Source organism: Photobacterium sp. DNB23_23_1, from assembly GCF_052873815.1.
The window spans coordinates 1-57,671 of the sequence record NZ_JBNNXT010000014.1 but is presented as its reverse complement, the minus strand read 5'-3'; the positions used below and the strand labels follow the sequence as shown (position 1 = coordinate 57,671).

Annotated in this window: 56 protein-coding genes and 1 pseudogene; 26 read left to right on the top strand and 31 right to left on the bottom strand. The window is 44.5% G+C overall.

Translation table 11 applies throughout. The features are described from left to right. Positions 1-139: 139 nt before the first annotated feature. From ACVA53_RS11150 to ACVA53_RS11140, 3 genes are all read left to right on the top strand, one after another. Positions 140-2,014: a propionyl-CoA synthetase gene (locus ACVA53_RS11150; RefSeq protein WP_255043788.1), complete on the top strand. Its 1,875-nt coding sequence runs from the start codon at positions 140-142 to the stop codon at positions 2,012-2,014. A gap of 132 nt (positions 2,015-2,146) precedes the next feature. Then, complete coding sequence (locus tag ACVA53_RS11145) at positions 2,147-2,455, top strand: hypothetical protein (protein WP_255043789.1); 309 nt, start codon at positions 2,147-2,149, stop codon at positions 2,453-2,455. Positions 2,456-2,939: 484 nt separating this feature from the next. After that, complete coding sequence (locus ACVA53_RS11140; RefSeq protein WP_446505134.1) at positions 2,940-3,776, top strand: (2Fe-2S)-binding protein; 837 nt, start codon at positions 2,940-2,942, stop codon at positions 3,774-3,776. Positions 3,777-3,782: 6 nt separating this feature from the next. On the opposite strand, the gene ACVA53_RS11135 is transcribed toward ACVA53_RS11140, so the two are convergent. Further along, positions 3,783-4,604 carry a bestrophin-like domain gene (locus tag ACVA53_RS11135; protein WP_446505133.1) on the bottom strand — a complete coding sequence of 274 codons (822 nt, stop codon included), beginning with the start codon at positions 4,602-4,604 and terminating at the stop codon, positions 3,783-3,785. A gap of 207 nt (positions 4,605-4,811) precedes the next feature. Here ACVA53_RS11135 and ACVA53_RS11130 point away from each other — a divergent pair, with 207 nt between their 5' ends. Further along, a complete protein-coding gene (locus ACVA53_RS11130) occupies positions 4,812-5,243 on the top strand; it encodes a universal stress protein (RefSeq protein WP_255043792.1) in 432 nt (143 codons plus the stop codon). Between the two features lie 8 nt (positions 5,244-5,251). On the opposite strand, the gene ACVA53_RS11125 is transcribed toward ACVA53_RS11130, so the two are convergent. After that, the gene (locus ACVA53_RS11125) at positions 5,252-5,779 is read right to left on the bottom strand and encodes a GNAT family N-acetyltransferase (RefSeq protein WP_446505132.1); all 528 of its coding nucleotides are present in this window, start codon (positions 5,777-5,779) and stop codon (positions 5,252-5,254) included. A 274-nt stretch (positions 5,780-6,053) separates the two neighbouring features. Here ACVA53_RS11125 and ACVA53_RS11120 point away from each other — a divergent pair, with 274 nt between their 5' ends. The 4 genes from ACVA53_RS11120 to ACVA53_RS11105 all read left to right on the top strand — a co-directional run bounded on the left by ACVA53_RS11120 (position 6,054) and on the right by ACVA53_RS11105 (position 9,423). Continuing rightward, complete coding sequence (locus tag ACVA53_RS11120) at positions 6,054-8,114, top strand: glycoside hydrolase family 3 N-terminal domain-containing protein (RefSeq protein ID WP_446505131.1); 2,061 nt, start codon at positions 6,054-6,056, stop codon at positions 8,112-8,114. Positions 8,115-8,264: 150 nt separating this feature from the next. Then, the gene (locus ACVA53_RS11115) at positions 8,265-8,753 is read left to right on the top strand and encodes a YhcH/YjgK/YiaL family protein (RefSeq protein ID WP_446505130.1); all 489 of its coding nucleotides are present in this window, start codon (positions 8,265-8,267) and stop codon (positions 8,751-8,753) included. A 1-nt stretch (position 8,754) separates the two neighbouring features. Then, positions 8,755-9,135, top strand: a complete 381-nt coding sequence (locus ACVA53_RS11110) for a hypothetical protein (RefSeq protein ID WP_446505129.1) — start codon at positions 8,755-8,757, stop codon at positions 9,133-9,135. A 48-nt stretch (positions 9,136-9,183) separates the two neighbouring features. After that, the gene (locus tag ACVA53_RS11105; protein ID WP_446505128.1) at positions 9,184-9,423 is read left to right on the top strand and encodes a hypothetical protein; all 240 of its coding nucleotides are present in this window, start codon (positions 9,184-9,186) and stop codon (positions 9,421-9,423) included. Positions 9,424-9,482: 59 nt separating this feature from the next. Here the strand turns inward: ACVA53_RS11105 and ACVA53_RS11100 are convergent, their stop codons facing one another. From ACVA53_RS11100 to ACVA53_RS11065, 8 genes are all read right to left on the bottom strand, one after another. Then, positions 9,483-9,983, bottom strand: a complete 501-nt coding sequence (locus ACVA53_RS11100; RefSeq protein ID WP_446505127.1) for a YgjV family protein — start codon at positions 9,981-9,983, stop codon at positions 9,483-9,485. A gap of 26 nt (positions 9,984-10,009) precedes the next feature. Next, positions 10,010-10,651: a hypothetical protein gene (locus ACVA53_RS11095; protein ID WP_446505126.1), complete on the bottom strand. Its 642-nt coding sequence runs from the start codon at positions 10,649-10,651 to the stop codon at positions 10,010-10,012. A gap of 79 nt (positions 10,652-10,730) precedes the next feature. Beyond that, on the bottom strand, positions 10,731-11,357 hold the full coding sequence (locus tag ACVA53_RS11090; RefSeq protein ID WP_446505125.1) for a bifunctional 4-hydroxy-2-oxoglutarate aldolase/2-dehydro-3-deoxy-phosphogluconate aldolase: 627 nt from the start codon (positions 11,355-11,357) through the stop codon (positions 10,731-10,733). A gap of 37 nt (positions 11,358-11,394) precedes the next feature. Next, positions 11,395-12,336 carry a sugar kinase gene (locus tag ACVA53_RS11085; RefSeq protein WP_446505124.1) on the bottom strand — a complete coding sequence of 314 codons (942 nt, stop codon included), beginning with the start codon at positions 12,334-12,336 and terminating at the stop codon, positions 11,395-11,397. Further along, positions 12,333-13,757, bottom strand: a complete 1,425-nt coding sequence (gene uxaC, locus ACVA53_RS11080) for a glucuronate isomerase (RefSeq protein ID WP_446505123.1) — start codon at positions 13,755-13,757, stop codon at positions 12,333-12,335. Before uxaC ends, ACVA53_RS11085 begins: the two co-directional genes overlap by 4 nt. Before the next feature lie 52 nt (positions 13,758-13,809). Continuing rightward, positions 13,810-15,273 carry a fructuronate reductase gene (locus tag ACVA53_RS11075; protein ID WP_446505122.1) on the bottom strand — a complete coding sequence of 488 codons (1,464 nt, stop codon included), beginning with the start codon at positions 15,271-15,273 and terminating at the stop codon, positions 13,810-13,812. A gap of 66 nt (positions 15,274-15,339) precedes the next feature. Beyond that, on the bottom strand, positions 15,340-16,641 hold the full coding sequence (locus ACVA53_RS11070) for a TRAP transporter large permease (RefSeq protein WP_446505121.1): 1,302 nt from the start codon (positions 16,639-16,641) through the stop codon (positions 15,340-15,342). A 24-nt stretch (positions 16,642-16,665) separates the two neighbouring features. Next, complete coding sequence (locus tag ACVA53_RS11065) at positions 16,666-17,178, bottom strand: TRAP transporter small permease (protein WP_446505120.1); 513 nt, start codon at positions 17,176-17,178, stop codon at positions 16,666-16,668. 301 nt (positions 17,179-17,479) lie between these two features. Between ACVA53_RS11065 and ACVA53_RS11060 the strand changes: the two genes are divergently transcribed. The 6 genes from ACVA53_RS11060 (at position 17,480) to ACVA53_RS11035 (ending at position 24,534) form a co-directional block, all read left to right on the top strand. After that, positions 17,480-18,463, top strand: coding sequence for a TRAP transporter substrate-binding protein (locus ACVA53_RS11060; protein WP_446505119.1), 984 nt, complete (start codon positions 17,480-17,482; stop codon positions 18,461-18,463). Between the two features lie 104 nt (positions 18,464-18,567). Beyond that, positions 18,568-19,353, top strand: a complete 786-nt coding sequence (locus ACVA53_RS11055) for an FCD domain-containing protein (RefSeq protein ID WP_446505118.1) — start codon at positions 18,568-18,570, stop codon at positions 19,351-19,353. 146 nt (positions 19,354-19,499) lie between these two features. Continuing rightward, positions 19,500-20,684, top strand: coding sequence for a mannonate dehydratase (gene uxuA / locus ACVA53_RS11050; RefSeq protein WP_446505117.1), 1,185 nt, complete (start codon positions 19,500-19,502; stop codon positions 20,682-20,684). A 181-nt stretch (positions 20,685-20,865) separates the two neighbouring features. Beyond that, complete coding sequence (locus tag ACVA53_RS11045) at positions 20,866-22,605, top strand: methyl-accepting chemotaxis protein (RefSeq protein WP_446505116.1); 1,740 nt, start codon at positions 20,866-20,868, stop codon at positions 22,603-22,605. Between the two features lie 476 nt (positions 22,606-23,081). Next, on the top strand, positions 23,082-23,405 hold the full coding sequence (locus tag ACVA53_RS11040) for a hypothetical protein (protein WP_446505115.1): 324 nt from the start codon (positions 23,082-23,084) through the stop codon (positions 23,403-23,405). Positions 23,406-23,715: 310 nt separating this feature from the next. Then, on the top strand, positions 23,716-24,534 hold the full coding sequence (locus ACVA53_RS11035; RefSeq protein WP_446505114.1) for a siderophore-interacting protein: 819 nt from the start codon (positions 23,716-23,718) through the stop codon (positions 24,532-24,534). A 125-nt stretch (positions 24,535-24,659) separates the two neighbouring features. On the opposite strand, the gene ACVA53_RS11030 is transcribed toward ACVA53_RS11035, so the two are convergent. The 4 genes from ACVA53_RS11030 to ACVA53_RS11015 are packed head-to-tail and all read right to left on the bottom strand — an operon-like array spanning position 24,660 to position 28,289. Next, on the bottom strand, positions 24,660-25,421 hold the full coding sequence (locus ACVA53_RS11030) for an iron ABC transporter ATP-binding protein (protein ID WP_446505113.1): 762 nt from the start codon (positions 25,419-25,421) through the stop codon (positions 24,660-24,662). A 6-nt stretch (positions 25,422-25,427) separates the two neighbouring features. Then, positions 25,428-26,375, bottom strand: a complete 948-nt coding sequence (locus ACVA53_RS11025; RefSeq protein WP_255044659.1) for an iron chelate uptake ABC transporter family permease subunit — start codon at positions 26,373-26,375, stop codon at positions 25,428-25,430. Next, positions 26,368-27,327: an ABC transporter permease gene (locus ACVA53_RS11020; RefSeq protein WP_255044658.1), complete on the bottom strand. Its 960-nt coding sequence runs from the start codon at positions 27,325-27,327 to the stop codon at positions 26,368-26,370. Before ACVA53_RS11020 ends, ACVA53_RS11025 begins: the two co-directional genes overlap by 8 nt. A gap of 38 nt (positions 27,328-27,365) precedes the next feature. After that, entirely contained in the window at positions 27,366-28,289 is a 924-nt protein-coding gene (locus tag ACVA53_RS11015; RefSeq protein ID WP_255044657.1) for a siderophore ABC transporter substrate-binding protein, read from the bottom strand. A gap of 317 nt (positions 28,290-28,606) precedes the next feature. Between ACVA53_RS11015 and ACVA53_RS11010 the strand changes: the two genes are divergently transcribed. Both ACVA53_RS11010 and ACVA53_RS11005 read left to right on the top strand, forming a co-directional pair. Further along, complete coding sequence (locus ACVA53_RS11010; RefSeq protein ID WP_446505112.1) at positions 28,607-29,530, top strand: LysR family transcriptional regulator; 924 nt, start codon at positions 28,607-28,609, stop codon at positions 29,528-29,530. A 149-nt stretch (positions 29,531-29,679) separates the two neighbouring features. Continuing rightward, positions 29,680-31,674, top strand: coding sequence for a TonB-dependent receptor domain-containing protein (locus ACVA53_RS11005; RefSeq protein WP_446505111.1), 1,995 nt, complete (start codon positions 29,680-29,682; stop codon positions 31,672-31,674). A gap of 90 nt (positions 31,675-31,764) precedes the next feature. Here ACVA53_RS11005 and ACVA53_RS11000 read toward each other — a convergent pair whose 3' ends face one another. The 3 genes from ACVA53_RS11000 to ACVA53_RS10990 are packed head-to-tail and all read right to left on the bottom strand — an operon-like array spanning position 31,765 to position 35,669. Further along, positions 31,765-32,610 carry a dimethyl sulfoxide reductase anchor subunit family protein gene (locus ACVA53_RS11000; protein ID WP_446505110.1) on the bottom strand — a complete coding sequence of 282 codons (846 nt, stop codon included), beginning with the start codon at positions 32,608-32,610 and terminating at the stop codon, positions 31,765-31,767. Position 32,611: 1 nt separating this feature from the next. Continuing rightward, complete coding sequence (locus ACVA53_RS10995) at positions 32,612-33,229, bottom strand: DMSO/selenate family reductase complex B subunit (RefSeq protein WP_255044653.1); 618 nt, start codon at positions 33,227-33,229, stop codon at positions 32,612-32,614. Positions 33,230-33,239: 10 nt separating this feature from the next. Beyond that, entirely contained in the window at positions 33,240-35,669 is a 2,430-nt protein-coding gene (locus ACVA53_RS10990) for a DmsA/YnfE/YnfF family dimethyl sulfoxide reductase (RefSeq protein WP_255044652.1), read from the bottom strand. Positions 35,670-36,058: 389 nt separating this feature from the next. On the opposite strand from ACVA53_RS10990, the gene dmsD reads away from it, so the two are divergent. The 3 genes from dmsD to modF all read left to right on the top strand — a co-directional run bounded on the left by dmsD (position 36,059) and on the right by modF (position 38,779). Further along, complete coding sequence (dmsD, locus tag ACVA53_RS10985) at positions 36,059-36,643, top strand: Tat proofreading chaperone DmsD (protein WP_255044662.1); 585 nt, start codon at positions 36,059-36,061, stop codon at positions 36,641-36,643. Next, positions 36,643-37,194: a ferredoxin-type protein NapF gene (gene napF / locus ACVA53_RS10980; protein ID WP_255044651.1), complete on the top strand. Its 552-nt coding sequence runs from the start codon at positions 36,643-36,645 to the stop codon at positions 37,192-37,194. The genes dmsD and napF overlap by 1 nt, the downstream gene beginning before the upstream one ends. Before the next feature lie 91 nt (positions 37,195-37,285). Beyond that, positions 37,286-38,779, top strand: a complete 1,494-nt coding sequence (gene modF, locus ACVA53_RS10975; protein WP_255044650.1) for a molybdate ABC transporter ATP-binding protein ModF — start codon at positions 37,286-37,288, stop codon at positions 38,777-38,779. On the opposite strand, the gene lhgO is transcribed toward modF, so the two are convergent. Beyond that, a complete protein-coding gene (gene lhgO / locus ACVA53_RS10970; RefSeq protein WP_446505109.1) occupies positions 38,776-39,993 on the bottom strand; it encodes an L-2-hydroxyglutarate oxidase in 1,218 nt (405 codons plus the stop codon). The genes modF and lhgO overlap by 4 nt on opposite strands. Positions 39,994-40,313: 320 nt before the next feature. Here lhgO and ACVA53_RS10965 point away from each other — a divergent pair, with 320 nt between their 5' ends. Then, on the top strand, positions 40,314-40,526 hold the full coding sequence (locus ACVA53_RS10965) for a hypothetical protein (RefSeq protein ID WP_255044648.1): 213 nt from the start codon (positions 40,314-40,316) through the stop codon (positions 40,524-40,526). Between the two features lie 111 nt (positions 40,527-40,637). Here the strand turns inward: ACVA53_RS10965 and ACVA53_RS10960 are convergent, their stop codons facing one another. Continuing rightward, on the bottom strand, positions 40,638-41,063 hold the full coding sequence (locus ACVA53_RS10960) for a DUF3010 family protein (protein ID WP_255044647.1): 426 nt from the start codon (positions 41,061-41,063) through the stop codon (positions 40,638-40,640). Between the two features lie 100 nt (positions 41,064-41,163). Next, positions 41,164-41,670, bottom strand: a complete 507-nt coding sequence (locus ACVA53_RS10955) for a M48 metallopeptidase family protein (protein WP_446505108.1) — start codon at positions 41,668-41,670, stop codon at positions 41,164-41,166. 131 nt (positions 41,671-41,801) lie between these two features. On the opposite strand from ACVA53_RS10955, the gene ACVA53_RS10950 reads away from it, so the two are divergent. The 4 genes from ACVA53_RS10950 to ACVA53_RS10935 all read left to right on the top strand — a co-directional run bounded on the left by ACVA53_RS10950 (position 41,802) and on the right by ACVA53_RS10935 (position 44,699). Then, positions 41,802-42,254 carry a methyltransferase family protein gene (locus ACVA53_RS10950; protein WP_446505107.1) on the top strand — a complete coding sequence of 151 codons (453 nt, stop codon included), beginning with the start codon at positions 41,802-41,804 and terminating at the stop codon, positions 42,252-42,254. A gap of 301 nt (positions 42,255-42,555) precedes the next feature. Beyond that, positions 42,556-42,936, top strand: a complete 381-nt coding sequence (locus ACVA53_RS10945) for an STAS/SEC14 domain-containing protein (protein ID WP_255044643.1) — start codon at positions 42,556-42,558, stop codon at positions 42,934-42,936. 104 nt (positions 42,937-43,040) lie between these two features. Beyond that, entirely contained in the window at positions 43,041-43,715 is a 675-nt protein-coding gene (locus ACVA53_RS10940; protein ID WP_255044642.1) for an outer membrane beta-barrel protein, read from the top strand. 87 nt (positions 43,716-43,802) lie between these two features. Further along, the gene (locus tag ACVA53_RS10935) at positions 43,803-44,699 is read left to right on the top strand and encodes a 6-pyruvoyl trahydropterin synthase family protein (protein ID WP_255044641.1); all 897 of its coding nucleotides are present in this window, start codon (positions 43,803-43,805) and stop codon (positions 44,697-44,699) included. A gap of 126 nt (positions 44,700-44,825) precedes the next feature. On the opposite strand, the gene ACVA53_RS10930 is transcribed toward ACVA53_RS10935, so the two are convergent. The 5 genes from ACVA53_RS10930 to ACVA53_RS10910 all read right to left on the bottom strand — a co-directional run bounded on the left by ACVA53_RS10930 (position 44,826) and on the right by ACVA53_RS10910 (position 50,135). Continuing rightward, the gene (locus tag ACVA53_RS10930; RefSeq protein ID WP_446505106.1) at positions 44,826-46,352 is read right to left on the bottom strand and encodes a phospholipase D-like domain-containing protein; all 1,527 of its coding nucleotides are present in this window, start codon (positions 46,350-46,352) and stop codon (positions 44,826-44,828) included. A 796-nt stretch (positions 46,353-47,148) separates the two neighbouring features. After that, complete coding sequence (locus ACVA53_RS10925) at positions 47,149-47,931, bottom strand: DUF2076 domain-containing protein (RefSeq protein WP_446505105.1); 783 nt, start codon at positions 47,929-47,931, stop codon at positions 47,149-47,151. Between the two features lie 170 nt (positions 47,932-48,101). Continuing rightward, on the bottom strand, positions 48,102-48,671 hold the full coding sequence (locus ACVA53_RS10920) for a YceI family protein (RefSeq protein ID WP_255043295.1): 570 nt from the start codon (positions 48,669-48,671) through the stop codon (positions 48,102-48,104). After that, entirely contained in the window at positions 48,672-49,208 is a 537-nt protein-coding gene (locus ACVA53_RS10915; protein WP_255043296.1) for a cytochrome b, read from the bottom strand. It abuts the gene before it with no gap. Positions 49,209-49,415: 207 nt separating this feature from the next. Then, a complete protein-coding gene (locus ACVA53_RS10910; RefSeq protein ID WP_255043298.1) occupies positions 49,416-50,135 on the bottom strand; it encodes an HAD family hydrolase in 720 nt (239 codons plus the stop codon). Between the two features lie 271 nt (positions 50,136-50,406). On the opposite strand from ACVA53_RS10910, the gene ACVA53_RS10905 reads away from it, so the two are divergent. Then, positions 50,407-51,294 (top strand): PA4780 family RIO1-like protein kinase, encoded by an 888-nt coding sequence (locus tag ACVA53_RS10905; RefSeq protein WP_255043299.1) that lies wholly within the window; start codon positions 50,407-50,409, stop codon positions 51,292-51,294. Between the two features lie 172 nt (positions 51,295-51,466). Here the strand turns inward: ACVA53_RS10905 and ACVA53_RS10900 are convergent, their stop codons facing one another. From ACVA53_RS10900 to ACVA53_RS10880, 5 genes are all read right to left on the bottom strand, one after another. Beyond that, positions 51,467-52,177 (bottom strand): phosphate ABC transporter ATP-binding protein, encoded by a 711-nt coding sequence (locus ACVA53_RS10900; RefSeq protein WP_446505104.1) that lies wholly within the window; start codon positions 52,175-52,177, stop codon positions 51,467-51,469. Between the two features lies 1 nt (position 52,178). Further along, on the bottom strand, positions 52,179-53,039 hold the full coding sequence (locus ACVA53_RS10895) for a PstA family ABC transporter permease (protein ID WP_446505103.1): 861 nt from the start codon (positions 53,037-53,039) through the stop codon (positions 52,179-52,181). Then, the gene (locus ACVA53_RS10890; protein ID WP_255043302.1) at positions 53,036-53,902 is read right to left on the bottom strand and encodes a PstC family ABC transporter permease; all 867 of its coding nucleotides are present in this window, start codon (positions 53,900-53,902) and stop codon (positions 53,036-53,038) included. Before ACVA53_RS10890 ends, ACVA53_RS10895 begins: the two co-directional genes overlap by 4 nt. Before the next feature lie 3 nt (positions 53,903-53,905). Next, positions 53,906-54,739, bottom strand: coding sequence for a phosphate ABC transporter substrate-binding protein (locus ACVA53_RS10885; protein WP_446505102.1), 834 nt, complete (start codon positions 54,737-54,739; stop codon positions 53,906-53,908). 606 nt (positions 54,740-55,345) lie between these two features. Continuing rightward, entirely contained in the window at positions 55,346-55,636 is a 291-nt protein-coding gene (locus tag ACVA53_RS10880; RefSeq protein WP_446505101.1) for a putative quinol monooxygenase, read from the bottom strand. Positions 55,637-55,930: 294 nt separating this feature from the next. Here ACVA53_RS10880 and ACVA53_RS10875 point away from each other — a divergent pair, with 294 nt between their 5' ends. Next, positions 55,931-56,782 carry a GNAT family N-acetyltransferase gene (locus ACVA53_RS10875; RefSeq protein WP_446505100.1) on the top strand — a complete coding sequence of 284 codons (852 nt, stop codon included), beginning with the start codon at positions 55,931-55,933 and terminating at the stop codon, positions 56,780-56,782. 68 nt (positions 56,783-56,850) lie between these two features. Here ACVA53_RS10875 and ACVA53_RS10870 read toward each other — a convergent pair. Then, a pseudogene (locus tag ACVA53_RS10870) lies at positions 56,851-57,591 on the bottom strand (GGGtGRT protein); the annotation flags it as partial. Positions 57,592-57,671 lie beyond the last annotated feature (80 nt).

The following is a 57,671-nucleotide window of genomic DNA, read 5'->3' as shown; positions in this document are numbered from 1 at the left end:
GGTTGGTATAACACGCCTTTTTATTAGCGATACCAGGATTTATACCCAATGACTTCAAGGTGAAATGCAGGTTCAAAGTGAACTGTATCTTCGTGATGAACGACCATATGAAGTCACTGGGTAAACTTGAGGAAGCACTATGTCTGCATACCAGAAAGAATACCAGTTGGCACAAACGGCACCGCAAGAGTTTTGGCGGGCGCAAGCTCTGAAACTTCCGTGGTACCGATCTCCACAAACCATATTAAGTAACGATGAAAACGGCATTGAACGCTGGTTTGCCGACGGCGAGTTAAATACCTGCTACTTGGCGTTGGACCAGCATGTCGAAGCGGGCAGGGGCGATCAAACAGCCTTGATCTATGACTCCCCCGTAACGGGCACCAAAGTACAGTACAGCTACCAAGTGTTAAGGGATCAAGTTGCCAAGACCGCGGGTATGTTGGCGGAATTGGGCGTGTCGAAAGGGGATAGGGTCGTGATTTATATGCCGATGATCCCGGAAGCAGCGATGGCAATGCTGGCCTGTGCGCGTCTTGGTGCAATTCATTCTGTCGTGTTTGGTGGTTTTGCCCCCAATGAGCTGGCAGTCAGGATTGAAGATGCAGAGCCTACAGTTATTCTTACCGCGAGTTGTGGTATTGAAGTCAGCAAGGTCATCCCCTACAAGCCATTGGTTGATAAAGCCATTATGGATAGCCGTTGGAAGCCTGAACATGTGGTTGTTTTTCAGCGTAATGCATGCCGCGCTGATTTATCTGAAGCGAGGGACTGTGACTGGCAAGCGTTGAAGCAAAAAGCCGAAATGCACCCTTGTGTGCCAGTCAAGGCGACCGACCCGCTTTATATTTTGTATACCTCAGGGACGACAGGTAAGCCCAAAGGTGTAGTGAGGGACAATGGCGGCCATGCCGTTGCCATGAAATACAGCATGGAGACCATTTACGCTGTCGATCCGGGAGATGTGTTTTGGGCGGCTTCAGATGTAGGGTGGGTCGTCGGTCACTCTTACATTGTATACGCCCCGTTAATTCACGGCTGCACAACCATAATGTTTGAAGGTAAACCGGTTAAAACACCGGATCCTGGTGCGTTTTGGCGAGTCTGTAATGATTATGGCGTAAATGTATTGTTCTCCGCGCCGACAGCCTTTCGAGCGATTAAAAAAGAAGACCCGAATGGAAACTTGTTGGTTGACTATCCGATGACGAGTTTGAAAGCGATATATATGGCTGGCGAGCGGTTAGATCCGCCAACTCTTGAATGGGTGCAAGAGAAAACGGGCCGGCCGGTTATTGACCATTGGTGGCAAACGGAAACGGGTTGGGCGATTGCCAGCAATCCGGTCGGTCTTGAGAGTTTTGCTATCAAACCCGGCTCAGCGACTATGCCTGTCCCTGGCTATGGCGTGGTCGTACTGGATGAGTTAGGCGAAGAAAAATCAGCCAACCAGCAAGGATTCATCGCAATTAAAAGACCATTACCACCGGGTTGTTTACCGACGGTTTGGCGCAACCACGACAGATTTCAATCGGGTTATTTGAGCCAGTTCCCTGGTTATTATGTGTCTGGGGATGGTGGCTACATTGATGAAGACGGCTATTTATTCGTTATGGGGCGCATAGATGATGTCATTAACGTTGCTGGTCATCGATTATCAACCGGTGAAATGGAAGAGGTCGTCGGCGGCCATGAAGCGGTTGCGGAGTGTGCAGTCATCGGTATTCACGATGAGCTAAAAGGCCAGTTACCTTTGGGGCTGGTGGTGTTGAAAGACGGCTATTATTCCGCTGACGGAGTCATCGAAAAGGAGCTGTTGCAAAAGGTGAGGCATGAGATAGGTGCGGTTGCTTGTTTTAACCGTGCGCTGGTGGTCGACAGGTTGCCCAAAACGCGTTCGGGTAAGATCTTACGTCGAGTTATAAGACAAATTGCGGATGGTGAGCAGTATGTGGTGCCGTCTACGATTGACGACCCATCTAGTCTCAGCGAGATAGAAAAGGCACTGGGTTAATAAGATCTCTGAGGCTAGCATCCTATTTACGCTAGAAAGTTAAAGTCCTAACGGTTTGATGTTTTTTGATCTTGATCAAGTTTGGATTGTGGACTATCAATAGAACCAGTGCATTGCGAAAAGGAGGATGCTATGCCTTTCAACTATATTATTATCGGGTTTGCGCTTGTCGCCCTTGCGCTTGATAAACTTTCTATCTTTGATGATGACACGGCTGATTACGTCAACGTGCCAACGTATCAAGTGAGTAGTCACTTTGATAACACGCCTGAAGAGACACTGGAAAACGAAAGTAAGGTATCTTACCCAGTTGAACCGGTATTGCCGCAAAACAGCATTGATGGATATGATGCAATGATGGCGCCACACGCAACGCCTAATACTTCACTGAACATGAAACAAGTCGTGCTGGGTGGCATGGCTGTACCAATGGGGAATTAAAAAAGCCACATTAAGTGGCTTTTTGATAGTCCTTTAAAAACGCCATCCGCGCTTTAGTTAGCGCAGATTGTGTTTCTGATTTCAGTTTTTGCCTAACCAATTTGGCATCCTTACTCATAGTAATGTTCCTATGCGATCCGTGCACGTTTAACTAACGTTGCTATTATTTTTTGATATTATTAGCACTATACTGTGACATCCGTCCCAAAAATGTGCTGATGTTGCAGGTGAATATATACAAAACTGTCTGCCAATTAAAGCTTTACAGTATTACGGTTTGATGAAACCCGGAGTTTCGTGATCCCTGTCACCTTTATGCTCCCTGGTTCCTATGCTGTCAAGGCATAAATTAACAATTTATTTACGGGAATGAGCATCTTGAACCTATATGCCGTTAAGATAGAATCGATCCCAATATAAATTTACAGGCTTTAGGTTGATTATATTTTCACCGGCCTACGTTGTTCTCGAAGTAGACTTAAAGATGACTTTATCAGCTCAATTGGCTCCTTTCTGGCTCGCAGAGCCGACACAACCAACCCTTGAATCTCAATTAGATTGGCTATTCCAGCGTGAGTCTTTCTTCCGACTCCAATATGGTGATGTGGGTCAGCCATTATCTGAATGGATAGACAGACACATTGATACAACTATTCAGATATTCAGCCAAGATGTCGATACGCGACAAGCTGTAGGTGCATCTTTGTGGTTGAAAAGCTTCACTGCACATCTGTGTTCAGGCTTGGCCGCCCTAAGGCTCAAGTTTAATCGCGTTCCCATGCTAACCTTTGAGCAAATCAGCCTTGATGTGGCGATGAATGGAAAGTTAAAACGAGTTGGTATTGCCAAAGGTAGTTCTTTTTACTGCCTTGACGATGATCCCCTAGCACATAGCCAACAGGCACGAGTCGTTGAATCAGAGCAAGCACTTGATGAGAAGCTAGCTCATTTTCTGCGAGAGCTCGGTCGCGTTCTTGCGCCTCAATTTAAAGCGCAAAAAGTTAATACCCCACAGTTTTGGGGGGCGATAGGTTATGCGTTGGGATTAGTTTTCCAAAAGCTGACTCAACATGGTTTTGATAGAGCGCTAATTGAGTCTGTACAGCCAAAAGCAGATACGTGGTTAGCAGGGATATTACCTGAGTTTGCCGATTTAAATAGCGTGAAAGCAGCCAGCGAGGGAAAAGTGGGTATCTACTATATTCGTCGCGAAACCTGCTGCCTGAAATATAAGTTGGATGGCAAGAAAAATTGCGCCACTTGCCAGCAACGTGAGCCTGCAGAACAACTTGCTCTTTATCAATCAAAAGTAACGGCTTAATACCCCCTATTCACTGATTTTTAGTTGTCCCACATCATCGGTATATAGCACTTTGTCCAAACTGTTACGAAGATCCACAAGGGGTTGTTGGCTAATCTCGATGATACTTCTTATGGGCCTGTCGAGCTCGACGATTAAAGTTAACACCAAGGAAAACGCTAGAGCAAAGGGGAGGGCCGCAACCAGCGCTCTTCCTTTGTTTTGCGCACCAACTTGAACACCGTTCAACGCAATGGTCAAGAATGTCAGTAGCCCCAGCGTAAACCAGATACTAATGGGAATCCTTCCTCTCATTCCTTTATTCACCCTATCGGTGTGGATATCAATCACCTCATTGAGTGAATTGATATACAACAACAGTAACTCCGGTGAAGTGCTGCCATGTGAGTCAATGGCTTGGTTCCATAATTTGAGTTGTAAAGCTTCGCTTTCTTTGATGATGTTATTGATGACCCGCTTTGGGTCCTCTTCATAATCGACGACGCGTAATGTGACATATTCACGCAGTAACTCTCGGCTGCGAGAACGATAAGGTTCAGCCAGTAGACCGGTACGAAGGATGGTAGTGCCCACCGTATTGGCTTCAGTCAGCACCAGTTGCTTTCGTTCTCCTGATTTTGCCGCCGCCATACTAAAAGTGATGGCGAGAATGAAGGCGAGTAGGCTGGCTAACCCTGTGGCCATAGGGCTAATAGATTGGCTGAACTCGTTGGATGGAAAGCGAAGAGCTAAGCGATATCCGAACTCAAACATCAGAGCAATGGCTCCAAAAATCAGCCCTAGGATGATAAAAATTGACAGAGAATCGATGAAGGACTCTTGATACATACAGTAACCTTGAAGAGAAACTCAACCAAATGAACATATTCGCTCGGTACTTGGCCTGATAGGGTGAAATCAGTGATACATCAGGCATCTGGATAACAGTATAGCGGCTCATGGTCGTCCCGATTCTTAGATGCGCAAGTCTTCTTCAATTTTGTATAAGCTACACTCTTAGTGTTCTTACAACCTGTTCTCCCGAGGGGATAGCAAATGAAATATAAACATGTTTTATTAGCTGTTAACTTTGATGCGAATGCCAAATACTTGGTGATGAAAGCTGCTGAGCAAGCAAAAGCTCATCAAGCTTTGTTGAGCGTTATTCACATAGACCCTGACTTTACGGAATTATATGAAGGGGTCAGAGAGTTTAATCCGGCAGAGTATGACGAGTCTGTGCATAGCCAGTCTGTCCAAGACATGGCGGTATTGTTGAAGGAAGCAGATTATCCAATTTTTAAACATATTTTCTATGCCGGGTATGTAGAAGATCAAATCATCAAAGCCATAGAGGAGTTTGAAGTCGATCTTTTGGTGTTTGGTCACCATGAATCAAGCTGGTTCCATCAATTGACAATGTCCAGTAGTGAGCCGCTACTAAGAAAAATGCCTTGTGACCTGCTGTTCATCCGAGTTGAACGTTGATACGTCAACTAGCGTTCTAAAATAAGCGCTGTTGATGTCCAACCATAGACTAGCTCATCAACAAGACTGCCTTCTGGCGCTTGCCATTGTTGACATAGAATAGGTTTGCCACCCATGTAGTCATAAAAGTGTTTGGCACTGATATTTTGTTTCAATACTTCAAGGTAAGCGCCAGAATGGCTTGCTTCTTCCTGCATAATACGGGTGGCATGCTTCAGCAAAGCCTTTCCAATACCTTTCCCTTTCATCTCTTTGTCGACGTGAAGGTTTTCAATTAATGTGCCCAACTCACTATCCTGATCTAGGTAAATACAGATAAAGCCAAGTAGGTTTTCATTTTCTACAGCGACATAGATTCGCTGGTTTTCACTCGGTTGGCTGAACCGTTGATCCCAAATAGTGCCACGTTCCTGGAAAACGTCTTCAGAAAGGTATTTTTCGTCCAACAACCCGGCATAGACAGACTGCCAACTTATAGCATGAAGCTGGCTAATACCGAGTTGATGTTTGCCTTGAGCTGGTTTGACTGTAATCACGAAACCTCCCTGTTGTCTCTGTAAATATTATTTACTACATTGATATTACTTCAATAAATTCCTTCTGCAGTATCAGTTATATCGTGTCGGTTCTGTGACATCGTAGCAAGTAATGTAAATGATTCTATTTGTAAATACCATATCGTGATCAAGGTAGACCAAAATAATAAACTGGTTGATCTTGATCGACTTATTGATGTTAATTGGTTAACCAGTTGGCTTGAAAGAGTACTATTAATCATGTTTCCAGTATCAAAAAATATAAAGGCAAATAATGAAAAAAGCACTCTTTACCCTAGCGCCCGTAGCAGTGGCACTGATTCTTGCTGGTTGTAATTCTTCTTCTAGCTCCAGTGATGGCAAAGATGATCTTCTTCAACCGGTAGTCCAATCCCAAGTTCATGAACTTCTAGATATCGATGGTTACCAATTCCGAGATTCGAATGGTAACGGTACGCTTGAACCTTTTGAGGATTGGCGTTTATCTCCTGAAGAGCGTGCAGCTGATTTAGTTCAGCGCATGAGCCTTGAGGAGAAGGCCGGTATGATGATGATCGATACGCTCAACTCTGATGTTGGTGGCATGCCACAAGATTTAGCTCTTGATCTTATTAATAATCAACATATGAATCGCTTCATCTTCCGAAACCCTGTTGTTGAGAATCCTGTTATTTCAGATGGTGATGGAGGTCGAAGTGGTCAAGAGATCACGCCAAAGCAAGCTGCAAAGCATATGAATGCGATTCAGCTTTTGGCTGAACTGACCCCTAACGGCATCCCGGTTCTATTTAAATCGAATGCACGTAACCATATTGATCCAACAGCGAAAGCAGGTATCAACGTTAGTTCTGGAGCTTTTTCTGCATGGCCGAAAGAAGCTGGTTTAGCTGCGACTCGAGATATGGACTTGATTGCTGAGTTTTCTGGAATGATGAATGATGAATGGTCATCGATTGGTCTTCGGAGCATGTATGGCTACATGATGGACTTAGCAACGGAGCCACGTTGGTACCGAGTGCATGAAACATTTACAGAAGATGCAGATTTAGCATCAGATATTATGCATTCGTTGGTAATTGGTTTACAAGGCGACGAAGTCGGTTCAGATAGTATTGCTTTGACGATTAAACACTTCCCAGGCGGTGGCCCTCAAGAAGATGGTGGTGACCCACATTATGATTTTGGTAAAAATCAGAACTATGCAGGCGATAATTTTGACTACCACCTGAAGCCGTTTATTGCTGCGATTGAGGCAGGTGCTGGTTCAATTATGCCTTATTACGGCATCCCTGTTGATCAAGATGTGAAACCTAATGATGTAGGAATGTCTTTTTCTAAAGGCATCGTGACAGAACTTCTTCGACAAGATTTGAAGTTTGATGGTTACGTGAATACTGATACTGGTATTACTTCAATGACACCTTGGGGGGTTGAACATCTAACAGAAATTGAGCGTGTCGCACTAACTATCAATGCTGGAGCTGATGTTTTATCTGGATTCCAAGATGGGTCAATGATAGTCGAACTTGTTGAAGATAAACAAATCACAGAGTCGCGTGTTGATGAATCAGTTCAACGTTTGTTGAAAGAACAATTCCAACTAGGTTTATTTGAAAATGCTTATGTTGATCCTGCAATAGCAGAAGAAACACTAGGTAAAGAAGAGTATCAAGAAAGAGCGAATTATGCTCAGCGTAAGTCAGTTGTACTACTTCATAATGAAAGATCAGACGCAACCCCAGCGTTACCTTTGATTACTTCAAGTGAAAAACCTGTTGAATTATATACAATGGGCGTCGATATTGAAACTGCCGAGGCTGTTGGATACTCAGTGACACCTGGGGATTATGAAGATGGTGAAGCTCGCCCGACTGTTCCAACAGGTGCTCAAGCACTTATTCGTGTATTTGTCACGAATGAAGGTGCAGATGGACATTTAATATTTGGCGGTGCTAACCCTGATGAATTAGATTTCCTTGCGTTCAGCGATATGGCTACTGCTAAATCTTGGACTATTTCACCAAGCTTGGATGATATTAAAGATGTAATGAGTGAGGCCGGTGCTGAAAATACGATTCTTGCTATTAACTTCCGCCAGCCGTTTGTACTTGACGAAAGAAGTGGAATGAAAGATGCGGGTGCTATCTTAGCTACATTTGGTGTGTCAGATGCTGCTCTATTAGATGTCATTTCTGGTGAATTTAACCCTCAAGGTAAATTGCCATTTGCATTAGCAAATAGTGCAGAAGCTATTGTTAACCAATTATCTGACGTACCTGGTTATGAAGAGGCTGATACGCTATATCCATTTGGACATGGCCTGAGCTACAAGTAATAAAATACAGCGTTAGTTTCTAATTTTAAGGAGCCTGATATAATCAGGCTCTTTTTTTGATCTTGGTCTACTAGTTAATAATGATTGATCAACCAATTGGTTTAAATGGTATATAATGACTAAATTACTAATCAATAGCTTGAGGTTTCTGTGTACAGAGGTAATTTATGCTCTCTGGATAGCTATCGTCATATCCCACTTAAATTGGTCGAAATCATCCAATTGGTAAAAAGAAAAATTCAAGCATGTAGTATGGAAGGTACATATCCTGTTCTTGGAGAAGATGTTTTTTTCTTCATTGTTGAGGGTGAAACTAATTTTTTTGAAGAGACAAGAGCAGAAATTCACGATAAATACGTGGATGTTCAAATAATACTGGAAGGCAAAGAGTGCTTTGGTTACAGTGAGCACCCATTTAAATCAATTAAAGATGATTTTCTTGATGAAAAAGATGTTGCCTTTAGTGAAGATATTATTGAAGAAAAATTCATTATATTGCAATCAGGCGACTTTGTGATATTTGATACTCTTCAGCCTCACCGTCCTTTGGTTGCTGTCGATAAACCTGCAGTAGTAAAAAAAGCTGTAGTTAAAGTTGATAAAGATTTTATTAGTATGTATAAGATAAATAAGGATTAATATGAACGTTTATATGAATGCACTAGAGTGGAATGATTGTGATATCCCTCATCGTTTGTGGGTAGAAAAGCAGAGTGAAACTGAGACCCGCCTTTGTATGAAAGTCATTAAAGACGTTGAGCCTGAATTACTTTACCTTGATTTGCCTGTTCGTCAGGAAAATGTACTAGGGGCATGGCAGGGTAAGGTGTTTCCCGTATCAGATGAATTTAACGACGGTGTACTCTATACACAAGTAAGAAGCCTTTTTAACTTAAATGAAGGCTGTGTAGTCTGGATGGTTAATCATATTCAACTACCGGATGGTAAAAAAATGTCTGCAGATAAATTAGCATTAATACCTAATATGAAGCATAACAATGGTTCGCTAATTGCGATATAGTATTCATGGTAAAAACTTACACGTTATAAAATTATATAAATCTACACTATGAAAAAATGGGAACGAGTAGACAATCGTGCTTATAGAGCTTTCTCTCGTGCGTTAGAGGGGGAAGGCTTTCTGTCTTTGGCATCGATAGTTTCCAGTCAGAAAAAAATGACTAATCAACAGTTAGATAACTTCTCACTAAGAAAAAAATATCAAATGAATAAACTGCAGTCTTCATATGAAATTGTAAACAGTAATAAAGTAAATAATTTTAATATTAGAAGAGGTAGCAGGCAATAGATAAATATTTATTATCTATATCATGTCGTTGAAACACCAAGCTAATGCTTGGTGTTTTATTATGCGACGTTTGCTTTTTTTACCATGCTAGTGATTGTGTAAATATTAACAATGATGAATGTTGACTCCATTAATGTGCCACCAATAGAACCTAATAGTAAATTATTCGTTAACCAGCAGAATGAATTAAATAAGATCAGAAATCTAAGTTTAACGCCGTCAACCCTGAACAATCCCCATGTAGCAACAGAGGCACCAAATATCGTTAGGAGTTCGTAACTATTCTGTAGGCTTGGCAATCCCATTAACCAAAGTAAGCTAATAAAAAACCACATGACGTTGTGTGAATTGGTTTTGGTTGAAGCAAAGCTTCTCAGAGCACTAATGCCACAACCAAACGCAGCGGTAAATGCCCCCATTAAAATGAAATGGCTACATAAAACGACTTGGAAAATTGTCAGGTGTAGGCGAAAGCGATTACCATTTTGATGTAAAAAAGCCGAAGCGCCGACAAGAAAAGCTATAAGACCGATACTTTGGGCAAAATCAAGTTCTAACATAACTCACCTCTCGAGTAATAATTTGATTAGATCAATTTGGCTATATATTGGCAACACAGTTCAGGGCTGGACAGAACTGGAGCTGGTGGATTGTTGATATAGGCAAGTGCTGGCGCCATTGAGGCTTGGGCAAGTACTATGGTATCGAAATTACCGACCTCCTGATCCACATAGTCTGCGATGGCTTTAGCATACGAAGCTGAATCCCCCTTGGCGTAATAAGGCCAAGCGCCGGGAATGACCGCATAAGAAAAATCAGGCGATGTTCCTTGCTGTTGGGCGCATTCTTCTAACAGCGCAAGTGTCGGTAATAGGGTACTTTCGAGCGCGGCGAGGACATGAACTTTGTCAGCAGATACCGCTTTCTCTGCCATTGGGCGGTCGACACGAATAACTTGAGAATGGATATTGGGTGTTTGCTCTGCGGCGTCACCGATAGTTGAGCAGGTACAGATGATAATATCAGCACCGGTATCATTAATTTCACGGATAGTTGCTTGAACAAGCTGAATAATCGTATCGGTTAGGCCATTTTTCATCGCTTTTTGTAGCAATTGTTCGTTGACGTGATGGCTAATCGTCACTTTTTCATTGGTAAGGTACTGTTCGATATAAGGATAGAACAGCGCTTTATTGGCTTCTAACGTGTAAAGAAAAGCTATTTTCATTGAGTACAATCCTTGGCCGAAGTGTTGGTAAAAGAAAGGCTTCCCTAGGGAAGCCTTGGCAATCAAACGTGATTGATGATTATGCGACAAGATCGGCAGCTTCACGAGCCAGGCGACCGATTTCATCCCAGCGGCCTTCATTGATCATCTTTTTATCAACCATCCATGTACCACCACAAGCAAAGACGCGGTCAATGGCAAGGTAGTCTTTAACATTCTTGGTATTTACACCACCCGTTGGCATGAACTGGATTTGCGTGTATGGGCCAAGGAGTGATTTAACCATATTGATACCGCCAGAAGCTTCTGCTGGGAAGAACTTCAAGGTTGTTATACCCATTTCAATTGCGGCTTCAACCGCACTAGGGTTATTAACGCCTGGAACGATATCAATGCCCAACTCTTGGCAGGCTTTAACCGTACTCGGGTTGAAGCCAGGAGAAACCACAAACGTCGCACCGGCTTCCTTGGCGGCAATGGCTTGCTCGCGATTCAAAACGGTACCTGCGCCAATCAGCATATCAGGCTGAGCTTCCCGTAATAGGCGAATGGCTTCAACTGCTGCATCGGAGCGGAAAGTGATCTCTGCTGCTGGTAGGCCATTTTCAGCCAGTGCTTTACCCAATGGAATAATATCTTCCGCGCGATCAATAGCGATCACTGGAATGACTTTAATTTGCGCTAGTTGCTGTGCTGTTGTGCTCATTGTTGAGTCTTCCTTTGTTCTTGCTCTGTAGAGTGGGTCATTCGTTGAAAAACTGAATGTGTGCCATTGCTTTAACTGGGATAATCGCGCCTTTATGCTGGATCACCGTGCCAGCCAGTTGATGGCCTTGCTCGGAACATGCCACCGGTGATTTTCCCTGGAGTAAGCCCGCCATGAAACCGGCATTGAATGAATCACCTGCTGATGTTGTATCTATGACCTCTTTCACTGGTGTTGTCGCGACAAACGTGCGCGTTTGCGTAGTGAAATCCTCAAAGTAATTTCCTTTGGCGCCCATTTTCACAACGGCTTTTTTAACTCCAGCAGATTTCAGCCTTTCCAGAGTCGCCTCTTCGCTGATATCACCCCACAAGTTGGCTTCATCGTCGTTGGTAACCAGTGCCAGTGACGTAACGGCAAATATTTGGCGATAACATTCACGGGCTTGCTCAGCTGAATCCCATAGAGCAGGGCGGTAGTTGGAGTCGAAGAGTATCTCGACTCCTGAGTTTGCAAGTTGGCCAAGTAGATCAATAAGCTGCTGGCGGTCTTCGTGAGGTAAAATAGCGACGCTTATTCCGCTCAGGTAAACCATATCCATTTTTGTTAGTTGCTCAGCAACACGGGCAAATTCAGGATGCTGCATCATATAACGGGCCGCAGACTGGTTGCGCCAATATAAGAAGGTACGCTCGCCCTTTTCGTCTAATTGGATCAGATACAGGCCCGGTTGGCGAGAGCCGTCTTGTAATACCAACTCAGTGCCTACCCCTTCGCTTCGCCAGCGCTGTAACATACCTTCGCTAATCGCATCGTTACCAAGGGCGGAGACATACTCAATGTGAGCGGTTTGGCCTGCGGTACGCGCCAGATAGACGGCGGTATTTAGCGAATCGCCACCATATGTCTGCTGCATATCACCAAAGGGTGCGCCATTGAGTTCGATCATGCACTCGCCGATAAGGGCTATGCGTTTCATGCTTGCTCTCCAGGAAGGGTGAAGTAGCGTTTGGCGTTGCCGAAGCAGATATCCTGTACCATCTTGCCGAGCATGTTGATGTCGTTAGGGACTTCGCCATTTTCCACCCATTGGCCAATCATGTTGCACAGAATACGGCGGAAATACTCATGGCGGGTGTACGAAAGGAAGCTGCGTGAGTCGGTCAGCATACCGACGAACTGGCTTAGTAGGCCAAGCTGCGACAATTGCTCCATTTGGCGTTGCATACCGTCTTTCTGGTCGTTGAACCACCAACCAGAGCCGAACTGTACTTTGCCGGCAATACCACCGCCTTGGAAGTTACCGATCATGGTTGCCATCATTTCATTGTCGCGCGGGTTCAGGCAGTAAATAATTGTTTTTGGCAGCTCATTGCTGAAATCCATGTCATCCAGAAGAGAGGCCAGCTGGAAAGCAAACGGACGGTCACCTATCGAATCAAAACCGGCATCAGCGCCAAGTAGGTTAAACATACGGGTGCTGTTGTTACGTTGGGCACCAATGTGTAGCTGCATCACCCAACCACGCTTAGCGTATTGCTTGCCAAGCCAGACTTGCACCGCAGTGCTGAATTGATCGACTTCTTCTTCAGAAAGTACTTCGCCACCCAGACGGCGAGTGATCATAGTGTTCAGTGCTGATTCTGACGGGACTTTGCCGTAGCGTACGATTTCGATGCCGTGGTCTGCTGCGCGACAACCGTGCGCTGCGAAGTGATCCAGGCGGCGATCAAGGGCTGCCAGTAAGTCAGCAAAAGAGGAAATTTCGATATCAGCGGTTTCGCCTAAAAGCTGCATATATTCTGCAAAGCCATCTAGCTCGATTTTGAATGCACGATCTGGTCGCCAGCTTGGGGCGACTTCGATGTCACAGCTTTCATCGTTGGCAATGGCTTTATGGTGTTCTAACGAGTGGATAGGATCATCGGTGGTGCCTGCCATGACCACATTCATCTGCTTCATAATGCCGCGAGCTGAAAATTCTGGGCTAGCTAGCATTTCATTACATTCGTGCCAAATACCTTCGGCTGTCTCAGGGCCAAACAGTTTACCGGTGATACCAAATGGGCGGCGAAGTTCAAGGTGGGTCCAGTGGTAAAGTGGGTTGCCTAGTGTTTGAGGAACGGTTTTAGCCCATGCCATGTATTTATCGAAATCAGAGGTTGCTTTGCCTGTAATTAAGGCTTCTGGGATACCGGCTGCACGCATACCACGCCATTTGTAGTGATCACCTTCCAGCCACATTTGGCCGATATTATCGAAGCGGCGGTTCTCTGCCACTTCCTGCGGGTTTAGGTGGCAGTGGTAGTCATAAATTGGCATGTCTTTGGCGTAATCATGGTAGAGCACACGCGCAATTTCATTGGAAAGTAGGAAGTCATCGCAAAGGAAGTTTTTCATTTTGGGCTCCAGAAAAACATTGGGCGAACATGTCGCCCAATATTAAAAAGGGTTATAGGGAAGCAACGGCGGCACGAGCGCCTTTGGTAATGATCAGTTGGTAAGCCTTGGTGACAGCGTCAACAAATTCAGTGTTTTCAATTAAGTCCGTGCCGAAAATAGCCTCGAGACCTAAAATAGCTTTGACCACAGAGATATTCATTCCGTGCTCTTGATAGATAGCTTTGAATTGGTCAACCATAGGGTCGCGGACATCAATTGGGTTGGCTTTTTCATCCACACCACTGATGTAGGTCATCCAGCCAGCAATCCCCATTGCTAACCATTTGTAATCAGTCCCATGTTCAAGGTGATGGCGCAGTGAACCGCCCATACGCTGAGGGATTTTCTGGCTACCATCCATCGCGATTTGCCATGTTTGGTGTTTCAGGCTTGGGTTGGTAAAACGCTCGATAAGCAGCTTAGCGTAAGCTTCAAGATCCGTGCCCTCAGGCATGGTTAGGGTAGGCGCTTGTGCTTTCATCATCATGTCGAAAGCGGCTTTGCGGTAGCTTTCGTTGGTCATGGTGTCTGAAATGTGTTGGTAGCCGCCCATGTAGCCTAAGTAAGCAAGAAACGAGTGGCTGCCGTTTAGCATGCGCAGTTTCATTTCCTCAAAAGGTACGACATCTGCAACAAACTCTGCACCAACAACATCCCACTCAGGGCGGCCATTCACGAAGTTATCTTCGATCACCCACTGGCGGAACGGTTCGCATGCAATACCGCATGGATCTGCCACGCCAACGAGGTCAGTAATCTCGGCCAGTGTTTCTGGTGTTGCAGCCGGAACGATGCGGTCAACCATAGTACATGGGAAGGTGACATTGGCTTCGATCCATCCTGCCAATTCTTGGTCAATCAAGTTAGCAAAATCCAAAACGCTAGCACGGGCGACATGGCCATTTTCTTGTACGTTATCACAAGACATCACGGTAAATGGCTTAAGGCCAAGTTCACGGCGGATACGCAGTGCTTCAACGATATAGCCAATTGCAGATTTAGGCTCGCGAGGATTCTCTAGGTCGGCTTTGATCAGGCCATTGTTTTTATCTAAGCGGCCGGTTGCCGGATCGGCGCAGTAGCCTTTTTCTGTAATCGTCATTGAAACAATGGCAACTTGCTCTTCTGCCATTTTTTCAAGTACAGCTCGCTGGCCATCTAAGCTTGGGTGCAATGATTCAGTGACTGAGCCGATCATTTTGACGACGGTTTCACTTGCCCCTTTTTCTGCCACGGTATAAAGGTGTTCTTGCTCGCGAAGTTGAGTAATTAACTCTTCGCCACCGAAGAGGTTGACCTCACAAATACCCCAGTTGCTACCGGTTTTTTCTAGCATTTCGCTGGTAAACAATGCTTGGTGGGCACGATGAAAGGCACCAAAGCCAAGGTGAACGATGCGGCTCTTAAGGGTTGAACGGTCATAGTTAGGGCGAATGACGTGTGAGTTTACATTGCTGTTAGCGATATTATCCATTGTCTTGTCCTTGATTCCGCCAGCCATGCTGGCGGAATATTTAATTGGGGAAGTAGAAATGCTTGATTAGTAACCTAGCACTAGGCCTGGTAGGAATAGGCTTAACTGAGGAATAAAGGTTACAGCCAGTAGCGCGGCAATCAGTGCGGCATAAAATGGCAGTAGTGGCTTGATAATCTTATCGATGGAGACTTTGGCCACCGAACAACCGATAAACAGTGCACTACCTACCGGCGGTGTACAGATACCTATCGCTAAGTTGAAGGTCATCATGATACCGAAGTGAACCGGATCGATACCTAGGTCTAGGGCGATGGGTAGGAAGATTGGTGTAAAGATAAGCACCGCTGGTGTCATATCCATGAAGATACCAACAATCAATAGGATTAAGTTGATGATCAGCAGGATAACCAGTGGGTTCTCAGAGACAGCCAGTAGGGCATCGGCAATCATATAAGGGATATCGGCATTGGCCATCGCCCAAGACATACCCATTGAAGCACCGACCAGCAGCAATACAATCGAGGTCGTTACTGCCGATTCCAGAATGATTTTCGGTAATTGGCTGAATTTTACTTCACGGTAAATCAATACGGCGAGTACGAAGGTATAGACAACCGCAATGGCTGATGCTTCTGTTGCCGTGAAAATACCACCAATAATACCGCCCATAATGATAACGATCAGCATCAAAGAAGGCAGAGCTTTTAGTAGTGTGTCCCACACTTGAGCAAAGGTTGGTTTGGGTGCCAGTGGGTAGCCGCGGCGTTTAGCAATAAAACCTGCGACACACATCAAGCTAAGACCCATGATGATCCCTGGAATGTAACCACCCAAGAAAAGAGCCGCAATCGATGTACCACCAGAAACCAGTGAGAATACGATTAGTGTATTACTTGGTGGGATCAACAGGCCTGTTGGGCAAGAGGTAATGTTAACCGCCGCCGAGAAGTGTTCATCGTAACCATCTTTCTTCTGTAGCGGTGACATGGTGCCACCAACAGCAGCTGCAGATGCTACAGCCGAGCCAGAAATTGAACCAAACATCATGTTTGCCATCACGTTTACGTGTGCCAGTGAACCTGGCAGTCGGCCACCTAATACTTTGGCGAAGTTGATTAGGCGGATAGCAATACCGCCTTGGTTCATGATATTACCGGCAAGAATGAAGAATGGGATAGCCAGCAGTGCAAAGTTATCCAGGCCCGCAGCCATACGCTGTGCCACAACGGCTATTGCTGGTTCGAGCGGTAAGCTCATCATGATTGTTGCAAGCGACGATAAACCGATAGCAAAAGAAACAGGGATCCCCAAAGTAAGGAGAACTGCAAAGCTACCAAAGAGTGTGAGAATGACTTGCCATTCCATAGTGGTAATCCTTTATATATTTAATTAATTCTGTTGGGCTTCAGGGGCTGGGATATCGCCAGAGAGCAGTTGTGATAGTTTTTCAAAACCGAAAACGGCTGAGTAGAAGATCATCAGCGCGCCACTAATTGGCAAGCAGAAATAGATGTAGCCCATTTCTAGGCCTAGCGCTGGGGTTACCTGTCCCGTTGACAGTGTTTTTAGCGCTAGGTTTGTGCCGCCGTAAACCAAAACGATGAAAGCAAAAGCGGCAATTGCAAGCTGGATAACAATTTCGTTGATTAACTTTCGCTTACCACTTAATTTCATTGTGAGAAGATCGATAGCGAGGTGACGTTTTTGACCTGTGGTGTAGGCTGCACCGATTAAGGCGACCCACATAAATAAATAGCGAGCGAGTTCGTCAGTAACAGTACTTGGTTTACCAATGACGTAGCGTGAAATTACCTGCCAAATTACACAGAAAACCAAGAAAGAAGACAGCGATACTGTAAACATCGCTAACCCTCTGTTTATATAACCAACCAATTTGTTCATCTTTAGTTCCTTTCAATGGGGATTCGTGTTCTATGGTTTGGTTAACCAATGTAAGAAAACATTAATAAGTTCTATGCATAGACACGGTCATTTCTGGCTGAAATTATAGGGAAGGGCGCTAGAAAGTCATGTGAGGAGCATCACATTTGTATTGGTTAACCAATTCTAGGGTGATTATTGTGATATAGGTCAACCAATTGGCTTTTTAGGTTTGACGGTTTGTCCATTTGGCGACAATATTGACCCCGTAAACAAACATACCCTACATAAATGGATTACCAATCTCACGGAGATAACAATAATGATGACACGCAAAAATGTGTTAACAGCAGTAATCGGCGCAGCATTAACTTTTGGTGCAACAGCTTCTGCATACGCTGCAACAACACTAAAGCTAAGCCATAACCACCCACGTGACCATGCGGTACACCAAGCAATGGATGCGATGGCAAAAGAAGTACGTGCTCTTACTGATGGTGAAGTGCGTATCCGTATCTACCCAGATGCGCAGCTTGGTACCCAGCGTGAGTCAATGGAGCTGATGCAAAACGGTGCACTAGAAATGGTGAAAACCAATGCTGCTGAGCTAGAAGCATTTGCCCCAGCTTATGCTGCCTTTAACCTTCCATACCTTTTCCGTGATAAATCACACTACTACAATGTTAAGGAAGGTGAAGTTGGTGAAGAGATCCTAGCGTCTTCACGTGACAGTGGTTTTGTTGGTGTGACTTACTATGATGCCGGTGCACGTAGTTTCTATACGTCTAAGCCAATCAATACGCCTGAAGATCTGAAAGGCATGAAGATTCGTGTTCAGCCTAGCCCTTCTGCCATTGCTATGGTTAACGCATTGGGTGGTAGCCCGACACCGCTAGCATACGGTGAGCTATATACTGCCCTTCAGCAAGGTGTTGTTGATGCAGCTGAAAATAACATTCCATCATTTAGTTTGAGCCGTCATGGCGAAGTTTCTAAGTACTTCAGCCTGGACGAGCACACCATGGTGCCGGATGTATTGGTTATTTCTACGAAAGCGTATGATGGCCTTTCTGAAGAGCACCGTGAAGCACTGAAAACAGCATCAATGAACTCGATGGAGCTAATGAAGAAGCTTTGGGCTGAGTCAGAAGCTGAAGAGCGTGCAAATGCTGAAAAACTAGGCGTAACATTTGTTCAGCCTAATAAAACTGCGTTCGTCGAGGCAGTACAGCCAATGTATGATGCACTAGAAACATCAGACCCTGAGCTGAATGAAATTGTTGAGCGCATCCAAGCTGTTCAATAAGACCCGAAAGAAAATAAAATAAGTGTAATAACATGGTGTTGCCACATTTTTTGATAAAGAGGTTGACCAATTATATTTGGTCATTATGATGGCGTAATAGTGCAATGGAAAATAGTGAAAATATCATCATGATGCCTTTTGAACCCAAACGCCCTTATCAAGAGTTAGGGTTGGTACTAAGACAAGAACTTAGAGACGGCCATTACCAAGTAGGGGATCGTTTACCACCAGAGCGTGATATTGCAGAAAGACTTAATGTCAGCCGTACGGTTGTGCGTGAAGCGATTATTATGCTCGAGTTGGAAAATCTTGTTGAGGTAAAGAAAGGATCAGGAGTATATGTACTGAATATTCCTAATCACTCTAACGGTCGTGAGAATGTAATCAGTGATGATGCAGGCCCGTTTGAAATGCTGCAAGCTCGACAGTTGCTGGAAAGTAACATTGCTGAATTTGCTGCTACTCAAGTGACACTCAGTGATATTGTCAAAATGCGCACTGCACTTGAATTGGAACGAAATGAAATCGCATGTGGTTCTGTGAACTGCACAGGTGACGAGCAGTTCCATCTTTGTATCGCAGAAGCGACTCAGAATTCAGTGCTGGTTGATATGCTAAAGCATTCTTGGGAGCGTCGTGAGCAAAGCCCTATGTGGAAAAAGCTTCACACTCATATCAATGACACGGCTTATCGTGAAGAGTGGTTGGAAGATCACGCTAAGATCCTGGCTGCCATGCAGCGTAAAGATCCTATTGCGGCTAAGAATGCCATGTGGCAACACCTTGAAAATGTAAAGCAACGCTTATTAGAACTTTCTGATATTGATGATCCGAATTTTGATGGCTATTTATTTAGCTCAAATCCGGTTGTTCTCCTTGGTGGTGAATAAACATCAATAATAATTAATGGTGCAGGCCAATATATATTGGCCTCAATTTTCTGACAGTTAATTCTTAGCTGTTATTTTAAAGTCAAAAATACTTAACATTGAAAATGTTCAAGCGGGTTAAGTATGTCTGTAAAAAGGTGATTGTCATGGAACAAACCTGGCGCTGGTATGGCCCTAATGATCCTGTTTCTCTTGATGATATTCGTCAGGCTGGTGCAACAGGTATAGTCAACGCATTACACCACATTCCAAATGGTGAAGTGTGGACAAAAGAAGAAATCCTTAAGCGTAAAGAGATTATTGAAGCGAAAGGATTAACTTGGTCTGTTGTTGAAAGCGTGCCTGTACACGAAGAAATTAAAACGCAAACAGGTAACTACCAACAATGGATTGATAATTACAAACAAACATTACGTAATCTTGCTGAATGCGGTATTGATACGGTTTGTTATAACTTTATGCCCGTTTTAGATTGGACTCGTACCGATTTAGAATTTGAAATGGCAGATGGTTCTAAAGCACTGCGTTTTGATCAAATTGCCTTTGCTGCATTTGAATTACATATTCTTAAGCGTCCAGGTGCTGAAAACGATTATTCAGCAGAAGAGCAAGCACAAGCTCAAGACTATTATAATAATATGTCTGACGCTGATATTGCCAAGTTAACCGGTAATATTATTGCTGGCCTTCCTGGTGCTGAAGAAGGTTACACCCTGGAAGAATTCCAAGTTCAGTTAGACCGTTATGCTGGCATAGATAAAGATATGTTACGCCAGCATATGAAGCATTTCCTGAGTGAGCTAATGCCTATCTGTGATGCAAACGGATTGAAGATGGCGGTTCACCCTGACGATCCACCGCGCCCAATTCTTGGTCTGCCACGAATCGTGTCTACGATTGAAGATATCAATTGGTTGACGTCTGAAGTACCAAGCCAAAATAATGGTATTACCATGTGTACTGGCTCGTACGGTGTCCGCGGTGATAATGATTTGGTTAACATGATCAAGCAACACGGTGATCGTATTTACTTTACACACCTACGTTCGACGCAACGTGAAGATAATCAAATGAGCTTCCATGAAGCGGCCCACCTAGATGGTGATGTCGACATGTACAATGTCGTTATGGCCATTTTGGAAGAAGAACAACGTCGTGATGAAGCTGGCATTACCCGTTTGATCCCGATGCGACCAGATCATGGCCATCAGATGCTGGATGACCTCAAGAAAAAGACAAATCCAGGTTATTCGGCTATTGGCCGCTTGAAAGGTCTTGCGGAAGTACGCGGCCTAGAAATGGCGCTCAAGCGTGCATTCTTCAAAAAATAGATAGTCCTTTTATACCCATGTAAATTGAGTATACTTACCAACCTTTGGCCCGATTATCGGGCCTTTTTTTGTTTCTCGATCAAGCTGACATTTATTTTTTTGTTCTCCATGTATGCTGTTTCTCACCCATTTTTCTATGGGTTATTTCTCGTATCCAACACTTGCCACAAAGGGATTACATATGGCAAATAAACTATCATTTAAAGTTAAAATTATTACCACTTTGATAGCTATTTTAATAGCAACGGTGATCACCTCATTCTTTAGCGTCAATTATTACCTTAGCCGTTATATTTTTGACAGTGATGCCCAGAGTATCAATGCTCAAATTAGCTTAGTGAAAGATAAGCTGTATGATGACATTATAAATAAAGTCTTGATTTCTGAAAATATTAGTTTGGATATAACAAGCGTCCAAGAGGTGACGGAACGTGCTGGATTTTATTCAGCTGCGAAGGTTATTTCTGATTTTGTTATCACAGATAAAGGTCGTATTGATGATGAAACAGAAGCAAGCCGATATATAGATTTGATAAAAAAAGCAAACGGTACAACAGTTAGTGATATTTTCTATCAAAATGATATTCCTTTAATCTCAATTACTGTACCTAGCAGTAACGGTGGTGATATCTTTTATCTCGATTTAAGAAATACTCAACAGTTACTTTCTCAGTCTTCGGTTGAAGGAAGCTACTTTGATTTGACGGATAACAAAGGTACTTTGTTGTTCAGTAACCGGATTGATGGTGATCTCATCCCTTATACTAATCAGTTTGATGTTGGTGATAGTCAATGGACCCTGACCGGCTATATTGATCGGGGCTACATTCAGCAAAATACCAATGCATTGAGTAGTAGTATCACCATGGCGCTCGTGCTGGTGGCATTGATTTCAATCCCTTTGAGCATTCTTTTTATCAATACCATTTTCAAGCACCTTAGTGCATTGAGAAGCATCATTGTTGGCCTGTCGCGTGGCGATGCAGATTTGACGCAGCGGTTAGATGTGTACAGTAACGATGATTTGGGCAAGATAGCGTCGGGTATTAATGGCTTTATTGAAAACCTTCAACGAATGATGAAAGAGGTCGCACAGTCGAGTAATGAGATAGAAAGGGAGGTTGTAGCGCTTAAAGCCAAAGCTGAGTCAAATAAGTTACTACTAAACCAACATACCCAAGAAACGGAAAAAGTGGTTACTGCGATTAACGAAATGAGTGCAACTGCCGATTCTGTTGCTCAAAGTGGTGTACAGGCTTCCGAGTTTACTTTGCAAACCAATATTGAAGCTGAAAAGTCAAAAGAGGTTGTTCGTGTGGCCTCATCCAGTGTTAATGCATTGGCTGAAGAAGTGGATTGTATGTCCTCTTCCATTCAAACAATGAGCAATGATTTCGAAAAAATAGATAGGGTACTGCATGTGATTGGCGAAATTGCCGATCAAACCAATTTATTGGCTTTAAATGCTGCGATTGAAGCTGCAAGAGCAGGTGAGCAAGGCCGAGGTTTTGCGGTTGTTGCTGATGAAGTCCGCGCGTTAGCCGCAAGAACCCAACAAAGTACTTCGGAAATTGATGCGATGCTATCTGATCTTCGTAAGGCAACATCTACCGTGGTGCAATCTATGGATACCACCAAGGGGAGTTGTGCTCAAACGGTTGAACATACCGCAAATGTGATGAGCTCATTAGATGTCATGACGGGATCTATTTATCAAATTAATGAATTGACTGCTCAAATAGCTGAATCAGCTAAAGAACAAAGTGTGGTAACTGAAGAGGTGAATCAGAACATGATTGCAATTCATGACATGATCCGCGAGTTAAATAATAACGCTGAAGATACTGTTGCAAGTAGCGAGCAACTCGCTGTAACGAACAGCCAACTGAATGGCATGGTAGGTAATTTTAAACTTCAATAAGAAATGAAGCGGGTTTCTTTGAGGTAAATCTAACTCATTACGAAATAATAAGCTTTATGCCTAGCATAGGGCTTATTTTTTACATCATTTATTTATCATTAATTTTAAATAATGTTATCCATCCTTTGCTTTTGGTCTGTAAATCAATGTCTTATGTTTGTTTCCCTTTTGTCACTGTCATTTTGTGACAAGAGGATGAAGAGCCTGGTTCAGAACTAAGGAAGGACATTTTATCCGCGAGTTATGATCGAACAACTGGCGTTTACACCGAAGTTAAAAACCGTACGAACTTAAACGGGTACTATGTTGGTCGTCAGTCTGAAAGTATCAGCTTTACTTATTTAGTTGATGGCCCTGAATCTGAGCGATATGTCGACTTTACTGGAACTTGGAAGGCCGTAGCAACACGTCTTGGTTGTGATTCGGTTGCAGAGTCAACGTATGAATTCAACAGCGATGGTGTTGTGGTTAAAGGTATGGAATTTTCTAGCGACTGTGAGCTGGAAGAGCTAGATGAAACTGTCTCTTATGCTGATCTTGCCGCTATGGATTACTGGTGGTTTACTACGAATGGTGAAGGCCATGAGAGTAAGGCGACTCTTGCACAGTTGAACAGCACTATTCGTTGGTGCGATAGTGATGATTTAGAATCGTCAGACGTTTGTGACGACAAAGATATTAAGATAAACCGTTGGGAATACATTCCGGCGGGTAAAGGTTGGGACCTAGGGGTGTTAAACCGCCGTACACTGGGTGCATCGGGTGATATCAAGTCTACAATTTCAATGTATAAAAACTAAGTCAGCCTTAAAACTCGAGTTTATTGAAGAGTAGCATTTTTGTTTATAACGCATATTTCATGCTAGACATTAAACTCTTAAAAAAGCCAGCGAGGTATACCCGTTGGCTTTCTTCTCGCATTATACCCACTAAAATCTTCCCTTTCCCATAATTCTGTCACCAATGGTAAGCGATTTACTGTCACCAATACCTAATTAAATGCCATAGAGGCGAATTATAAGTTGAAGTAATATAAAATTATAAGTGATAATCAATATTATTATCACTTTTTTCGTGGAGTATTACATGGCCCAGGCGATGAGTCCAAAGATGAGCCCAAAACAACTTTCTGTCGTGGGTAACGAGCTGATCACCCCAAACATGATCCGTTTAACGCTTGGCGGTGAAGGGAGCCAACACTTTTCTCAAGAGAGTGTCGGGCAATATGTGAAGTTCCTTTTCACTGCTGATGGCAGTACAGATATCAGTGCGCTGCCTGAGGGGCAAAGACCGATGATGCGCACCTTTACAGTTTCAGGCTATCAAGCCGGAACTAGGGATGAAGCAGGCACAATCACGATTGATGTTGCCAAACATGAACTGGCTGGAGTTGATGGTGATATGACACCTGAGATTGGTGGTTACGCATCCCGCTGGGCGCTCAAAGCGCAAGCCGGTGACACTATCTCGTTGGTAGGCCCTCGCCCAATTCAAGCAATGCCTGTTGATGCAGAACGTTTTTTGTTGGTAGCAGATATGACGGCTCAAACAGCGTTACAGGGCAAGTTAGCATTATTACCTGAAACTGCTGAGGGTTTTGTTGTTCTTGATGTGACGGCCGAAGCGGACGTACAAGCATTAAACCTTCCGACTGGGGTGACGTTAGTTGTTAACATCAGTGGTGGAGGTTTGTTATCTGATTCCGTCAAAGCGTTAGACTTAGATTGCAGCGACCTTGCTGTATGGTGTGCCTGCGAATTTAGCGAGATGCGTGCTGTTCGCAGTTACATTACTTCTGAGAAAGGTGTTGACCGCAAAATGTGTTATTTCAGCAGCTATTGGAAAAAAGGTGTGACAGAAGACGGTCACAAAGTGCTGAAGCGTGAAGACAGCATGGCGTTGGAAGCACAAACTCTTAAAGAAAAATAACGTAATCACAATACAAGTTGTGAATAAACAGCCCTGATATATAAACTATCAGGGCTTTTTGTTGCTTTTATATTATTGGATGAATAATAGTTTTATGTATTTTATATCTTGTTAAATATTGTTCATCAGCTGCCGTAATACATACAAATCCGGCTGCCATCGACCTCTTGGATCTTGAATGGAATGTTGTAGATATCTTCCATGATTGACTGCTGGATAACGTCATCAACTTTACCGCTTTTGATCACTTCACCTTTTCGCATTGCGACAATATTGTCGGAATAGCACGATGCGAAGTTGATATCGTGGATCACGATAACGACGGCTTTATTCATCTTATGGGCAAGCTGGCGGATAGTCTGCATAATCTCAACAGAGTGCTTGATATCCAAGTTATTCAGCGGTTCATCAAGGAAGATATAGTCAGTATCTTGCGCCACTACCATCGCGATGAAGGCCATTTGGCGTTGACCACCACTCAGTTGATCCAAGAATTTATCTTGAATATCAGTGATATCAAGGTGCTCAAGCGCTTCGTCAATAACGCGGTTATCTTCATCGGTTAAGCGGCCCTTGCTGTGCGGGAAGCGACCAAAGGCAACCAGTTCACGAATAGTAAAGCGCATATTGATGTTGTTCGACTGACGCAACACGGCTAAACGTTTAGACAGCTCTTGGGTATCCCACTGTGATAGCGGTTTTCCGGCGATCAATACTTCACCTGCATCACTTTCGGTCAGTCGGCTAGCCATCGAAAGTAGGGTACTTTTACCCGCGCCATTCGGGCCGATAATTGAGGTTACTTCTCCTAATGGGAACAGCGCGCTCGCCTCGTTAACCACCAAGGTGTTGTTATATTTTTTTGAGAGTCCAGTTAATTTAATCATGATAAATCAAAACTTGTTACGCATTAGAAGATAAAGGAAGTAACTACCGCCAACAAAGTTGATGATGACGCTGATAGTGGTATCGAAAGCAAAGACTTTTTCAATCATCCATTGACCACCAACCAGCAGTACAACAGACATTGTGCTGGCTGCCAGCATTAGGAAGCTATGGTGGTAGCTACGAAATAGTTGGCGAGTCAGGCTAACGACGATTAAGCCGAAGAACAGTACAGGCCCCACTAAGGCTGTTGATATTGCCACCATTACGGTGATCACCATCATTACCTGCATCGTGACCTTGTGAGTATCTACGCCTAAGCTTTTGGCATTGTCCGTACCCAGCCAGAACACATCCAGTTTATGGGCAAGGGAATACAAGATAGCGATACAGATCCCCAGCGGAATAGTCGACCAGTACACCAGATCGGCATTGACGTTATTAAAGCTGGCAAACATGGTGTTCTGCAAGTTGGCAAACTCGTTAGGGTCGAGGATCATGGTAAAGAAGTTGGAAATACTGCTAAACAGACTGCCACAGACGATACCAATGAGTAGCAGAGTGAAGACATTGCTATTGGCCCGACGGAAATACAGGCTGAACAGTACCATGGAGAAAACGCTCATCGTTAGAGTCGTGATCAGAAAGTTAACTTTCGCATCAGCAAACCACACGCTCATACTACCGAACATCACGATGATGATGACCTGAATCATTACGTAGAGCGAATCGAAGCCAAGGATAGAAGGCGTTAAAATTCGGTTGTTGGTAATGGTCTGAAATACCAGTGACGACGTTGAAATCGCAATAGCGGCCAGAACAATGGCCATGACTTTAGGGAGTCTTAACGATAGGAAAAACTGGTAATTCTGGGCATTAAGACCCTGACCAATAAAGTAGACAGTAATGAGTAACCCCAATACCGCGAGTAGGGAGACTTTAACACTGTCACGCATTGGATTTATCCTTCAGTACAAGAGCAATAAATACCGCACCACCGAAGATACTGATGATCATCGAAATTGGCATTTCATAAGGGAAGATAATCAAGCGACCTAGGATATCGCACGTTAATACCATCACTACGCCCCAGTAGGCTGTCCAAGGCAGGTTACGGCGCATGTTATCGCCCATGAAAATAGCGACTAAGTTTGGAATGATTAACCCCAGAAACGGAATGACACCAACGATCATAACGACGGTCGATGCAAGGATTGCTACTATCAACACGCCAATGAAAACGATCTTTTGGAAATCTAAACCAATATTTTTAGCAAAGCTTTCACCAACACTGGCAGCACTAAACTGGCTGGCGTAGTAGTAGGCGATCAAACAAGCCGGTAGGGCAAGGTAGAGGAATTCGTAGTTGCCTTGAAGAACAGAGGCAAAGTTGGCAACCGTCCAGGCCGACATGGTTTGAACAAGATCATATCGGTAGGCGATAAACGTCGTCATTGCTGAGATGACATTGCCGTACATAATACCGATCAGAGGTACCAAGACAGCATTCTTAAACTGTAGTCGTTGTAAAAACTGAACGAATAATAGGGTACCAACTAACGAGAAGGTAAGGATAACCCCTAGACTAACCCAGCGGTTGGCACCGGCAAAAAAGACAATACCGAGAACGTATCCCAACATTGCACAATCAATCGTACCCGTAGTCGAAGGGGCAGCGAAGCGGTTTTGGCAGACTTGCTGCATGATCAAACCTGCGACACTTAGTCCCGCACCGGCTAGACAAATAGCAAGTAGGCGAGGCAGACGGCTGCCAAGAAGAATGGATAGGGTATGTTCATCGCCGGCTAGCAAGCTATCAAAACTAATATTGGCAACACCAATAAAGAGTGAAAACGCTGCTAGAGGGAAAAGGGCGATAACCGCCCAGAGTAATTTTTTATTATGCATGAGTATTTATGCCCGGCTATTGCCGGGCTGATAGGTTGTTATTGAGTAGATGTTACTGCTTTTCGAGCATCATCAATCATGATTTCTGTTGCATTAACCCCTGCGATTGTCAGGTACCATGCGCTTGAGTTTAGGTAGACAATGCGGTTGTTCTTATAAGCAGGGGTGCTCTTGATCAGCGGGTTATCAAATAGCTGCTGCGCTTTACCAGAGCTTTGGCCAATAGCGTTTTCACGGTCAAGGACGAATAGTACATCAGGCGCTGCATCAGCGATGAATTCAAATGAGATTAGATTCCCATGAGGGTTTTGGGTATCAGAAGTGCGGGCTGGCGCAAAGCCAAATTCGTCAAACAGCACAGAGAAACGGCTGGCTTCACCAAACATTGAAACGTTATTACCGTTGTTCATAACGGCCAGTGTTTTCAGGCCTTGCTCTTGTACTTGCTCGCGTACTTCAGCGAATTGCGCTTCTGTTTCAGCAATCAGTTGCTCAGCTTCTGCTTCTTTGTTAAAGACTTTGCCCAGCATACGCCAGTTTTTCTTGGTGTCTTCCCAGTAGTTACCGTTCTCGACGACGTGCATAACAGTTGGAGCGATTTGAGATAGCGTTGGGTACGCGTCTGCTGCACGACCTTCCGCGATGATCACATCAGGGTTCAGGGTGAAAATCTGCTCGAAATTCGCTTCTTTCATGCTGCCGATTGAGGTGGCTTTTTCACTGTAATCAGCAAGGTATTCTGGCAGCATTCTAGTTACCGCACCAACAGGCTCAATACCAAGTCGGTTTAGAGTATCAAGACTGCCGTGGCCACCAACAACAACAACACGTTGCGGTGTGTTTTCAATGGTCGTCGTGCCTAATGTGTGTTGAACAGTAACGGATTCTGCCAATGCTGGTAAATTGATTGCCATTGCACCCATAAGAAGTGCTGATTTTAGCGCAGTAGTAAAGCGAGTCATAACGAACCTTGTAAATCTTAGAGCTGATTAAAAGCTGATAAATGCAATCTAATCACAAATGAGAATTGTTTTTATTGATATTACTCATGAAAGAGGCATAAAGGATAGCAATATTAATGTTTACTTACACTCTATCGCTCGGAATGTTATTTGTAGCACATTTAAGGTGCTTCACTGTGTGTTGTCAATGAATAGTGGTTATTCATATTTTGAATGTGTATTCTTCTTGTATTCGCAAAGTGCATTTGGGTGGCTATCTCAGCCATCTAAGCTTAAAAAAACAGCAATTAATTAAAAACAAGAACATCAAATAAACTATGAATTTATGCCAAATAGATATCAGTCATCTTATCGTTCTGAAACATCTTCTAGAGCGAAAGCACGTTTCAAATACTGCGCAGGCGTTGAATATCAGTCAGCCATCTGTAAGTCGCTCGCTGCAAAAGTGTCGAGCGCTGTTTAAAGATGAGCTTCTAGTCCGAGTTAGTCATGGCTATGAGTTGACGCCAAAAGCGGAGTCGGTAAAGGCCGAACTCAGTGCTATGCTGGCTTCTTTGGAGAGGTTGGTGCACAATCAAAAGTTTGATCCAAAAACATGCCAAAAGTCATTGAAAGTCTTCGGTTTGGTTCCACAGGTGAATTGGTTACTACCGAAAGTTTTCCAATACCTCAGAGAGCATGCGCCGTTATTGACACTCGAGCTAGATACCGTACCTAAGCGACACTTTGACGCCTTAATCGCCGGTGATGTCCACTTTGTTCTCTCAACTCAACAGCCTCCTTCATCAGAGCAAAATATCTATCGTAGCTTTATTGCGTCGCGAGATTTCAGGTTATTGATGAGTGCTGATCATCCCTTAGCAGAGCAGGATCTGACTCCGGAAAAGTTGGCTGAATGCCAGTTTGGTCAGATTTCATTACATGGAGACAGAAACTTATCCATTGAGCAACGCTTTAGAGATCTTGGTTTGAGCGATAGGAGTAAGCCTGTTTCTACGCCATTGATGCTGACTAACTTCAACGTCGCTCCTGCCATGGCTGAACACTCAGACGTGATTTTCCACTTACCAACCCCTTTTGCCGAAGAAGCCTGTGTTAGCCGTAACTTAGTGGCGCGTCCTGTACCTGAAGGACTGAGGTCTCCCTATCAAGATGTTTATTTGTATTGGCATAAGCGATATCACAATGATGACTTGTGCATGTGGGTTCGCGAGGTAATCAAGCAGTTGTATATAAGTTGAAAGGTGAATGCGTTCCTGAATGGGTATTCTTAATATGAATAGTCACAATTCATATTAAGAATGGAACTTGTATTGCTATTTATCCAAATAAGATATCTAATGCGAATCATTATCATTTTGTTTGGCTTTATAGTTCTATAAGGACATTTATGTTTACCAGCTCCCACTTCATTCGCAAGCCCTTGGCATTGGCTGTTGCTTCTGTGTTTTTATCTGCTCCTGTGTATGCAGAGTTCGATCTTCAAGAAGAGAAAACAGATGAGCAAATGGTTGTTACTGCAACTCGCACGGAGACAACGTTAGCGAAGGCGCCAGCATCGATTTCAGTGGTTACGGAAGAAGACATTCTTTCAGAGCCAAGCTTGGCATTGAATGATTTGGTGCAAAACATTGCTGGTGTTGAAAGTCAAATGGACGGTGGCCGAGCTGGGCGTGAAATGATCTCGATTCGCGGTCTGAATCCTAAATTTACTATGATTTTGGTGGATGGTCGTAAGCTTAGCTCTTCAAATGCTATCTTCCGCGGTAACGACTTTGATTTGTCTGCGATTCCAAAAGAAAGCATTGAGCGTGTAGAAGTCATTCGTGGCCCGATGTCAGCACTGTATGGTTCTGAGGCATTGGGTGGGGTGATCAACGTTATTACAAAGCAACCGACCAATGAGTGGAATTCACAGATCAGTGGCGATTACAGCTACCGTGATGATGACAACGGTGGTCAATACTCTGCTGGGTTTAACACTTCTGGTGCGCTGATTGATGATGAACTGTATATGTCGTTTGCTGTTAGCCAAACACAGCGTGATGCTTACAGCGCTTTCTCTGGTCAGGCAGAAGGTTCAAACGGTGAATATGATCGCTCGCAAGCGACAACACTTGAAGAACGCGAAACCCTTGCGGTAAGCGGTAATCTTCTTTGGTATATCAATGATATGCATGATATCGCGTTTGATTTTTCTTATACCGACGATGAACGTGACGGTATGATTGAGTCAACAGTCGGCCTTACTGACTCTGACTCACGTGTAAAACGTGATATGCAAGCGCTAACCTACAACGGTATGTTCGATTGGGGTGAAGCGCAACTTCGCTATAACCGTGATGCGGTATCGAGTGTTGATGCAGCGGAAGTCGACACCGGTGTGTCTGATATCGATGAAACAAACCAGCAAGTTTATGGCCATGGTACAACCTATTTTGGCAGCCACACGCTGACCTTTGGTGGTGAGTGGAGCTATTCAGAGCTTGATAACCCTGAGAGCCTAACAGAAACCGGTAAGGCCGATGTTCATGAGCAGGCACTGTTTGTACAAGATCAGTGGGAAATTAATGACGCTTATACACTGACATACGGTACTCGCCTCGATTTTCATGAATCATACGGTAGCCACTGGAGCCCGCGTGCTTACTTGGTTAATACAGTAACGGATAAGCTAACGTTGAAAGGTGGTGTGGGTTCGGCATTTAATGCACCAACTCTACTGCAAACATCAGAAGAAAACGTCATTAACAGCTGTAAAGGTGATTGCCAGGTTGTTGGTAACCCAGATCTTGATCCAGAAACCAGCGTTAGCTACGAAGTGTCTGCTATCTACAACGAGGCGCTTTGGAGTATTGAAGCCGGCTTATTCCGTAATGATATCAAAAACTTGATTGATCAAGACCGTGATAATGTTGTGGATACCTCACCGGATGGTCGTGATATTTACACTTACAAGAATATCAACAAAGCAATGACTCAAGGTCTTGAATTGACCGCTCACTATAACGTGACTGAGTCAATCCAGCTTAACGGTGCCTATACGTATCTGGATACTGAAGATAAATCAACGGGTAAAGCACTTGAAGACCGCCCAGACCATCAAGCGAATGTACGTGCTACTTGGTACGCGACTGATTACGTTGATACCTTCCTACGCGTTAACTACACAGGCGAAGCCCTGATTGATTCTGGTAGTGATTTATACCGTCCAAGCTTCACAACTGCTGACCTAGGTATGAACTACCTGATCAACAGCGATTGGCGTCTACGTGCCGGTGTGCGCAATATTACTGATGAGCAGTTTGATGATTTTGAAGTGACCCGTCGTAGCTACTCCATTGAACCACGTAGCTGGTACTTGGGTATGACAGCTAATTTCTAATGTTATAACGCATAATATTCAGTGAAAGATAGAAAAACGGGAGCCTTTAAAAGGCTCCCGTTTTGTTTCGTTGAAACTTGTTATTGAGTGTTAAATACCCACTGTCATGTGCAGGCCGTAGAAGATACCGCGGCCAACCAATTCTGATAGCAGCACCAAACCAAAGCTAACCACCATTACGGGTACACCCGGACGGCTGTTCATTAGGTTAGGGATAAACCATACCGCTAGCGCAGCCAGTAGAAGGCTGATACGGATAATCTGTAGCTGAGCCATGTTCGGGATTAGCTCTGCAGCTGTAATCACCGATGTTTGAATGTCAGCAAGACCAATCAGTTGGCTAACTAGAGCAACGAGGCTAATCACAATGGCAACTGCACCCACGTATGGCAATACGCGATCAAGCTTAACCATTTTGTGCTGAGCGCCGGTTAGTAGCAGGTGACCGAAGATCAGGCCAGATACTACCATGGTGCTTAGGAAAGCGATTGGTGTGTACACCGTGTTCCACGTAGGCACTGTGTCTAGCAGGTACAGTTTGGTCATTGAGAACATAAAGCTTAGACCCACCATCATGCCAGCAATAAGTAAAGCCTTGCGGATCTTCTCATTGCCTTTATCCAGCATTTCTAGCAGCCAGTAACCACCACCCAGAGCGAAGAATGCGCTACCGGTGAAGATTTCATTGGATAGCCAGGAGCTACCCACATTGTTGAGTGCGTTGAATGCACGCAATGGGCTACCTAGGTGCATGGTTGAAGCCATAAAGCCCATCCCCATGATCACCCAGATGAAGAACATAGCTTTATGTACACGGTCATTCACACCGATACATAACTTGCCGCTCAGGATCACGGCACCCAGTAGGATGAAAGCACCCACAGCTGTTTGTGCCAATACAGTAAATAGGATCAGGGGCCATTCATGCCAAGCCATCTTATACCTCCTTAGGGTTTGCTAGGAAACCGGTACGATCGCCAGTAGGGCGGGCATGACGGTTTGCTTTGATGACGAGGTTTGGTTTTGTTTTTAACGACGACGGTAGCGGTGCGACATCAGCATTAGTGCCGTACTTTGCACGCAACTCATCGATAGGACCAAACTCAAGAGCACGAAGCGGGCAAGAGCCAACACAGATAGGATCTAGACCTTGGCCTACACGCTCGTAACAGCCATCACATTTGGTCATGTGACCTTTCTCTGCGTTGTACTGTGGTGCACCGTAAGGACAAGCCATTGAACAGTACTGACAACCGATACAAGTATCAGTATCAACCACAACAAGGCCATCTTCTTTACGCTTGTGCATAGCACCCGATGGACACACCTTGGCACAAGCTGGCTCATCACAATGGTTACAGGCAATAGATAGGTAGTAAGAGAAAACGTCCTGACGGAAAGTTTCACCTTCTTTTACCCAGTTACCACCGGTGTATTCGTAGACGCGGCGGTAGTTAACGCCGATGTCTGAGTCCTTGTTATCTTTGCACGAAAGCTGACATGTTTTACAGCCGGTGCATTTGCTTGAATCGATATAAAAACCGTATTGTTTCATGGTTTAAACCTTATGCTTTTTTCAGCAGTTGCACGTCGACTAGATTGGTGTGTTGCGGGTTACCTTTCGCCAGCGGGCTTGGGCGCTGGGTGGTCAATACGTTAATGCTACCGCCTTGATCAACACCGTTCTTATTGGGTGCGTACCAAGCACCTTCACCTAGTGCAACAACACCCGGCATCATGCGAGGGGTTACTTTCGCCGTTAGGTGAATTTCACCGTGCTCATTGAAGATGCGGATGGCATCATCGTTTTTGATCCCGCGTTGTTCTGCATCCATCGGGCTCATCCACATTTGTTGTGGAGCCGCTTCCATCAGTTGCTCTACGTTGCCATAGGTTGAGTGAGTACGAGATTTGTAGTGGAAACCTGTAAGTTGAAGAGGGTAATCCTTACGTTTCGGATCGTCCCAACCGTTAAAGGTTGAAGCGTATACCGGCAGCGGGTGGATCACGTCACCTTCAGGCAGTTCCCATTCAGCAGCAATATCTGCAAGGCGTTCAGAGTAGATTTCAATTTTACCCGATGGTGTCGCGAGTGGGTTGCTTTCTGGATCTTTGCGGAAATCAGCGTGGGCAACGAAGTGCTCAGCCTTACGCTTGTAAATACCTTGTTCACGCATCGCATCAAAGCCCGGCAGAGTAGGGTCAAGCTCACGAGTTTGTGCATACAGGTGGCGTAGCCAACCTTCTTGATCACGACCTTCGGTGAACTCTTTTTCAATACCTAGGCGTTTAGCAATGCCAGTACAGATGTCATAGATGCTGCGGGCTTCGAAAACAGGTTCAATAGCTTGGCTGGCAAAGATGAAGTACGGCATGTTTGCCGCTGCGCCGTCCATACAGAAGTCAGATTGCTCTGAAGTTGTAAGATCAGGTAGAACGATATCAGCGTACTTGGCAGATGAGGTCATGTGGTTATCAACAACGACGATCATTTCACATGCTTTGTCATCTTGTAGGATGTCATGCGTACGGTTGATGTCTGAGTGTTGGTTGATTAGGCAGTTACCCGCATAGTTCCAGATGAACTTGATTGGCACATCCAACTTGTCTTTACCACGGACACCATCTGCTTTTGCTGTCATCTCTGGACCGCGTGTAATCGCATCTGTCCATAGGAACATCGAGATAGCTGTTTTAACTGGGTTCTCAGGGATAGGGAAACGAACGAAAGGAATCGCTTGGTTACCTTCACGAGAACCGGTACCACCACCATTGATACCGACGTTGCCGGTCAGGATTGCTAGCATAGCAATTGAACGAGCCGCTAGTTCACCGTTGGCATGGCGTTGAGGGCCCCAACCTTGGAAGATTGCACAAGGCTTAGTTGAGCCGATTTCACGCGCAAGTTTGATGATAATGTCAGCAGGAATACCAGTAATGTCAGCAGCCCAAGCTGGTGATTTCTCAGTTTGATCTTCACCACGGCCAAGAATGTATGACTTATAGTCAGAATTTGCAGGCGCAGAAGCAGGTAGCGTCTTCTCGTCGTAACCAACACAATATTTATCAAGGAAAGGCTGATCGACCAAGTTCTCGGTGATCATCACGTGCGCCATACCGGCCACAAACGCGGCATCGGTACCCGGGCGGATTGGAATCCACTGATCTTCACGGCCACCGGCTGTATCGGTGTAGCGAGGATCAATCACGATCATTTTGGCGTTGGAACGCTCTTTGCCTTCCATCAAGTGGTGGATCTGGCCACCGCCTGACATACGGGTTTCAGCAGGGTTGTTACCAAACTGAACAATCAGTTTGGTGTTCTCAAGGTCAGAGAATGAGTTGTTAGCACCGTTACCGTAAGTGTAAGGCATACCCGCAGCAATCTGCGCTGTAGAGTAGTCACCGTAGTGGTTTAGGTAACCGCCGCTTAGGTTCATTAAACGAGCAATCAAGGTTGCGCCTGGTGGCCACGATTTAGTGACTGTGCCACCCAGGGTACCTGTACCGTAGTTCAGGTATACCGCTTCGCTACCGTAATCTTTACGGATACGGTTCAGGTTGTTGGTGATTTCATCAAAAGCTTCATCCCAGCTGATACGCTTGAATTTACCTTCACCACGTTTACCAACACGCTTCATTGGGTACTTCAAGCGGTCAGGGTTGTATACACGGCGGCGCATTGAGCGACCACGCAAACAAGCACGTACCTGGTGATTACCGTACTGGTCATCACCGGTGTTATCAGTCTCAATCCATTTAATTTCACCGTCTGAAACGTGCATACGTAGCGGACAACGGCTACCGCAGTTTACGGTACAGGCACTCCAAACGACCTTTTCATCGGTTGTTGTTGCGGCTTCGACTTTACTCGATTTAAATGGCAGTGAAATACTGCCGGCAACTGCAGCTAATCCACCTAGCGCCGAACTTGACTTAACAAAGTCTCGACGGGTGAATTTAGGTGCCAATAGCTTTTTGAATTGTGATTTCATGACACGACATTCTCGGTATTGACTAATAGTCCTACCCTAAGTGGGTAGGCTTCTGACACGTATTTTTCCGTCAGTGAGAACGTTTAACTTTGCCGTCGATCAAGAAATCATGGGGAATATTTTTAAATATCAATACATTTGTAACAATGTGAGTGGAGGGGTTAATGTGTGTAACAGGTTGTTTCTTTGTCTGGGTTGATGAGAGTGCTTCTCATTCATTATCAATGATTTAAAGTAGGAAATATTGTTCTGAAGCATGTTTTTCGTATTTGTTATCGGCTATCGTTTTGATCGAAAATACTGGTGGTTAACATAATTGAGCTGTTATTCCACTGGTATCATGAAATCTTATTGCAAGATATTACATATTTTTGGAGGCAAATGTGACCATGGAGCACATTTCAACAATCGCTCGTATTCTGGGTAGCTTTTTTTATTATCCACTTACTCATGAGACGAACCAGCAAGTCTGTCAAATGATTGCTGATGATAGTGATGAACAAGAAGGTTCACTGTTTGCAGAGTTGCTCCAAGCCGTTGAGGCCGACGGAGCAGAAGATCTTGCGATGGACTTCCAGCAACTTTTTGAAGGCTGTGAAGTGATGCCTGCGCCTCCGTGGGGATCAGTGTACCTTGATCGTGAGCAAGTCATTTTTGGTGAAACCACCGTTGATTACCGTCATTTTCTGGCTGAGAAGGCAATGAGCCTTGATACGGGTATGCGTGAGCCTGAAGATCAGTTTGGCTTGATGCTAATGGCGATGTCGAAGTTGGCTGAAACGAATGATAATGAGTCTATTAAGGTGTTGTTATCAGTTCATTTGCTTCCGTGGGCCCCTCGCTATCTAGAATTAATGCAGAAAAATGCCAAGACGCAGTCTTACCAATTGTTAGGTGCGATGGCACAGCAGTGGTTGGCATTTATCACCGAGGAACTTGCGGTGTCAGCAGTGGAGAAAAAGGTTTACTTCTAATGGCTGAACGTGACGAACGATATTACAAAGCATGTATGGAGCATTACACGGTAAGCCGCCGTGGTCTGCTTCGAGGTTTGTTCTCTGGTGCAAACCGCGTAAAGAAAGAGGCGCAAACACCGGTAATCGTTCGCACGGTTCCCCGGCCTCCGGGGGCGATCGAAGAAGCATTATTTCTGCAAGTTTGTCAGTCATGTGACGAATGTGAGAAGGCTTGCCCCCAGCAAGTGATTGAGCGACCGGAAGGCTACCCTCAATTAAATCTTGAATACAATGACTGCAGTCAGTGTGGGGAGTGCCAAAAAGCTTGCCCGACTCAAGCTCTTTCATCCGCAATCAAAGATATTGGTGTGCGGCCGGAGTTCTCTGCTCGTTGTGCTAACCGCTTATCAGGTTACTGTGAACTTTGCGCCGAGCAGTGCCCCCATCAGGCTATAGATATTAGACAAAACCAAGTGCCAGTAGTGAGGGTTGATTCTTGTGATGGATGCGGTCAGTGTCGAACATCGTGCTATGGTGGTGCAATTACCATGGCTTTTCCAAAAAACTAACCTTCTTTCGCTAAACCTAATTTGATTGACTTCCCTTAGTGCATGTAAGGTATCTATTCATCCGCAATGGGTCTTACAGGGAAGGAAGCCGATGTCTATCAAGCTACACCAAGTCACACTTCAAACTGAACAACCGGACTCCAATACACCGGTCAACTGCTTATCGATTCCCCAGTTAGAAATACATCCTGACCAGCATTGGGCTTTCTTTTGCGCCAAAGGCGATGCTGGCTCGGTATTCGCTCAACTGTTGGTTAATGGAAAGGGGCTTGGCGAACAAGCAGATATTACCGGTGAAATCTCGGGTTTGCCGGAAAAGATAAGTTCGGTGTCCTTAGCTCAACAGCAGGTGTTGCTTGAGGAAGAACTTGCCAATGACGACACCGATTTTCTTGATAGGCTGGATAAAGGAACAAGTGTTGAGGAATTGATCGTTGCAAATTGTGACGATACGGAACAGGCAGAAAACCTGCTCACGCTATTGGATCTTCAAGGGCTTAGATATAGCGGATTTCGTCACCTATCAACCGGAGAAACCCGTCGAGTCATGTTCGCCAGGGCATTAGCGGAGCAACCTCAGTTGTTGATCTTAGAAGATCCTCTAGCTGGCTTGGATATTGCTCATCAAAAACAACTCATTAGCCTCATTGAGCAACTGCATCAAGACTTGCAGGTTATATTAATCACTTCCCGTGAGCAGGCTTTGCCCGACAGTATTACCCATGTTGGTGTTTTCGATGAAGAGAAGCTCACCGGTATTTATCCACGAAGCGAATGGGAGTCTTTACCTTTACTGGCACACTTGCGGGCACAATCAAGTGAGCGCAGTGAAGCCATGCTGGCATTGATTCAGCAATACCAGCATCAAACCCAAATGGCTAATCCGTTAATTGCTATTCGCAATGGCAAGGTTGAATATACAGATAAATTGATTTTTGATGAGGTCAATTGGCAAATTAACAACCATGAGCATTGGCAGATCAGAGGGGCAAATGGTTGCGGTAAAAGTACGCTGCTGGGCCTGATATTTGGTGACCACCCCCAGTGCTACAGCAATGATATCGAGATCTTTGGGATCAAGCGGGGGAGTGGTGAAACGATTTGGGATATCAAGCAGCACATTGGTATGGTGTCTTCTGCTTTCCACCTTCAATACCGAGTTTCCTGCTCGGCGCTAGATACTATACTCTCTGGTTTTTATGACTCCATTGGTTTGTATCAGCAGCCGAGTATCGAGGAGATAAAGCAGGCCAGAGACTGGTTAGCTCTGTTACATATGTCGCACTTGGCCTCGACGTCATTTAAGCAACTAGAATACGGACAGCAGCGGCTATTGTTGGTGGCTCGAGCACTAATTAAACGGCCAAAGTTGCTGATCTTGGATGAGCCTTATCAAGGGTTAGATTTTCTCAATCGCCAATTGGTCAAGAATGCCTTGGAGATGATTGCAAAGAACCAATTAAGCCAGTTGCTTTATGTTTCCCACCACCCAGAAGATGCTCTGGACTGTATCCGCAATTTTGTGGATTTTGTTGGATCTGCAGAAACGGGGTATAAAACCATCATTACCCATAACAAACCCTAGGCATACGTGTTAGCGAGAACTTTATCACAGATGTAACTGCCTATAGGTATCGCTGAGGTTGCCGCGGGGGAAGGAGCATTACAAACATGAAGGCTGCGTGGGCTTTCAGCAAACAAAAAGTCATGGACTAGCGAACCGTCACTTAATACCGCCTGAGCGCGAATTCCTGCTGGGTAAGGGGTTAGATCTGAGGTTGTGAGTTGTGGGCAGTATTTATTGACCAGTTTGAGGTAGCCGGGTTTCCACCATGAGTTTTTAGTTTCGACTAATCCTGCCTTGAGGTGATTAGCGCTAACTTTCCAAAAACCTTTGAACGTTAGCATTTCGATTGTGTCTTTGGCACTGAAGTTGACCCGGCTGTATCCCTCTCGCTTCCAACCCTGCACGGCATTTGGACCAACGGTCACTGTGCCATCTATCATTCGGGTGAGGTGTACACCCAGGAAGGGTAAATCCGGGTCAGGGATTGGGTAGATCAGATGGCTTACTATGTGGTTGTGCTGCGGCGATAGGCGGTAATATTCCCCTCGGTAGGGAATAATTTGAAACTCGGTATCGATGTTCATCATCTGTGTTAAGCGATCAGCCATTAACCCCCCACAGCAAATCAAGAACCGCCCTTGCAGCTGAAAAGGTTGGCCGTCGCTCTGGCAGTCAATAAAGAGAGTATCTGTCTGCTCTTGAATGGCAGTAACTGTCGAACGCTTGGCAATCACACCACCGAGTTGAACAAATAATTCTGCCATTTTATTGGTGACTTTTTTATAATCCACGATGCCTGTAGCATTGACCAATATGGCCCCAAGCCCTGTAATATTAGGCTCTTGTTGCTGTAACTGCTCTTGGTTTAGCAGCTTAACTTCAATGCCATTTTTCAAGCATCGTTCATAAAGTGCCTGCATTCTGTTTAATTCGGCATCGTCAGTAGCAACTAAGAGTTTGCCACATTGCTCAAAAGGGATTTGATGCTCAGTACAAAAAGCTTTGGTAGCTTTTTCTCCTGCTTTACAGAGTGTTGCCTTCAGGCTTCCTGGCGCATAGTAGACACCAGCATGAATTACGCCACTATTATGGCCTGTTTGATGTGCAGCAAGCGTGTCTTCTTTCTCTACGACGATAACTGATGCATCGGGGTGGCGTTGTATGAGTTGCCAAGCCGTTGATATACCGACAATACCACCACCGACAATGATGTAATCGTATACCTTATCCATTTGAGTTCCTTTTCAATGTGACAGCGGCAGAAAGAACTGCCATCCTATTGATGAGTATAGGTAAACCAAACTGCGAAAGCTGAGAGCTTGCCCACAGCGTATAGGACAAAAGAGGATACAGTTAACACTATGTATGTTGGTGATTAATTGTTCTATTTTGTATCTGAAAGGCATTTATCACAGCGAACTTAATCGGTTGGATATAAAGTATTTATTCAAGGTAGAGGCAAAGCTGGCAGGAGGAACCATACTTGTAACGTATCCCACGTGACTGATGTTTGTCAGAAGTTGCTTGGGTATAGCAATAGGAGCGTTCAGTGATGTTAAAGAAAGTCAGTGAGGTCGATTTTTACAAGTTATTCACCGTGATTGGTGGTTATTTTATTTTCTTTTTCAGTGCTTTTCATTTATTGATATGGATGAAGAGTAGCAACCTCTTGATCTATGCATTTGTTGTTCTTTCTGTTGTTGTCAGTACATTGCTGATATTGACTTTGTATAAGCTAAGGAAGAAGCGTCATTATCGTAGTTAACAAAGTTAGCAGTGATCAGCGTACAGAAATCAAAGTGATGTTCTTTAAGCTGGCCCGAATACAAAAAAAGCCAGCTTAGCTGGCTTTTTGCATGCGATTTAGCATACAGGCTTAGTACTTGCCCATGTAGGCATAACCTGTCATAAATGCCGCTTCTTGGAACTGGCGAAGGCCAGTTGCGCGGAATTCGATAGCAAGTGGATTGCGCTTTAGCTTTTGTTTGATTTCTTGGCTCGTCATGAAATCAACTTCAATGCCTTCAATCAATTGAATAGCGGCTTCAAGTTTGAAGCCAACCGCGCTACCTGCGAACTTACCACGTGTTTCACGCGTACGGATCACAACACGATCGATTTGGTAGTCATCCAGTAGCTTTTTGAAAGTCTGCTGGAATTTACGCATCTGCTCATTGTCCATTGAGTCTTGCATGATGAACTTTTGAGAGCGACACTCAGGAAGATCAAACAGACCGTCATTTTGGGAAAGAAGGCAAATTATGGCTTCGTTGCTACGAAGCTCAACAGCACAAATTTTCATGTAAACACCTAATAATGTAGTTAGCTGGGTATTTTAGGCAAAAGTGCAATAATTGCCAGAAATTAAATGATCCAGATAGCTAGTTTTATACCCAAATGACTTAGTTGTATAGCGGACCGTCGATTTCAAGCTGGGTTAACAACAAACGGGCATCCAGCTCTAGCTGGTGGTAGTCAGGCTCCATATGGTTGCATAACTGGTAAAATGCCTTGTTGTGATCTTTTTCTTTAACATGTGCTAATTCATGAACCACGATCATTCGCAGTAGAGGTTGTGGTGCCTGTTTAAAGATAGTCGATATCCGTATCTCATTTTTTGACTTGAGCTTGCTACCATGTACTCGCGACACAAAGCTGTGCATACCCAATGCATGGTTAACCATATGGATCTTGCTGTCGTAAGCCACTTTGCTGATTGGCGCTGATTTTTTCAGGTATTGATTTTTCAACTCAATGACATACTCATAGAGTGATTTTTCTGATTGGATAGCATGTTGCTCTGGGTATTTGCTTAGCAGGTATCGCTTGAGGTTACCTTGCTCAACAAGTTGACTGACTTGGTTAATGAGTTGATCGGGGTAGCCTTGTAGGTATTTTAATTCTTTCATATGAAGAGTCAGACGCAGGGTGAAAGCGCGATTTTAAACATTTTGTGAACGGTGGGCAATGCTACGTCCGCTCTATCAGTGCAATCAGTTCTAAACTTGAAATAAAGTGCTGATAAGGAAAGGAGATAAAGATGGAGTTACGTCTGCCACCCCCGCTAATACTAATTATTACCTTATGTTGTATGTACGGTCTTGCTCAATACTGGCCACTTTATACTTTTGCTTTTGTCGCTCAGCCTTACTTAGTACTGCTTTTTTGTCTTATTGGTACCATCCTTGGTCTTAGCGCTGTTTGGTCTTTTTCGAAGGCCAGAACAACCATTGATCCTCGATTTCCCAATAAAACATCTAAGCTTGTTACGGCCGGGATCTATCGTCATTCACGCAATCCGATGTACTTAGGATTGTTTTGTTTCTTATGTGCAGCATTCGTTTATCTATCCGCGCTAAGCCCATTAGTCATGATAGGGCTGTTTGTGTTCTATATGAACAACTTTCAGATTGCCCCTGAGGAAGCGGTGCTGCAAGCGATGTTTGGTGAGCAGTTCGATCAATACTGTCGAAAAGTTAGACGCTGGTGTTAAACTGGAGGTAATTGCTTCTAAATACTTCCCTTTTGCTTGCAAAAAAAGCTGACAAAGCGCTACCACTGGAAAAACGAGATCAAAAGTAACGGTGCTTTGCACTCGTTATGCATACCGGAAACATGGCGGCCGCGATGCCAATTATTTGGCTGGAAACAAAAAGACCATTGCTGGGGCTATGGTAAATAATAGCGATATCAATATTTTGAATATATGTAGAAATACCATGATGACGTCAATCTGCTACAAATGTCACTTGGGTATAAACTATTGAGGTAGCCGGATTCTAAGAGGAATAAGCATGAGTTATGTCCATGGTATCCATCTTGAGGTCGATAGGTTAGATGATCAGGTTTTTATGGAGTTGAAGGCTGTTGGCACCTTGACCCATTCAGACTACGAAAAAATTACGCCATTGATTGAAAAAGCGCTAGAAGGGATAGACGACCCGATTGTTAATGTTTACATGGACGGAACCGATTTTGAAGGCTGGGATCTTCACGCTGCTTGGGATGATCTCAAATTAGGGCTGAGATTTGGCCGTAAATTCAACAAAATTGCTATTTATGGTAATCAACATTGGCAAGAAGTCATGAGTAAGGTGGGAAGTTGGTTTGTCAGTGGTGAAGTTCGGTATTTCGAAGACTCTCTAGAGGCGATTAGTTGGCTGCGGGAAGAATAAGCTGGCTAGTATTGAAACTGTGTATACATTAAGATATTGATAGTTTTGGGGAAAGGTCAGCAGACCCTAATAAAATGAGAAATTTCGCTACAGGTATGGTGAAAATGAAAAGGAAAGTAATTGCGTCTGGGGTTCTGTTGTCATTGTTTTCTATGAATGCATGGTGTGATGAAGATGTAACAGCACAGATGGAGCTTGAACCGGCGGTTCAAGCTCCAGGTTTTCAGTACTTTGTTGGACTGCGTGGTGGGGTTAACTTAATTGGCAGTGATAACACGGCTTCTGTGACCACAGGCGATATCGACTCTGATGATGACGATTTTGGCGCTTTTGGTGCGCTGGATTTAGGGGTGTACACGCCAAACAAGCAAGGGCGTATTTACTACAGCTTTGAATACCATACAACGACCACTCAGTTTGACGATGAGGATGCTTATGATATTAACGTTGGGCTCCACCTTTTAAATGCGGATCATATTTTCCGCTCACAAGCATCAGTTAAGCCTTTTGTTGGTCTCCATATAGGTTATGCGTTTGCTGAAACAGACTCTGATTTTTCGGGCAGTTATGACGACAGCGGTGTTGTTTTTGGCATCCAAGCCGGTTTGGGCTGGGAGGTCATCGACGACTTGGGACTTGAAGTAGGCTTACGTCATACCGTGTTGCCGTCAGAACGTCGTTCTTGGCAAGCTGAAAACAGTGCTGGCGATTCAGTGACGGTTGAAACTCAGCTTAAAGGGGTGACATCTGCGTATCTTGGCGCCACCTATCGCTTTTAGTGGGTGCGAGGTTTGCTTGAGCGGTTTACTCAGGAACATAGCTGCGTATAATGCCATGCCGCAACCAGAATCAGTAAGGACTTCAGTTTGAAGCTATTTGTTAGAGATCTTACCGTCATCGATTCCTCTTACCTTTGCCAACATCGAGGTATGGTAGGAGAGAGTTGGATCCTCGATGTGGTAATGTCGGGCGAGTTGAATGAAATGAGCATGGTGCTAGATTTCAGCCGGGTAAAAAAACAAATTAAACAGATTGTTGATGAATACGTCGATCATCGATTGATTGTCCCGAGCCAAAGCGATGCAATTCGTACAGCAGTAACTAAACCAGGCTATGCTACCGTTGATTTGTTGCGTGGAGACAAAAGCCTTCATCTACACTGCCCTGAGCAGGCTTATTGCTTGATCGAAGACAGTGAAGTCACTATCGAATCTGTCACTCGTCATATTTACAAAGTACTAGAAGGTCAGTTACCTGAGAATGTTCAAGGGTTGGAGATAACACTTCGCCATGAGCCGATCGCAGGACCTTTCTATCATTACAGTCATGGCTTGAAAAAGCATGATGGAAATTGCCAACGTATTGCACATGGCCACCGCTCTCCGATTGAGTTGTTGATCAACGGGCAGCGAAATATAGAGCTTGAGCAGCAGTGGGCGCAGCGTTGGCAAGAAATTTATCTTGGCAGTGCAGAGGATGAATGTACGTTGGCTGATCTTAATTTGAGCCCGTTTGCCGCAGAGGTGAATGAACAAAGTCATCATGCATTCCGTTATACGGCGCCTCAGGGTGAGTTTGAGTTAGCGATTGCTAAAAGTGATGTTGAGATGATCGAAACCGATACAACGGTAGAACTGCTTGCGCTTTATATCGCAGAGCAGGTCAGTGAATCTGTTGAGATCGGTTCAACGGTTGATGTTATTGCTTATGAAGGTGTTGGTAAAGGCGCCATTGCATCAGCGGCAGGTCGGCTGAACGCGTAGTTGATAACGCTTACGTTATACCAACCTACATAATAAATATTTGATCAACGACTTATCCAGATTGATTAGTAAAAGCCCCATGAACTTAAGTGATGGGGCTTTTTCCTTTTTAAAGAATAAAGAAGATCAAAGCTGATCTTCAATCGGTAATAATCCGGCAAACCATGCTGAAAATCGCAGCCAAATACTGGCATCTGGTTCTGAACGAGTAATAGTGCCGCGTAAGTCGTTATGCCATTCTATTTTGCCATCTTCATTTAAAGCTAATCGGTATGTATTTTTGCGCAGATTACGGTCAATTTCTTGGTAGACAATTTTGCCGAACTCTTCAGATTCAATCAAAACGCCCATTTCTGTATTCAGGTAGGCAGAACGGGGATCAAAATTAAACGATCCGACGAAGAGGTTTTTACGATCGATAATGAATGTTTTTGCATGCAAGCTGGTACGTGAGCTACCCAGCCAAGAACGCTTTTTTTTCAGGCTAGGATCAACTTTCACCTCATAGATTTTTACACCACCGGCAAGAAGTGGCTTTCGATATTTGGCGTACCAACCATGGACGGCGAAAACATCATTCGACGCCAGTGTATTCGTAATAATCGTGATATCAATGCCCTCTTCAACCGCTTGAGTTAATGCATCGGCCCCTTGCTCTGTTGGCACAAAATAAGGGGAGATCAATAATAATTCATCATCGGCTTGGTTGATAACAGCACTTAGTTGGTGAAGCATAAGGTCAGTATCTTCTGGGGAGTAGACTTTTGAGGGCAAGTCATAATGGACTTCAGCCTTACCCCAGTAAAAATCCAAGCTTTCATTTTTTATATGTTGAGCCAGAGGCAGATCTGAAAGAGTCTTAATGTATCTCGAGTGCTTGAAGTTACGTTTTAGGTCATCCTCCCAGCTTTTGATCCTTGCCTTCGTGGGTTTTGTTGCATCGTGAACAAAAGACTCAATGGGTGTAGATGGCTTGCTATTCCAATATAGGTCAAACTGTACGGAAATTTCTGGCACGGACTCTCCAAGCATCAGTATATCGAAATCACCAAAATCCACCGAAGTGTTAGCCGCAAAATACTCGTCGCCAATATTCCGTCCGCCTGTGATGACAAAAGCGTTATCAGCAATGAGAGCCTTGTTGTGCATTCGACGATTAACACGATCAAAATCACTGATAAAACCAAATATACGAGCAGAGCGTTCTGTAAATGGATTAAACAGGCGAATGTCGATGTTTGGGTGGCTTGCAAGTTGCGCCATTGACTCATCGTTACGTGACTGCATGTCGTCAAGTAAAATCCGGACACGAACACCGCGCTCTGCAGCTTGGTATAAGGCATAGGTCATGAGCGAACTGGTATTGTCATCGCGATAAATGTAGTACTGCAGGTCTAGACTGTGTTCGGCGCCATAAATAAGCGCCAAGCGCGCTAAAAATGCTTCTTGACCATCGCCCAGCGGATAAAAGCCTGTCAGTTTTGGGTGTTTGTTTATGTACGGGAGTGCCTGGCTAGCAAGTTGTGTTTGGGCGTCGAAAGGTATTGTGTAGCTGGGGAATTTATCAGCTTCGGGTAGGGATGAGCAGCCCCAAAAAGAGAGTAAGCCTAATATAACAGCTAAATAACGAACAAAAATCAACAGATATGCCATAACTTTTCAGTCAGACTCCTTTCTAAATATTATTCGAGATTTTAAGCGGCGTAAGCTTCGTTGACAAATACTATTGATTTTTGAACATAGTAGGATCAGTGAAAAAGCGTTACAAACGATATTGGTTGATTAAAAAGCGATTGGCGATGATTCCAGAGTGTTCTACTGACGGTCACTCAAGGCGGTAGATGAATGCTGTTATGAGCTATTGATCACAAAAAGATACTTTGATGTAAACTTCAATAATTTAATACTATTTGATGCTTTTATTTGATGATTATGCGTTTTTTTCTATATTTCACTTTAAATCCCCCTTCGTGCGGAGCAACTCTCTTTTTTATCGTAATGAAGGGTTAGAGTATGGTGCTTCAAAGGTGTTTCATTGCATATCATGTTGGGTATATTGGAACTAAGCCTTTAATTCACAAAAGAGTAACAACAGTGATAGGTGATGATTTAGACCGTGGTATGTAATTTTAAAAGGAGTTAATGTTATGGCTAAACGAGTATCAAACAAACGTATTAAAGAAATTCTAGATAATGCAAAAGCGAAGAAATAATCCTTAATAGCCTCCGATCAGCGGAGGCTTTTCTTTTCTGTATATCATTACACTACTTGAAACAATGATGCTAGTAGCAAACAGGCCACTCTATAATTAAACCGCTTCATTGTTGTTGGCTGTTGAGATCCCTCAAGTTAATTCTATCTCGACCATGGTGGTGATGGATACACCGAAAGATGAACGAGGCTAAGAGGTAGGGCACGATTAAGTGCCCTAAATAATGGGTGGCGCGGTTATTCGTCACCACCAAAATCAAAGTCGTCGCTACCGCCAAAGAAGCTATCATCGCTGCCAAAGCCATTGTTGGCTAATGTGTCATCGAGTCCCGTATTTTCAAAACCATTGTTATCAAAACCACTGTTCTCAAAGCCGTCATTACCGAAACCAGCATCGCCAAAGCCACTACCACCAAGGTCACTACCACCTAATCCATCAGTGCCAAAACCGCCGGAATTGCCTGTATAGTCTGAGGCAAAGCTTGATGAGTCATCTAAGAAACTACCGCTGTTTTCTTCTGCTCCAGAGTTGGCTAGTGTGTTTTCTGAAAGCATGTCATCCGTAGCTGCATCTTCTGCCGCAGGGTCAGTAGCTGCCATGGTCTCAGCTGCTGGGTCATCATTATTGAATAGCATGTTGTTGATCATATTGCCTGCAACCATACCAACCGCTACGCTTGCGGCAGTTTGCATAAAGCTACCAAAAGCACTTGGTTGATGAGTTGGTTGAGGCGGTTGAGGGGCAGGGCGGTTACCCCCCATCATTTTGCTTAATGTGCCACGGTTTGCTTCCGTTTTGTGGTGAGCGACACATTTTTCAAGGTATTCATTCTTTTGCTTGAGCTCTTTTAGCGCCATCTCTTGCACAAGAACAGCTTGGGTAAGCTTGTAGATAGCATCATCCTGAGAGCCAATTTCATGGTTGATCAAGCTTTCTGCATCTGTGTCTTTAGATTTGTTTGGGCTTTGCTTGAGCTTGTTGGCGACATTTTGAATCAACTCTTTTTCTTGTGGGGTCATGATTACCTTCTCATTGAGTAGCACATTATTATGCTTTTTATGACCTTCATCCTAGCCTATGGTTCCTGTTTCAATCTGTAACCATAGGTAAATGTTATTGCTGGTTGATTGACTTTTATACAAAAAATCCGGCAGGTAGCCGGATTTTGCATTTAACTGACATTACACTTTTATTGGCGAACACCTTCTACATGCAGTTCGATATCTGCGTAGCTCGATGAGCCCATAACCTGGATACCAAAATCAGCTAACTCAATGCGTGTTGTTCCCGTAAAGCCTGCACGGTAGCCACCCCATGGGTCTTCACCTTCACCGATGAACTTCGCATCAATCGCTAATGGTTTGGTTTGGCCATGTAGGGTCAAATCACCAAAGATAGTCATTTCACCGTTGCCTTTTGGTTCAACTTTGGTTGAGGTAAAAGTCGCGGTAGAAAACTTACCGGCGTCGATGAAGTCTTCGCTGCGTAGGTGCTTGTCACGCTCTGCATGGTTACTATCAAGGCTGGTCGTATCAACATTAACCATCACTTTTGATGCAGACAAATTTTGTGGGTCATAACTAAACGTGCCGTCAAAGGTATTAAAACGCCCTTTGATAAAGCTGTAGCCAAGGTGTTCGACTTTGAAGTTGATTGATGCATGGGCACCTTTGGTGTCGATGGCGTAGTCCGCTGCATTTACAAACCCAGAAACTGATGCCGCAGCCATAAGTCCCATGGCGATGATGTGCTTTTTCATTTACTTTACTCCCAACATTTTTTTTAGAGTGTTGTCTTTATTAATAAAGTGATGTTTAAGTGCCGCAAGGGCATGTAGGCTGGCGAGCCCGATTAGCGTGAAGGCGAGGTAGTAGTGTACCTCACCAGCAATGTCAGCTTGGTTAGGAAACAGTTCGCCCAAAGCAGGTACGGCGAACCAATCAAAAACGTCGATGACGCGACCATCTGCGGTGGAAATGAGATAACCTGAAATAAAAAGACTGAGCAGTAAAAGATATATCAGGCTGTGAGCAATTTTAGCCGCAGCGATCTCCCATGCCTCACCTTCCATGGAAGGCTGCTTCTTTATGTGTTTCCACACCAGTCTGAAAAGAGTCAAAGCCGCGAGGCAGATCCCAACAGACTTATGCCAGTGGGGGACAGGCTTGTACCACTGCGAATAGTAATTAAGATCAACCATCCATAGCCCAACGGCAAACAAGCCAATAACGGTAACTGCTGTCAGCCAGTGAATGAAGATGGATAAGCCATCATATGTTTTTCTTTCCTGGTTCATCTTTGCCTACTCTATGTTACTTATAATGATATTGTAGACATCACTGTCAGGAACATAAGTACTAACAGTTGAACAACAACATCAATTTATTTGAATAACATGCGAGAGAGGGGGAGTACTGTTGAGGGATAAGGGGATGAGGACAGTAATCAGATAGGTGATTAAGCCATTGACAAGAAATAAGCCAATGGCTTCAAAAGCAGGAAATCAGCGAAGAATGTTGTTATCGTGACGCCAGTCCATAATTGTCCACTCGTTCATTTGCGCATGCAATGCTAGAGCGGGATCAGGGTTTACAGCAAAAGGGCGATCGACGGCATCAAGTAAAGGCAAGTCGTTGATAGAGTCGCTGTATCCATAGCTGCCTTTGAAGGCGGTATCTTGTTCGTCAAGCCAAGCTTTCATCCTGATCACCTTTCCATATTGGTAACTGAGCGTACCTGTCGTTTTTCCTGTGAACTTACCATCAACCTGTTCCAGATTGATTGCAATGGCATCGTCGGCGCCTAGCATGTCAGCAATCGGTTTTACCAAGTGCTCACCAGTGGCCGAAATCACCAAAATCTTATCACCTCGGCGTTTGTGCCACTGAATTCGGCTTATGGCATCTTGGTAAAGCGCAGGTTTGATATGGTGTTTAATAAATTCGTCCACCAACACCGAAATGGCTGAGTCATCCATACCGATCATTGGCTTAAGCGTTGCCTGCATGTAGGATTCCATGTCCATCTTGCCTTTGGCATACGCTTGCATCATTTGTTTTTCTTCAACCAGAAGAGTCGAAGGGGCAACACCTTTTTCGACAAGGTAAGCACTCCATAGACTGGCAGAATCAGCCGCAATCAGCGTCTCATCAAGATCGAAAATAGCAAGGTAAGGCATGACGTTAGTTGCAGGGCTATTGGTTACAGAGTTAATGGTTGTCAAACTTCTTTCCTATTATCATTATTTGTTTAAATCATTATCTACTGGCATTCGCTCAGTTTCGATAGAGATTATTCAAGGGTTATGACAGCTAGTTTTCAACTCCGTGTACTTTTTAAGTCAGGTTTTGTATATATCTCGTCTAGAAGGAATGTATGTCAAAAAGCGTTATTGCTAGGGAGAATATATGAAGATGTCTCATTTACTATGAAGTGGATATTCAATTTGCTTGGTTGGTATTACATCTCTTGGCTAACTAGGGTATAACAATGCCATGAAAATACCGAAGAGAATACAGCCTTTAGTTGACGATGGTTTAGTTGACGAGGTGACAAGCCAATTAATGAGTGGCAAAGAGGCTTCAGTGTACATAGTACGCTGTGGTGATACGATCCGTTGCGCTAAGGTGTACAAAGAGACAACTCAACGTAGCTTTAAGAAAGCAGCAGCCTATCGAGAAGGTCGCAAGGTGCGTAATAGTCGCCGAGCACGAGCCATGGAGAAAGGTTCTGGTTTTGGCCGTGAGCAGCAGGAAAAAGTGTGGCAAAGCGCAGAAGTCGATGCTTTGTACAAGCTCGCGGCTGCAGGAGTCCGGGTTCCCGAACCATTTGGCTGCTTTGACGGTGTACTGCTGATGGAGTTGGTCACCGACGAGGAAGGTTATGTGGCTCCAAGGCTGAATGATGTGGTTATGTCAGCAGAGCAAGCGCGTGAAGATCATCAAACTATGATGACCTACGTGGTTAAAATGCTATGCGTTGGTCTAATTCATGGTGACCTGTCTGAGTTTAATGTGCTGGTAGATGAAAAAGGTCCTGTGATCATCGATTTACCACAAGCGGTAGACGCCTCCGCCAATAACAATGCAGAGTGGATGTTGGCACGTGATATTAACAATATACGTGATTATTACAGCCAGTTTGCTCCCGAGTTGCAAAATACTGAGTATGCCAAGGAAATTTGGGCTCTGTTTGAGAAAGGCGATTTAACTCCTGAAACGGAGTTAACAGGGAACTTTGAAGAGAGTGACACTGAAGCTGACATCGCAACCATAATGCAAGAAATTGATGCAGCCCGCGACGAAGAGCGATATAGAAGGGAGCGCATTAAAGAAGCCAAAGAAGGTGTAGACGAAAGTAAGTTTAACTGGGCTGAGAGCTAACAAAGTTTGTGTTGATGTTGGTTCAAATGTCTATTTGTTTTTAGCTTCGAAATCTCACACAAAACGTTTTCATCTCTGTGTCAGCCGATCTTGGCTGACACGGTCTTGTCCTATTCTGACTTGAGCCGATATGCTTACATTGTTATGCATTAAGTGAAATTATTTAAATCGGTCATACAATTCTTCCACCTTCAAAACAGCTGATGTGATCAGCCAGCTTTTGTGTTTGCGGTACTGAATGGGAGACCATCACGATGGTATACCGTGTAGCCAGTTGAATAATAAGCGCCTCGATATGATCGGCGGTTTCAGAATCCAGTGAGGCAGTCGGTTCATCAAGCAGTAAAATTTCGGGATCAAGTACCAGTGTACGGGCCAGACAAAGACGCTGTTGTTGCCCGCCAGAAAGAGAGTGAGCTGGCATGTTAAGGCGATCTTTAACGTCATCCCAGAGTGCGGCATGGTTGAGGGCAGTATACAGTTTTTGCTGTGCAGCCTGTCCTTTTAAGCCACTGACAACGTTAAGCGGTAGTAGTAAGTTCTCTTTAATCGTGCCGGGTAATAACTGTGGGTGCTGAAAAACCATGCCTACTTTCCGTCGTAATTCCGGTAGCTCTTGGGGGGGAATAGCATGGACAGACCGTGTTTTTCCGTCTAGTAACAGCTCAATTTTCCCTTGTGTTTGGCAATCTTCAAAACAGTCATTGAGTCGATTGAGTGCTCGAAGAAAAGTTGTCTTGCCTGAGCCTGATGTACCGGTAAGTACATGGATTTTATTTTTATAAAAGTTGACGCTCACGTCTGAGATAACGGGCTGGGAACCAAATGATACGGTGAGATTAGATACTTTACCGGCCAATTGGGACGTCTGTTTTAACGTCATACTAAATTCTCCATGACGGCTTACGCTGTAAAAGGCCGGCCACTGAAAAAATGGTAGCGGTGAGGCACAAAAGAGTGAGGGCAGCACCAAAGGCCATTTGGAGTTCTGAATCGTTTTGATACTGGGCGCTGTAATAGAATATGGTAAATGGCAGCGCTTCATAACGTTCAAATATCCCCCCGGGCAATCCTGCGTTAGCAACCGCACCTGTCAGCATGATAACCGCAGTGTCTTCAGCGGCTCTTCCCGTCGCAAGCATAACCCCCCCGATGATGCCTTTCGCAGCTTGCGGCAGCAATACAACACGCAAAGTTTGCCAGCGTGACATACCAAGCGAGAGAGCCGTTATTTCAAGTGATGGGGGTAAGGCTTGTAGAGCCGTACGGGTTGCGACTGCTAAGTAGGGAATAATTAGCATCGCGAGGCATACTCCTGATAACACTAAGCAGGTATTGGCTGAAGGAAGTAACCAGTTACGTAGAAATAAGATTAAGGTAAAGCCGAACAGCCCCATCAGAATTGACGGAATACCAGCCAAGATATCAATGCTAAGCGCCAGGATCGTTTTGAACCGTGAACTCGTACTGGTTGCCAGCCAGATCCCGGTTGCTAGCCCGGGTAAAAGTGCGAGAGATAAGGCGCTAGCAACAACTGTCATTGTGCCGATGCAAGCTGGCCAGATCCCGTCCCATATTGGTTCAAGTCCAAGCATCCCTTGAATAGGGTCAGCATCGCCAAAGAAAAGTGAAAGACTGAGGGCTGGGGCACCACGGATGACAATAAATCCAATGAAAAAACTCAGGCATAGCAGCGTTCCGATGGTACAAATAAGGCACCAGAAGTGAAATATCCGTGCCTTCATTTTGCGTCACCTGTATGTGCTTGGATCTGCGCGTGTTCCATTTTTCTGATCAGTAACGTAACAGTGACACTGATCGCGAGTAATACTAAGCCAGCAGCGAAAAGCGAGTTATAAGCAGCGCTGCCATTTTCAGTCGCGAGTACGAGGCCAATATGAGCGGTCAAGGTGCGAATTGAGTCAAATACGCCGGTAGTCAGTTGCGGGGCATTTCCGGCCAGCATTAGTGGAAGCAGGGTATCACCAATTGCTCGGTTAAAGCCCAGCAACGCAGCAGAGGCCATTGCTTTTGTCGTATTGGGCAAGATGATATATAAAATTGTTTGTGTATCGGTAAAGCCCATCGAGGCCGATGTTAGGCGGATCTGATTCTCTAGTGGACGGCAGTGGGTGTCTAACATCATGACCATAACGGGTAAAATTAATAGTACAACCATGATTGCAGCGGCGAGTAGACTAAAACCAGAGCCACTTCGAAAGGTTTCTCGTATTAATGGTACAAGTAAAAATACAGCGGAAATACCATACACAACTGTCGGGATCCCGGCCATCAGTCGGATAATACGTCGGATCCAAATAGCTATTTTTCGATAACGGCTGAGCAGACAGAACCCCGTGATACCAACCGCAATAGGGAAGGCCAATGTTAATGCCATTAAACCGAGCATCCCGGAACCGATGATCATCGATGAAATGCCATATTGCCCTTGTTCTGGCCGCCAGTTCAGCGATAAAACCTGTGTATCTGTATTAAAGAATACAGGCAAGGCGAACCAGAACAAAAAGCCAAATAGCAACATCATGAATACAAAGACGATGGCAACAAGTACCATGAGTATCCGCTCTGTCGTGATCAGGGATCTCATGGATTAGTTATTTCTTACTGGGATATATCCAGACGCTCGGATAAATTCAGCCCCTTGTGGGCTGTAGATATAATCAATGAGTTCTCGAACTAGCCCTTGAGGCTGGCCTTTGGTATTCATGTAAAGCCGGCGCACAACAGGGTATTCTCCTGATTCACAAGCTTCATTAGTTGGCTGCACATTGTCTAGCGCTGGCGCTTTAACCATGTCATCTATATACCCGACACTACTGTAGCCAACGGCACCAGGATCGCGTGCGATGGCTGTTTTCATTGCGCCATTAGACGGTACGACATTGGCGTGATTGACTATCGGTGAGTTGTGCAGCAGTTTGTCTACAAAGATGGCGCGGGTGCCACTGGCCTCATCTCGGGTAAATGTGTTGATAATGCGGTCATTTCCACCAAGCTCTTGCCAGTTGGTGATTTTTCCCGCATAGATATCGGCCACCTGTTGCTGGGTTAGTGCCTGAATTGGGTTTGATGGGTTGATGATAATAGCGACACCGTCGATAGCGAAGGGAAAAGAAATTAGTCCGAGATTTACTTCACTGGGTTTCAGCGGCCGACCCGTGTTTCCGATATCAGCCAGCCCTTTTGCCGCTTGCTGGGCACCTACACCGGAGCCCCCACCGGCAATTGTTATACGGATCTCACTGTTGCTCTGCATAACAGCCTTGGCCGCTTGTTTCATTACGGGGATATGCGCGGTTCCTCCGGCGATATTGATTGTTCCGGAAAGCCCTTCGAATCTATCGAGATCAGAAGCTTGTGTGAACGTAGAAGTAAGACACAGGCCACAAAGAAGTAGCTTGCTGAAACCAGATTTGAGTCGCATAAAATCTCCTTTTTATTGAAACGGAAGCACAGGGAATGCATTACGGATGAATCCGATGCCGAATATGTAGACTACGCTGACCAATCAGACAAAACAATATGTACCACAAACGAATTTTGACATTACTATTTGATTTAAATCACAATTTTATGGTGGGGAGTGATTGGTGACGGTGGATCACTTCACGATTTCCGGAACTAACCTCAGAGGTTTAATGAACTTGATGTAATGCTTCAGCTTGGGTGTTTTTAAAACAAGTCCATCTGTCATCATCCATGTAAGTAAAGAGATAAGTATAAAAAAGCGGAGGAGTACAGATTGAGAGGTTTGTCTAAATTGGGAAGGGGGGGAATAAAATCGACGTTCTTGTTGATTTCAAGCAAGTCAATATATCGCTATGGCGAAATTGAGTGATAACTCGTGATGAAACGGCATTGAATCAACATAGTCGCGGAGCGTACTAACGTTTGTTCCAACAACGGGTATTCATACGAATCGCCCCCAATATTTCAGAGAATGGACTGGTATTCAATAAGCATTTGCGCAGCAGCGCATTAGTCACCATTGGCGCAAGTACCAATGGTGACTAGAAGTCTTTTTATCGAGTTAAGCGATTTGAGACATTTCGCTGAGGATAAATTGTTCTATGCAGCCATCAGTTGCTGCCATGTAATCAGCAAGGTGTTGATTACCCATATGCTGTTGCCATAATTCTCGAGATGTCCAGTTTTCAAAAAACAGGAAGTGGGCTGGGTTCGTGTTGTCTTGATGAAGGTCGTAGTTGATGCAACCTTCTTCGGCACGTGTGATATCAATAAGCTTCAACAACTCTGCTTTTACAAGGTCAATTTTGTCTTCTTTAGCAATAATGTTGGCAACGATAGTTAGCTTGGTCATGTGTCTTCCTCTATTCGAAACGGTGTTTGTTTTATTGATAGCTGTGTTTGGCTATGCCGTGTTGATGTAGTGAATAGTAGATGGACATTAGGCTTCTGAAAACAGCTCTGCTTTTGATTTATTTTCAAATAATAATTGAGAATGAAGGCTAGGTTTATGCTATCGAGATGAGCGAACGGAATAATGTTGCGAGTTAGGTGGCAATAAAGGGCTTTAATGCGGCGTCCAAGACAAAAAACAATCTACTCTTAGCCTAACTTTGTGAAATGTAGATGAGATGTATGAGGGGCTGTGATGACTGACACAAAATACAACATCAAAGTAATGTCAAAGCAGGATTTAGCATCGGCAATTGATTGGGCTGCTGCAGAAGGCTGGAATCCAGGGCTTCACGATATTGAATCATTTTATGCAGCGGACCCAAAGGGTTTTTTGGTGGGGTATCTAGGTGATGAGCCTATCGCGTCGATTTCAGTGGTTAAATATGACGACAGTTACGGCTTTTTAGGCTTCTACATCGTTAAGCCTGACTATCGAGGCAAAGGTTATGGCTTCAAGTTATGGGAAGCCGGTTTAGCTTATCTGAAAGGTTGTAATGTTGGGTTAGATGGTGTCGTCGAACAGCAAGGAAATTATAAACAATCTGGTTTTAAGCTCGCTTATGGCAATATTCGTTTTGAAGGTAGCGGTGGAGGCGCTAAGCCGGAGGGTATTGGCTTGGTTGACTTGTGTGAACTGCCTTTGAATGAAGTCTTGGACTATGACCACGCCTTTTTTCCTGCTGATAGACAGCGATTTTTACAACACTGGATAAAACAAACCGGTTCATCGGCATTGGGTATTAAGCAGTCGGGCAGGTTGGTTGGGTATGGTGTGATCCGGCCATGCCGCAATGGTTTTAAAATAGGCCCATTGTTTGCTAATGATGCATTATTGGCTGAGGAGCTCTTTCTCGCTTTGAGAGCCAAAGCATCACCGAGTGATAATGTTTACCTCGATGTACCGGAAGTTAACTTGCCGGGTGTCGCATTAGCTGAGAAATATAATATGGAGCCAGTGTTTACTACTGCACGGATGTACACGGGTGACATTCCCGCCATTTCGGTGAGTCGTACATACGGGGTAACAACGTTTGAGCTTGGTTAAGTTATTTGCCCAGTTGCAGTGATAAGTACAAGGCTGGGCAAATTGTTCTATATGAATAGGCTGTGTGATTACTGATCTGATGGATGCATTGCTTGCTCAATAGCAACTGCAACCGCGACGGTAGCGCCGACCATAGGGTTATTCCCCATGCCGATCAACCCCATCATCTCAACGTGAGCTGGCACGGAAGATGAACCAGCAAACTGCGCATCGCTGTGCATTCTGCCCATGGTGTCTGTCATACCATATGATGCAGGACCTGCCGCGACATTATCGGGATGCAGAGTACGGCCAGTGCCGCCACCAGAAGCGACAGAGAAATAAGGCTGGCTTTGCTCTAGTCGTTCTTTCTTATATGTACCGGCGACAGGGTGCTGGAAACGTGTTGGGTTGGTAGAGTTGCCCGTAATAGAAATATCCACTTTTTCATAGTGCATGATAGCGACGCCTTCTTGTACATCATCGGCACCATAGCAATTGATCTCACCGCGTGGCCCGTGAGAGAAACGACGTTCAGAGACAATATTGAGTGATCCTGTGTCGTAGTCATACTGGGTTTGGACGTAGTTAAAACCATTAATACGAGAGATTAAATACGCCGCGTCTTTGCCCAAGCCATTTAAGATCACCCTAAGAGGCTGTTGACGGACTTTGTTGGCATTGAGGGCGATTTTGATAGCCCCTTCAGCTGCGGCATAAGATTCATGGCCAGCAAGAAAACAAAAACATTGTGTTTGTTCGCTCAGAAGCCGAGCGGCAAGTTTTCCATGCCCCAAACCGACTTGGCGTTGATCCGCCACTGAGCCTGGAATCGCTATGTTCCTTTTAACTGTTGCTGAAGACTTAACATCCTGTTTTCGTTAAGTTCTTCAGTCACATCCATGTATCG

Coding starts and splice junctions, on each gene's coding strand:
- ACVA53_RS10925 (WP_446505105.1), bottom strand. CDS start 47,931: ATGACCCCACAAGAAAAAGAGTTGATTCAAAATGTCGCCAACAAGCTC.
- ACVA53_RS10940 (WP_255044642.1), top strand. CDS start 43,041: ATGAAAAGGAAAGTAATTGCGTCTGGGGTTCTGTTGTCATTGTTTTCT.
- dmsD (WP_255044662.1), top strand. CDS start 36,059: ATGGAGCACATTTCAACAATCGCTCGTATTCTGGGTAGCTTTTTTTAT.
- lhgO (WP_446505109.1), bottom strand. CDS start 39,993: ATGGATAAGGTATACGATTACATCATTGTCGGTGGTGGTATTGTCGGT.
- ACVA53_RS11145 (WP_255043789.1), top strand. CDS start 2,147: ATGCCTTTCAACTATATTATTATCGGGTTTGCGCTTGTCGCCCTTGCG.
- ACVA53_RS11060 (WP_446505119.1), top strand. CDS start 17,480: ATGATGACACGCAAAAATGTGTTAACAGCAGTAATCGGCGCAGCATTA.
- ACVA53_RS11085 (WP_446505124.1), bottom strand. CDS start 12,336: ATGAAACGCATAGCCCTTATCGGCGAGTGCATGATCGAACTCAATGGC.
- ACVA53_RS10965 (WP_255044648.1), top strand. CDS start 40,314: ATGTTAAAGAAAGTCAGTGAGGTCGATTTTTACAAGTTATTCACCGTG.
- ACVA53_RS11055 (WP_446505118.1), top strand. CDS start 18,568: ATGGAAAATAGTGAAAATATCATCATGATGCCTTTTGAACCCAAACGC.
- ACVA53_RS11110 (WP_446505129.1), top strand. CDS start 8,755: ATGAACGTTTATATGAATGCACTAGAGTGGAATGATTGTGATATCCCT.
- ACVA53_RS10885 (WP_446505102.1), bottom strand. CDS start 54,739: ATGCGACTCAAATCTGGTTTCAGCAAGCTACTTCTTTGTGGCCTGTGT.
- ACVA53_RS11040 (WP_446505115.1), top strand. CDS start 23,082: ATGGAATTTTCTAGCGACTGTGAGCTGGAAGAGCTAGATGAAACTGTC.
- ACVA53_RS10930 (WP_446505106.1), bottom strand. CDS start 46,352: ATGGCATATCTGTTGATTTTTGTTCGTTATTTAGCTGTTATATTAGGC.
- ACVA53_RS10945 (WP_255044643.1), top strand. CDS start 42,556: ATGAGTTATGTCCATGGTATCCATCTTGAGGTCGATAGGTTAGATGAT.
- ACVA53_RS11100 (WP_446505127.1), bottom strand. CDS start 9,983: ATGTTAGAACTTGATTTTGCCCAAAGTATCGGTCTTATAGCTTTTCTT.
- ACVA53_RS11120 (WP_446505131.1), top strand. CDS start 6,054: ATGAAAAAAGCACTCTTTACCCTAGCGCCCGTAGCAGTGGCACTGATT.
- ACVA53_RS10995 (WP_255044653.1), bottom strand. CDS start 33,229: ATGAAACAATACGGTTTTTATATCGATTCAAGCAAATGCACCGGCTGT.
- ACVA53_RS11070 (WP_446505121.1), bottom strand. CDS start 16,641: ATGGAATGGCAAGTCATTCTCACACTCTTTGGTAGCTTTGCAGTTCTC.
- ACVA53_RS11090 (WP_446505125.1), bottom strand. CDS start 11,357: ATGAGCACAACAGCACAGCAACTAGCGCAAATTAAAGTCATTCCAGTG.
- ACVA53_RS10880 (WP_446505101.1), bottom strand. CDS start 55,636: ATGACCAAGCTAACTATCGTTGCCAACATTATTGCTAAAGAAGACAAA.
- ACVA53_RS11065 (WP_446505120.1), bottom strand. CDS start 17,178: ATGAACAAATTGGTTGGTTATATAAACAGAGGGTTAGCGATGTTTACA.
- modF (WP_255044650.1), top strand. CDS start 37,286: ATGTCTATCAAGCTACACCAAGTCACACTTCAAACTGAACAACCGGAC.
- ACVA53_RS11150 (WP_255043788.1), top strand. CDS start 140: ATGTCTGCATACCAGAAAGAATACCAGTTGGCACAAACGGCACCGCAA.
- ACVA53_RS11140 (WP_446505134.1), top strand. CDS start 2,940: ATGACTTTATCAGCTCAATTGGCTCCTTTCTGGCTCGCAGAGCCGACA.
- ACVA53_RS10960 (WP_255044647.1), bottom strand. CDS start 41,063: ATGAAAATTTGTGCTGTTGAGCTTCGTAGCAACGAAGCCATAATTTGC.
- uxaC (WP_446505123.1), bottom strand. CDS start 13,757: ATGAAAAACTTCCTTTGCGATGACTTCCTACTTTCCAATGAAATTGCG.
- ACVA53_RS10895 (WP_446505103.1), bottom strand. CDS start 53,039: ATGAAGGCACGGATATTTCACTTCTGGTGCCTTATTTGTACCATCGGA.
- ACVA53_RS10955 (WP_446505108.1), bottom strand. CDS start 41,670: ATGAAAGAATTAAAATACCTACAAGGCTACCCCGATCAACTCATTAAC.
- ACVA53_RS11030 (WP_446505113.1), bottom strand. CDS start 25,421: ATGATTAAATTAACTGGACTCTCAAAAAAATATAACAACACCTTGGTG.
- ACVA53_RS11095 (WP_446505126.1), bottom strand. CDS start 10,651: ATGAAAATAGCTTTTCTTTACACGTTAGAAGCCAATAAAGCGCTGTTC.
- ACVA53_RS10950 (WP_446505107.1), top strand. CDS start 41,802: ATGGAGTTACGTCTGCCACCCCCGCTAATACTAATTATTACCTTATGT.
- ACVA53_RS11025 (WP_255044659.1), bottom strand. CDS start 26,375: ATGCGTGACAGTGTTAAAGTCTCCCTACTCGCGGTATTGGGGTTACTC.
- ACVA53_RS11045 (WP_446505116.1), top strand. CDS start 20,866: ATGGCAAATAAACTATCATTTAAAGTTAAAATTATTACCACTTTGATA.
- ACVA53_RS11000 (WP_446505110.1), bottom strand. CDS start 32,610: ATGGCTTGGCATGAATGGCCCCTGATCCTATTTACTGTATTGGCACAA.
- ACVA53_RS10900 (WP_446505104.1), bottom strand. CDS start 52,177: ATGACGTTAAAACAGACGTCCCAATTGGCCGGTAAAGTATCTAATCTC.
- ACVA53_RS10990 (WP_255044652.1), bottom strand. CDS start 35,669: ATGAAATCACAATTCAAAAAGCTATTGGCACCTAAATTCACCCGTCGA.
- ACVA53_RS11005 (WP_446505111.1), top strand. CDS start 29,680: ATGTTTACCAGCTCCCACTTCATTCGCAAGCCCTTGGCATTGGCTGTT.
- ACVA53_RS11135 (WP_446505133.1), bottom strand. CDS start 4,604: ATGTATCAAGAGTCCTTCATCGATTCTCTGTCAATTTTTATCATCCTA.
- ACVA53_RS11020 (WP_255044658.1), bottom strand. CDS start 27,327: ATGCATAATAAAAAATTACTCTGGGCGGTTATCGCCCTTTTCCCTCTA.
- ACVA53_RS10890 (WP_255043302.1), bottom strand. CDS start 53,902: ATGAGATCCCTGATCACGACAGAGCGGATACTCATGGTACTTGTTGCC.
- uxuA (WP_446505117.1), top strand. CDS start 19,500: ATGGAACAAACCTGGCGCTGGTATGGCCCTAATGATCCTGTTTCTCTT.
- ACVA53_RS10915 (WP_255043296.1), bottom strand. CDS start 49,208: ATGAACCAGGAAAGAAAAACATATGATGGCTTATCCATCTTCATTCAC.
- ACVA53_RS10905 (WP_255043299.1), top strand. CDS start 50,407: ATGAAAATACCGAAGAGAATACAGCCTTTAGTTGACGATGGTTTAGTT.
- ACVA53_RS11105 (WP_446505128.1), top strand. CDS start 9,184: ATGAAAAAATGGGAACGAGTAGACAATCGTGCTTATAGAGCTTTCTCT.
- napF (WP_255044651.1), top strand. CDS start 36,643: ATGGCTGAACGTGACGAACGATATTACAAAGCATGTATGGAGCATTAC.
- ACVA53_RS10875 (WP_446505100.1), top strand. CDS start 55,931: ATGACTGACACAAAATACAACATCAAAGTAATGTCAAAGCAGGATTTA.
- ACVA53_RS11010 (WP_446505112.1), top strand. CDS start 28,607: ATGAATTTATGCCAAATAGATATCAGTCATCTTATCGTTCTGAAACAT.
- ACVA53_RS11130 (WP_255043792.1), top strand. CDS start 4,812: ATGAAATATAAACATGTTTTATTAGCTGTTAACTTTGATGCGAATGCC.
- ACVA53_RS10920 (WP_255043295.1), bottom strand. CDS start 48,671: ATGAAAAAGCACATCATCGCCATGGGACTTATGGCTGCGGCATCAGTT.
- ACVA53_RS11075 (WP_446505122.1), bottom strand. CDS start 15,273: ATGGATAATATCGCTAACAGCAATGTAAACTCACACGTCATTCGCCCT.
- ACVA53_RS11035 (WP_446505114.1), top strand. CDS start 23,716: ATGAGCCCAAAACAACTTTCTGTCGTGGGTAACGAGCTGATCACCCCA.
- ACVA53_RS11015 (WP_255044657.1), bottom strand. CDS start 28,289: ATGACTCGCTTTACTACTGCGCTAAAATCAGCACTTCTTATGGGTGCA.